This window comes from Prauserella cavernicola, assembly GCF_016595675.1.
Classification (GTDB): Bacteria; Actinomycetota; Actinomycetes; order Mycobacteriales; family Pseudonocardiaceae; genus Prauserella_A; species Prauserella_A cavernicola.
The window spans coordinates 229,745-287,415 of the sequence record NZ_JAENJH010000005.1; the positions used below are offsets into that span (position 1 = coordinate 229,745).

The window sequence follows — 57,671 nt, forward strand, 5'->3', positions numbered from 1 at the left end:
CACCCCGCAACGGCTCGCGCAGCCGGATGCTGACGTCGTCGTCGAGGACCTCGGCGACGGCGGGCGCGGTGCCGCCGTGCGCCCGCACCTGCACCACGCACTCGGTGGGGCCGTCGAGCGGGCGTTCGCTCGGCCAGATCGGCCGGTCGGCCTCGATGCGGCCGACGCCGAGGTCGCGCGACGAGCCGACCTTGACGGTGCCGGACACGGGCTCCAGCGAGAGCACGTAGCGGGGCTTGCCGTCGGCGGCGGGCGCGTCGATGCCGAGTCCCTTGCGCTGGCCGATCGTGAACCCGTGCACACCGGTGTGCTTGCCCAGCACGGCGCCGGTCTCGGCGTCCACGAGGTCTCCGGGACGCTCGCCGAGCCGCGACTCGAGGAACTTCTTGGTGTCGCCGTCGGGGATGAAGCAGATGTCGTGGCTGTCGGGCTTCTTGGCCACGGCCAGCCCGCGCTCGGCCGCCTCGACGCGCACGTCGGGCTTGCGGGAGCCGCCGAGCGGGAACATCGCGTGCCGCAGCTGCTCCGGCGTCAGTGACGCGAGCACGTACGACTGGTCCTTGTCCTCGTCGGCGCTGCGCCGCAGCTCCGGTACCCCGTCCACAACGGACAGCCGCGCGTAGTGCCCCGTGCAGACCGCGTCGAAGCCGAGTGCCATCGCCTTCTCGAGCAGCGCCTCGAACTTGATTTTCTCGTTGCAGGTGACGCACGGGTTGGGCGTGCGACCGGCGGCGTACTCACCGACGAAGGTCTCCACGACCTCCTCGGTGAAGCGCTCGGCGAAGTCCCAGACGTAGAACGGGATGCCGAGGATGTCGGCGGCGCGGCGCGCGTCGTGGGCGTCCTCGACGGTGCAGCAGCCGCGCGACCCGGTTCGCAGCGTGCCGGGCTTGGCCGACAGCGCGAGGTGCACGCCGACCACGTCGTGCCCCTCGGCAACGGCCCGGGCGGCGGCCACCGCCGAGTCGACGCCCCCGCTCATCGCGGCCAGTACTCGCACCCGTCACACCTCCTGCTTGTGCTTGCGCAGTCCGGCCAGTCCCGCCTGCCTGGCCCTGTCGACGACCGCCCGCAGCTCGCGGGCGAGCGCGTCGACGTCGTCGCGGGTGGAGCTGTGCCCGAGGGAGAACCGCAGCGAACCACGCGCCGACGCCGCGTCGGCGCCCATCGCCAGCAGCACGTGGCTCGGCTCGGCGACACCCGCTGTGCACGCGGACCCCGTGGAGCACTCGATGCCCTTGGCGTCGAGCAGCATGAGCAGGCTGTCGCCCGCGCACCCGGGGAACGTGAAGTGGGCGATACCGGGCAGGCGCCCCGAGGCCTCGCTGGCGGGCACGCCGTTGAGGATCGCGTCGGGCACCTCGTGCAGCACCGCGGCGACGAGGTCGTCGCGCAGCTTGGCCAGGTCGTCGTAGGTCGCCTGCCGGTTGTGCACGGCGGTGCGCACGGCCGTGGCGAACGCGTGGATCGCGGGCACGTCGAGGGTGCCGGAGCGGACCTCGCGCTCCTGGCCCCCGCCGTGCAGCAGCGGCACGCACGGGGTGTCGCGGTCGAGCAGCAGCGCGCCGACACCGTACGGTCCGCCGAGCTTGTGCCCGGTGAGGGTCAGCGCGTTGGCACCGCTCGCCGCGAAGTCGATGTCGAGCGAGCCGACGGCCTGCACGGCGTCGGTGTGCAGCGGGATGTCGTACTCCGCGCAGATCGCGGCGAGCTCTGGCAGCGGGTTGATCGTGCCGACCTCGTTGTTGGCCCACATCACGGTGGCCAGTGCGACGTCACCGGGGTCGGCTTCGATCGCGGCCCGCAGCGTCTCGGGCAGGACGCGGCCGGTGGAGTCCACCTCGAGCCACGTGACCTCGGCGCCGGCGTGGCTCTCGAGCCAGCTGACGGCGTCGAGTACGGCGTGGTGCTCGACAGCGCCGGCCAGCACACGGCGACGGGCCGGGTCGGCCTTGGTGCGGGACCAGTAGATGCCCTTGACCGCGAGGTTGTCGCTCTCGGTGCCCCCGGCGGTGAAGATCACCTCGGACGGCCGGGCGCCCAGCGCCTCGGCGACGACCTCCCGGGCCTCCTCCACCACGCGTCGCGCTCTGCGCCCCGAGGAATGCAGCGAGGAAGCGTTGCCCACGGTGGACAGCGCTTCGCTCATCGCCGTGACGGCGTCGGGCAACATCGGGGTGGTCGCCGCGTGGTCGAGGTAGGTCATCGCCTGTCCAGGGTAGTCCTGCCCCTGCGGACGTCACTGCGGTACTGCTCACGGCCGCCGCACGCCGGTGACCAGGGCCGCGCCACCGGACACGCCGGCAAGGACCAGCGCCAGCACCACCACGGCGGGGCCGGGGCCGCCGGTGGAGGCGAGAGCCGCGAGCAGGACGCCGCCAAAGCCGATCGCCAGCGCTGAGCAGACCCAGTCGGCGAGCTGCATGGCCGAGGTGTTGAAGCCGCGTTCGGCGACCGGCGAGCGCCGCAGGACCAGCACCGAGATCGAGGGCAGCGCGATGCCCATGCCGCCGCCGGCCACGGCGGCGGCGGCGAACGCCAGCCACCCTGGTGACCACGGCTGCGCCACGACCGCGAACAGCACCAGCCCCGCCGCGACGAGCACGAACCCGGCGCGCAGCAGCGTCTCGCGCCGCCAGTCCGGGTAGCGGCCCTGCAGCGCCGAGGCCGCCGACCAGGCCAGGGCCACCACGGTGAGCGGCAGCCCCGCCAGCGCGGCACCGTAGCCGTGGACCGTCGTCAGCGTCAGCGGAAGGAATGCCTCCATCCCGGCGAAGCCGCCCGCCAGCAGGCCGCGCGAGGCGATCACCACGGGCAGGCCGGGTCGCAGGGTCAGCGTGCCCGGGGGCAGGAGCCTGCGCAGGGCCAGCGCAACGGCCACCAGCCCGGCCGTCCCGTACGCGAGCGCGAGCGGCGACGGGTGCTGGGCGGCCCAGGTGAGCGCGGCGACGCCGGTCGCTGCCGCCACGGCGGCGCCGACCCCCGCCCTGCGCACGGGCGCCGCGACCGGGGCCTTGCCGAGACCCCGCACCACGGGCAACAGCAGCGCCTGGGCCACGAACACCAGCGGCACCAGGCCGAGGAAGACCCACCGCCAGCCGATCGTCTCGGTGAGCAGCCCCGCCACGAACGGTCCGACGACGGCGGGCAGCACCCACGCGGCGGCGTTGGCGCCGTAGACGACGGGTCGCTCGCGGTCGGTGTAGACGGCGGCGATGAGCACCGACGTGGCGACCATCAGCGTGCCCGTGCCGAGGCCCTGCAGGAACCGGCCGACGAGCAGCAGCCACATGGTCGGGGCGAACCCGGCCACCAGCAGCCCGGCCAGGAAGATCACGGGCCCGGCGACCAACGAGGGCGCCGGGCCCCTGCGATCACAGACCCTGCCCGAGAGCACGGTCGCGGCGACACTCGCGACGAGAAACGCCGTGAACGGCCACGAGTAGAGCGCCCCGCCGTCGAGGTCGGCGACCATCGTGGGCATCGCGGTGGCCACGCCCAGGTACTCGAAGGCCAGCAACGTGACGATCAGCAGCAGGCCCGCGGTGGTGCCGCGGTGTTCCTTCGTCCAGAGCACCTTCGCTCTGGCGTCCCCCAGCGCTCGTGTCATTCCGACACGATGCAACCTCCACCACGGTGGAGGTCCACCGTCGTCACGAGACGTGGACCTCGTTCTGCTCGCCGGTCTCCTTGCGGCGCGGGGCTTCCCGCACGTCTGCCGGTCCGGCTCAGCGGACCAGCTGTGAGGCGCAAGCGACGAACTGCTGGATGGCCTCCTTCGCCGCCCTGTCCCGCGCGTCGTGCTCGCTCTGGTCCGCGGCGTTCGACATCTGCTGCGTGCTCTTGTAGGCACGCTCCGCCGCCGCCAGCACGTCGGGGTCACCGGTGAGCAGTTCGACCCGGTAGAGCGCCTGCCGGGCCGCTGTCCGCAGCCGGTGCCCCTCCTCGCGCGCCGCCCTGAACGGCGCTCCGTCCGGATCCTCCACCTTGCGGTACCAGCGGTCGCCCTGGCCGCGGCGGTACTCCGCCACCGCGGCCGCGAAGGAGCTGTAGGTGTCGATGCGCTCCTTCCGCAGCGACTCCTCCCGGGTGAACAGCTCGCTGCGCCTGTTCGACTGCCGCTGGAAGACGTGCGTGATCACCGATCCCAGCAGCGTGCCGACCACCGCCACGGCGCTTGTCCAGAAGGCTTCCACCGCGCCAGTCGATCACACGGGCAGCGGCCTCCACCGTCACGGGATCCCGGCGAGCGAGGTCTCCAGCACCTCCTGCGGCAGGTCGTGGTCCACCATCCGCCCCGCGAGGTGGGCTTCGTACGCGGGCAGGTCGAGGTGGGCGTGCCCGCACAGCGCCGTCAGGATCACCTTCTGCTCGCCGGTCTCCTTGCAGCGCAAGGCTTCCCGCACGCACGCTGCGAGCGCGTGGGCCGGCTCCGGCGCGGGGATGATGCCCTCGGCACGCGCGAAGCGCACCCCCGCCGCGAAGCACTCCTGCTGCGGCACGGCGACGGCCTCGAGCAGGCCGAGCTCGTAGATGTGCGACAGCAGCGGCGACATCCCGTGGTAGCGCAGGCCGCCCGCGTGGATGGGGTCGGGGATGAACTCGTGGCCGAGCGTGTGCATCTTCAGCAGCGGGGTGAGGCCGGCGGTGTCGCCGAAGTCGTAGGCGTAGCGGCCCCTGGTCAGGGTCGGGCACGCCGAGGGCTCGACGGCGCGGATCTCCGGTGAGATGCGCCCGGCGAGCTTCTCGCGCAGGAACGGGAAGACGAGGCCGCCGAAGTTGGAGCCGCCTCCGGTGCAGCCCACGATCACGTCGGGGATGTCCTCGGCGAGCTCGAACTGGCGCAGCGCCTCCTCGCCGATCACGGTCTGGTGCAGCAACACGTGGTTGAGCACGCTGCCCAGCGCGTAGCGGGCGTCGGGGTCGGCGGCGGCCTGCTCGACGGCCTCGCTGATGGCGATGCCGAGGCTGCCGGTGGAGTCAGGGTGCTCGGCGAGGATCTTGCGACCGGACTCGGTGAGTTCGGACGGGCTCGGGTGCACCGTGGCACCGAAGGTCTCCATCATGATCTTGCGATAGGGCTTCTGGTCGTAGGAGGCACGCACCTGCCAGACCTCGCAGTCGAGCCCGTAGGTGGCGCACGCGAACGCCAGCGCGCTGCCCCACTGGCCGGCGCCGGTCTCGGTGGTGAGCCGGGTGACGCCCTCGGCGGCGTTGTAGAACGCCTGCGGCACGGCCGTGTTGGGCTTGTGGGAGCCGACGGGGCTCACACCCTCGTACTTGTAGTAGATCCGCGCGGGGGTGCCGAGCGCCTGTTCGAGTCGGCGGGCGCGGAACAGCGGCGAGGGCCGCCACAGGCGGTAGACGTCGAGCACCTCGCCCGGAATGTCGACATAGCGATCCGCTGTGACCTCCTGGGCGATGAGAGCCTGCGGGAACAACGGTGCGAGGTCGGCGGGGCCGATCGGCTCGCGCGTACCCGGATGCAGCGGCGGGGGCGGCGGCTCCGGCAGGTCCGGCACGACGTTGTACCACTGCGTCGGCATCTCGGCTTCGTCGAGCACGTACTTCGTGCGACCGGCCATGGCGCGCCTCCCTGGCGAGCGAGCGACCCCCTGCGAGAACCACGGTGCCAGCGGCGCGGGGCGGGGACAATGGTCGGCGTGGGACGAACGATCGACTGGACCGATGGCGCCGTGGTGATCGTGGACCAGTGCGCCCTGCCCGCCGAACACCGGCTGTTGCGACTGGAGACGGTGACCGAGCTGATCGGCGCCATCCAGCGGCTCGCGGTGCGGGGAGCGCCCGCGCTCGGCGCGGCGGGAGCACTGGGTGTCGCGCTCGCCGCGAGGGCGCACGACGGCGACGCCGGGGCCGTGCGCGCCGACGCCGAACGGCTCGCCACCGCGCGGCCGACGGCGGTGAACCTGCGCTGGGGCGTCGAGCGCGCGCTCGCGAAACTGCCCGGCGGCACGGAGGCCGTACTCGCCGAGGCGCTGACCCTGCTCGACGAGGACGTGCGCGTCAACCGGGAGGCGTCGGGGCACGCGGCGCGGCTGCTGCTCGACCGGTGCGAGCGCCGTCCGCTGCGGCTGCTGACCCACTGCAACACCGGCCGCCTGGCCGCGGTCGACTGGGGCACGGCACTCGGCGTCGTCCGGCACCTGCACGCGGCCCGGCAGCTGGAGTACGTGCTCGCCGACGAGACCAGACCACTGTTGCAGGGCGCCCGCCTCACGGCGTGGGAGCTGGCGCAGGAGAAGATCCCGTACCGGCTGCTGCCCGACTCGGCCGCTGCCGCCGCGATGGCGCGCGGGCTCGTCGACGCCGTCGTGGTGGGCGCCGACCGCATCGCGGCCAACGGCGACACCGCGAACAAGATCGGCACCTACGCCGTGGCTCTGGCCGCCGCCCGCCACGGGCTGCCGTTCGTGGTGGTGGCCCCGTCGTCGACGGTCGACGGCGAACTGCCCGACGGCGGCGCGATCGTGCTCGAACAGCGAGCTCCCGAGGAGGTCACGCACGTGGCGGGCACGCTCGTCGCGCCGGAGGGAGCCGAGGCGTTCAACCCGGCCTTCGACGTCACGCCCGTGGACCTGATCACCGCGGTGGTCACCGAGCACGGCGTGGTGGCGGGCTCCGCGCGGTAATTCACTCGCCCGCTGCGAGCGCCGTGGTTACCGTCGGCGCGCGTGGAGACCTTTCCCGTCGCCGCGCTGTGCGCGAAGCTCGGGCTCACCGGCGAACCGCGGCGCTTCCCCGACGGATCACTGCCCGTCTACGGCATCGGCGACGACCTGGTGCTCAAGCTCTACCCGCCCGAGGACGCCGACGAGGCCGACGCGGAGACCACCGTGCTGCGGATCCTCGACGGCAGGCTCTCGGTGCCGACGCCGGGCGTGGAGCGGACGGGCGAGCACGACGGCTGGCGCTACGTGCTCATGCGCCGCCTGCGGGGCGAGAGCCTGGCCGTCGTGTGGCCCGGGTTGTCCGCCTCGGATCGCACGGAACTCGCGGCCCGGCTGGGCGAGGTGCTCGCCGAACTGCACGCCGTGACCGACCCGCGCATCGGCGTGCTGGAACCCCGGGACTGGGGCGAGTTCGTGCGCGACCGCGCGGAGGTGACCGTCGCGCAACAGCGCGGGTCCGGCCTCGACGAGCGGTGGCTGGAGCAGATCCCCGCGTTCCTCGACTCCGTGGACCTCGGCTCGCCGCCCTCGGTGCTGCTGCACACCGAGTTCCTGCGCGAGCACGTCGTCGTCAGGCCCGAGCGCGGGCGCTGGACGGTGTCGGGACTGCTCGACTTCGAACCCGCGATGCCGGGAGCCGCCGAGTACGACCTGGTGGCCGCGCGCGTGTTCCTCGCGGGCGAGGACCCGGCGTTCCTGCGCACCCTGCTGCACGCCTACGGCTACTCCCCCGCCGAGCTCGACGAGGACTTCGCGCGCCGTTGCCTGGCCTACACACTGCTGCACCGGTACTCGAACCTGGCGGCCTACCTGCGCAGGCTGCCCCCGGCGCCGACGCTCGACGCACTGGCGCCGGCCTGGTTCGGTTGACCAACATGTCCACTGTGGACCCGCGCGGCCGTCGCTACCCGAGAAGCCCACCCCGAGGGGGGCGCACCCGTGCGAAGATGACCCGATGCGTCAGATCGACACCGACCGCAACCTCGCGAAGGAAATCTTCGACGAGCTCAGGGGCGCCATCGTCAGCGGTGAGCTGACCCCGGGCGCGCTGTACTCGGTGCACGACCTGGCCGCGCGGCTCGGAGTCTCCCGCACTCCGGTGCGCGAGGCGCTGATCCAGCTCTCCGAGCGCGGCATGGTGCGCTTCGAACGCAACCGCGGCATCCGCATCCTGCAGACCTCGCTGCACGATCTGGAGGAGGTCTTCGCGATCCGGCTGCTGCTGGAGGTGCCCGCGACGTTCCGGGCCACCACCCAGCGCCCTCCCGGCTGGCTCGACGAGCTCGCGGGCCACCTCGATGCCATGCGCACGGCGGCGGGCAAGCACGACGAGGCCACGTTCATGGCCGCCGACCGCCGCTTCCACGAGGCCATCAACGCCGCGTCGGGCAACCTGCGACTGGCGCACTACATCGACTCGCTGCGCGACATGGTGCTGGTGCGCGGCAACTCGACGGTCGACCGTTCGCGCACGCTGGCCGACATCCTCACCGAGCACGAGACGATCTTCGAGCTCATCGAGAGCGGCAAGGCCCACGAGGCCGCGGCGTCGATGCGCGCGCACCTGCTGCACACCGCCCGGCTGCTGCTCGGCCAGGAGGCCGGCGCCGACCTGCAGGGCGGCGAGCCGCTTCCCGAGCTCTCCCTCGACTGGACCAAGTTCCCGGGCTGACCCGCGCTCCGCATCGCGCTGACCAGCACAGCTTGACCAGTGGCATGCCACATGCCACTGTCCTGACGTCGGGTTCAGTCGCGCGAGGAGGCGCACGTGGAGCGCAGGCCATGACCGAGTACCTCAACGAAACCGTGTTCACCTGGGGCGCCACTCCGCTCAAGTTCGGGGCCGGAGCCGTCGACGAGATCGGCTGGGACCTCGCGCAGCTGGGCGCGCGGCGCGTCCTGATCGTCACCGACCCCGGCATCGCCGCCACGGGCGTGCCGCAGCGCGTCGCCGACGCGGCCAAGGCGGGCGGGCTGACGGTGGAGATCTACGACCGCGTGCACGTGGAGCCCACCGACGTGAGCATCACCGAGGCCGTGGAGTTCGCGAGCCAGTCCACGTGGGACGGTTTCATCGGTGTCGGCGGCGGCTCCGCGATCGACACCGCCAAGGCCATCAACCTGCTCACCACGTATCCCGCCGACCTCTTCGACTACGTCAACAAGCCGATCGGCGAGGGCAAGGCCCCACCCGGGCCGCTCAAGCCGCTCGTGGCCGTGCCGACCACCGCGGGCACGGGCTCGGAGACCACGCCGGTCTGCATCATGGACTTCCTCGGGCTCAAGGTGAAGTCGGGCATCAGCCACGCGCGCCTGCGCCCGAACCTGGCCGTGATCGACCCGCTGCTGACGCTGTCGATGCCGCCCGAGGTCACCGCGGCCAGCGGCATGGACGTGCTCTGCCACGCGCTGGAGTCCTACACAGCCAAGCCGTTCCACTCCTTCGCCAGGCACAAGCCAGAGAACCGCGTGGCCTACAACGGATCCAACCCGATCTCCGACGCGTGGACCGAGCAGGCGCTGGGGCTGCTGGCGCGCTCGTTCCGCAAGGCGGTGCTCAACGGCGGCGATCTCGAGGCTCGCACGGACATGATGCTCGCGGCGACGTTCGCGGGCATGGGCTTCGGCAACGCGGGCGTGCACATCCCGCACGCGTGCGCCTACCCGATCGCGGGGCGGGTGCGCGAGTACCGGCCGGCGAACTACCCCCAGGAGGAGGCGCTGGTGCCGCATGGCGAGTCGGTGTCGCTCACCGCGCCCGCGGCGTTGCGGTTCACCTTTCCCTCCGATCCCGGCAAGCACCTGCGCGCCGCAGAGCTGCTCGACCCGCGTGCCGCGCGGCAGTCCGACGACCGCGAACAGCTGCCGTTCGTGCTGTCGTCGCTGATGCGCGACATCGGGATCCCCAACGGCATCGGCGGTGTCGGCTACGGCGAGGGCGACGTCGACGCGCTCGTCGAGGGCACGATGCAGCAACAGCGGCTGCTGGCGGTGGCACCGAGGACCGTGCGCGAGGAGCAGATCGCCGCCATTCTCACGGAGTCGATCGAGAACTGGTGAGTACCTTCGTCGCGGAACTCGAGAACGCCGTCTCCGGAGAGGTCGAGAGCGACCGCACGGCACGAGCCGTGTTCAGCATGGACGCCTCGAACTACCGGCACGTCCCGCTTGCGGTGGTGTTTCCCCGCAGCGCCGACGACGTCGAGGCCACGCTGCGCGTCTGCCGCGCGCACGGCGTCGGCATCACCGCCAGGGGCGCGGGCACCAGCATCGGCGGGCAGGCCCTCGGCGAGGGCGTGGTGCTCGACTACAGCCGCTATCTGAACCGGATCCTCGAGATCGACCCGGTGAACCGGACTGCGCGGGTGCAGCCGGGCGTGGTGCTCGACGCGCTGCGCGCGGCGGCGGGCGAGCACGGGCTCACGTTCGGGCCCGATCCCTCGACGCACAGCCGCTGCACGCTCGGCGGCATGATCGGCAACGACGCCTGCGGCTCGCATTCCGTGGCGTGGGGCCGCACGGCGGACAACGTCGTGTCGCTGGACGTGCTCACCGGCGACGGCACCCGGCTCACCGTCGGTCCCTCGCTGCCCGAGGGCGACCTGCGGGACCGGCTCCGCAAGCTCGTCGACGACAACCTCGCGGTGGTGCGCACGGGTTTTCCCGCGCTGCCCCGGCGGGTGTCGGGCTACGCGCTGGACGCGTTGCTGCCCGAGAACGGCTTCGACGTCACGCGCGCACTGGTCGGCACCGAGGGCACGTGCGTGCTGCTGACCGAGGCCACCGTGCGCCTCGTGCCCTCGCCTGCCGCCCGCGTACTCGTGGTGGCGGGCTACGCCGACGACGTCGCCGCCGCCGACGCCGTGCCGCACGTGCTTCCGTTGCGCCCCTTGACGATCGAGGGAATGGGCGCGGACCTGATCGACACGCTGCAGGTGCGCGGACGTCGCACACCCGCGCTGGACCGGCTGCCCGAGGGCGGCGGCTGGCTGTTCATCGAGATCGGCGGCGACGACGCCGAGGCCGCGCTGGCCGACGCGGAGGAGGTCGCGGCGACGCTGCGCGCCGGGACCGGCGCCGCGACGGTCGTGGCGAGCGATCCCGCCGACATGCGCGGGCTGTGGTCCATCCGCGAGTCCGCGGCCGGGATCGCGACACGCATGGCCGACGGCTCCGAGGCGTGGCCCGGCTGGGAGGACGCCGCCGTACCGCCCGAACACCTCGGCTCGTACCTGCGCGGCTTCCGGGCACTGCTGGACAAGCACGGTCTGCGCGGTGTGCCGTACGGGCACTTCGGCGAGGGCTGCGTGCACGTGCGCATCGACTTCCCGCTCACCACCGACGAGGGTCGGACCCGGTTCCGGTCCTTCATGGAGGACGCCGCCGACCTGGTCGTGGCACACGGCGGTTCGCTGTCGGGCGAGCACGGAGACGGACAGGCCAGGGCCGAACTACTGCCCCGCATGTACGGCCCCGAACTGCTGCGGCTGTTCGAGGCGTTCAAGGCGATCTGGGATCCCGACGACGTGCTCAACCCCGGCAACCTCGTGCGCCCGCGCGCGCTGGACGCCGACCTGCGCTTCGACGGACCGCTGCGGGAACTGCCGCTGACGCTGCGCTACCCGCACGACGGCGGCAGCCTGGCCACCGCGGCGCGGCGCTGCGTCGGCGTCGGCAAGTGCGTCGACACCTCCTCGGGCGTGATGTGCCCGAGCTACATGGCCACCGGTCGCGAGGAGCACTCCACGCGGGGCCGCGCGCACCTGCTGTTCGAGCTGATGCGCGGCGAGACGATCACCGACGGCTGGCGCTCGGAGGAGGTGCGCGACGCACTGGATCTGTGCCTGGCGTGCAAGGGCTGTCTGTCCGACTGTCCGGTCAATGTGGACATGGCCTCTTACAAGGCCGAGTTCCTGCACCAGCACTACGCGCGCAGGGTGCGTCCGCCGAGCCACTACTCGCTGGGTTTCCTGCCGTTGTGGGCACGGCTCGCCTCGCTGCTGCCCCGCGTGGCCAACGGCGTACTCGGCTCGCGCCTGGCGCCGCTGGTGAAGCGGCTCGGCGGGATCACCCCGGAACGGTCGCTGCCGGAGTTCGCGCGGGTCTCGCTGCGCAGGACACTGCGCCACCGGCCGAAACCCGCTGGCGAGCGGCAGCGGGTGGTGCTGTGGCCCGACACGTTCACCAACTACCTCTCCCCCGAGGTCGGCACCGCCGCGGTGCGCGTGCTGGAGTACGCCGGGTTCGACGTGGTGCTGCCGAAGGGGCCGGTGTGCTGCGGGCTGACGTGGATCTCCACGGGCCAGCTCGGCATCGCGCGCAGGCTGCTGCGCCGCACGCTGACGGTGCTGGAGCCGGAGATCGCCGCGGGCACCCCGATCGTCGGGCTCGAACCGAGCTGTCTCGCCGTGCTGCGCCACGACATCCACGACCTGCTCGACGCGCCGAAGCTCAACGCCATGACACTGGCCGGGTTCCTGGAGAGCCACGCGGCCGACGTCGAGTTCCCCGCCGTGGCCGGCACGGCGATCACGCAGCAGCACTGCCACCAGCACGCCGTGTTCGGCAACGCGGCCGAAGAGCGGCTGCTGGCCAAGGTGGGCGTCGGCAACCGCACGCTCGACTCCGGCTGCTGTGGGCTGGCAGGCAACTTCGGCGTCGAGCGCGGGCACCACGAGGTGTCGGTCGCGGCGGCCAACCGGGTGCTCGTGCCCGAGGTCAACGCCGCGGACGACGACACCCTCGTGCTGGCCGACGGGTTCAGCTGCCGCACGCAGATCGGCGAGCTCACCGAGCGCCAGGCTCTGCACCTGGCCCAGGTGCTCGACCGCGCGATTACCGAATCGTCCCGCTGATCGGAACAGCCTCCTTGCCCGCGACCGAGGACCCGGAGAAGGTGCACGACTATGGATACGAACGCGGTGAGCGATGTCGCCGCCCAGCTGCTGGGTGCCTACGAGACCGGCAAGCCCGTGCCGCCGATCATCGAAGGCAACCCCGCGGCGACGGTCGGCGACGCCTACCGCATCCAGCAGGAACAGGTGCGCACCTGGCTCGCGAACGGCGAGGTGGTGAAGGGCCACAAGGTGGGCCTGTCCTCGGCCGCCATGCAGGAGCAGATGGGCGTGGACCAGCCCGACTACGGGCACCTGCTCAGCGGCATGTTCCACCTCGAGGCGCAGCCGATCCCCAGCGCGAAGTTCCTGCAGCCGCGCATCGAGCCGGAGATCGCCTTCGTGCTCGGCAGGCCGCTGTCCGGACCGGGAGCCACGGTCGCCGACGCCGCCCGCGCGGTGGAGTTCGTGCTGCCCGCGCTGGAGATCGTGGACTCGCGCATCCAGGACTGGCGGATCTCGATCGTCGACACGATCGCCGACAACGCGTCCTCCGGCGGGGTCGTGCTCGGCAGCAAGCCGACGCCGCTGTCGGCCGTGGACCTGCGCCTGACCGGGTGCACGCTGCACCAGAACGGTGCGCTCGTCGCCACGGGAGCGGGTGGCGCCGTGCTCGGCTCGCCGTTGAACTCGCTCGTCTGGCTCGCCAACACGCTCGGCCCGCTCGGGATCTCCCTCGAACCGGGTCACGTGATCCTCCCCGGCTCGATGACCAGGGCTTTCCCGGTCTCGCCCGGCGACACGGTGGTCGCCACGATGGCCGAGCTGGGCAGTGTCGCGGCGATCTTCGACACGCCCGGCTGAGACCAGCTCCACAAATTCCCAGAAAATTCGCGTGTCATCGGGTTGAATTGTGGGCATCCGGCCGCTATAAGGGCTGGCGCAGTACGACCAAGGAGGCTCGATGCCTCACCAGAACACCGACAACGCAGACGCGGATCTGAATCATCGCGAGCGCGCCACCCTGCAGGCGGTGGCCCGGGGCGGCGCGGAGATGACCGGAAGCTGCGAGCCGGACCTGTTCCTCGACGGACTCGCCTGCTGTGACCAGACCACCGCACGCGCCCTCGCGCGACGTGGTCTGGTGGCCCCCGCTTTCACCGGACCTCCCTGGCAGCGCGTGCCCGCGCTACTCACCGACGCGGGTCGCGCCGCGCTGCGGCACGCGCCCGCCACGACGGTCGCGGCCTGATCTCGGGTTGATCTCGGACTAATCGCCCAACACGGCGGCGCGGAGCTGCTCCGCGCCTCGATCTTGCTCGCATCGTCGCAGGTCACCGGCTTGTAATCGGTTCAGACACCTGTCCGGGCCGACGTCAATCCTCCAGTGTTGTTTCCCACGTGCGCCATGTGCCCTATCCCGATAACGGCGATTTCACACTACTGTCATATGACCGGCGAACCCGGGACCACTTGGCGCGCGCCGGAATTCGCAGGCCAAACCCTGCATCCGCGCCGCTCAGCTCGACGCGAGCCGCACAACGGTGTGTGGTCGAAACCCGGCGATGTGCGGGCCCAGCACGGGTTCAACGCCATCGACGAACTTCCCCTGACTGACCATCGCGATTTCGAGCCGAACCGTTAGCAAGACGGGCTAGCCCGTCCGGCTGACAGACCGGCTCGATCGTGCCGAGCCAAGGAGGGCGGCAAGCCGTGACCCGCCACGCACCGCACGAGCCAACCCAGGGCTTGTACGACAAGCAGTACGAGCACGACGCCTGTGGCGTCGCCTTCGTCGCCGATCTCTCCGGCCGCAGAGACCACGGAATCGTCAGCAAGGCGCTGGTCGCCCTGCGCAACCTCGAGCACCGCGGCGCCCGTGGCGCCGAACCCGAGACCGGGGACGGCGCGGGAATCCTGATCCAGGTCCCGGACGCCTTCTTTCGCGAGGTCGTCGACTTCGCACTCCCGCAGGCGGGCACATACGCCGTGGGCACCGCGTTCCTGCCCGTCGACGCCAACGCGCGCGGCAAGGCCATGTCCACCATCGAGCGCATCGCCGCCGAGGAGAACCTGAGCATCCTCGGCTGGCGTGACCTGCCCGTGGACACCGACCACGTCGGCCCCACCGCGGCGACGACCATGCCGCACTTCGCGCAGCTCTTCCTGGCCCCTCGCCGCGAGGAGGTCACCGGGCTCGCACTGGAGCGCGCCGCGTTCTGCGTGCGCAAGCGCGCCGAGCACGCGCTGGCCGAGCAGGACGTCTACTTCCCCAGCCTGTCGTCGCGCACGATCGTCTACAAGGGAATGCTCACCGAACCGCAGGTCGAGAAGTTCTTCACCGACCTCACCGACGAGCGGGTGACCAGTGCCATCGGCCTGGTGCACTCCCGCTTCTCCACCAACACGTTCCCGTCGTGGCCGCTGGCACACCCGTACCGCTACGTGGCACACAACGGCGAGATCAACACCATGCGCGGCAACCGCAACTGGATGGACGCGCGCGAGTCGCAGCTGTCCACCGACCTCATCCCCGGTGAGCTCCAGCGCGTGTACCCGGTGATCACGCGCGACGCCAGCGACTCGGCGTCGTTCGACGAGGTGCTGGAGCTGCTGCACCTCGGCGGACGCTCACTGCCCCACGCGGTCCTGATGATGATTCCCGAGGCGTGGGAGAACCACGAGGAGATGGACCCCGCGCGCCGGGCGTTCTACGAGTTCCACGCCACGATGATGGAGCCGTGGGACGGCCCCGCGCTGGTGTCGTTCACCGACGGCACCCAGATCGGCGCCGTGCTCGACCGCAACGGCCTGCGCCCCGCCCGCTACTGGGTCACCGACGACGGGCTCGTGGTGCTGGCCAGCGAGGTCGGCGTGCTCGAGCTGGACCAGTCCACGATCGTCCGCAAGGGCAGGCTCGAGCCGGGCCGCATGTTCCTCGTCGACACGGACGAGGGCCGGATCATCGAGGACGACGAGATCAAGGGTGAGCTGGCCTCACTGCACCCGTACGACGAGTGGATCGACGCGGGCGTGCTGCGGCTGGAGGACCTGCCCGAGCGCGAGCGCGAGGTACCCACCCACGCCTCGCTGGTGCACCGTCAGCAGTCCTTCGGCTACACCGAGGAGGAGCTCAACGTCCTGCTTCAGCCGATGGCCCGCACGGGAGCGGAGCCGATCGGCTCGATGGGCAACGACTCGCCGCTGGCGCCGTTCTCCAGCGGGTCAAGGCCGCTGTTCGACTACTTCATCCAGCTGTTCGCCCAGGTGACCAACCCGCCGCTGGACGCGATCCGCGAGGAGCTGGTCACCGCGCTGGGCACGCAGCTCGGCTCGGAGCCGAACCTGCTCGAAGCGGGTCCCGAGCACTGCCGCAAGATCCTGCTCCAGTTCCCGGTGCTCGACAACGACGAGCTGGCCAAGCTGGTGCACGTCAACGACGACGGCAACCTGCCGGAGTTCCAGTCGCACACCGTGCACGGCACCTACGACGTCGCGGGCGGCGGCGAGGCGCTGGTCCGCAGGCTCGACGAGATCCGCTCCGAGGTGTCGGAGGCGATCGCGGGCGGCGCCAGGCTGATCGTGCTGTCCGACCGCGGCACCGACGAGGCGCACGCGGCGATCCCGTCGCTGCTGCTGACCGGTGCCGTGCACCACCACCTGGTGCGGGAGAAGAGCCGCACGCAGGTCGGCCTGATCGTGGAGGCCGGTGACGCCCGCGAGGTGCACCACATCGCACTGCTCATCGGCTACGGCGCGGCCGCGGTGAACCCGTACCTGGCGATGGCGACGGTCGAGGAGATGGCCGAGCAGGGCCTGATCCCCGGGGTCACCGCCAAGGAGGCCACGCGCAACCTCATCAAGGCGCTCGGCAAGGGCGTGCGCAAGACGATGTCCAAGATGGGCGTGTCCACCGTCGCCTCCTACACCGGCGCGCAGATCTTCGAGGCGATCGGGCTCGGCGAGGAGGTCATCGAGGCCTGCTTCACCGGCACCACGTCCCGGCTCGGCGGCGTCGGTTTCGACCTGCTGGCCGACGAGGTCGCCGAGCGGCACCGTCGCGCGTTCCCCTCCGACGGCGTGCGTGCCACGCACCGTGAGCTGGAGACCGGCGGCGACTACCAGTGGCGCCGCGAGGGCGAACCGCACCTGTTCAACCCGCAGACGGTGTTCAAGCTGCAGCACTCCACGCGCAGCGGCAAGTACGACGTCTTCAAGGAGTACACGAAGGCCGTCGACGACCAGTCGCAGCGGCTGATGACGCTGCGCGGCCTGTTCGGCTTCAAGGACGGCGAGCGGGCACCGGTGCCGATCGAGGAGGTGGAGCCGGTCTCGGAGATCGTGAAGCGCTTCGCCACCGGCGCCATCTCCTACGGCTCCATCTCGCAGGAGATGCACCAGACGCTGGCGATCGCGATGAACCGGCTGGGCGGCAAGTCCAACACCGGCGAGGGCGGCGAGGACGCGGATCGCCTCTACGACCCCGAGCGGCGCAGCGCGGTCAAGCAGGTCGCGAGTGGACGGTTCGGCGTGACGAGCGAGTACCTCGTCAACGCCGACGACATCCAGATCAAGATGGCCCAGGGTGCCAAGCCCGGTGAGGGCGGGCAGCTGCCCGGCGGCAAGGTGTACCCGTGGATCGCGAAGACGCGGCACTCCACGCCGGGCGTGGGCTTGATCTCGCCGCCGCCGCACCACGACATCTACTCGATCGAGGACCTGGCGCAGCTGATCCACGACCTGAAGAACGCCAACCCGGCCGCGCGCATCCACGTGAAGCTCGTGTCCGAGGTCGGCGTCGGCACGGTCGCGGCCGGTGTCTCGAAGGCGCACGCCGACGTGGTGCTGATCTCCGGCCACGACGGCGGCACCGGCGCCTCGCCGCTGTCGTCGATCAAGCACGCCGGCGGCCCGTGGGAGCTCGGGCTCGCCGAAACGCAGCAGACGCTGCTGTCCAACCGCCTGCGCGACCGCATCGTCGTGCAGACCGACGGCCAGCTCAAGACCGGCCGCGACGTGATGATCGCGGCGCTGCTGGGCGCCGAGGAGTTCGGCTTCGCCACGGCTCCGCTCGTGGTGTCGGGCTGCATCATGATGCGCGTCTGCCACCTCGACACGTGCCCGGTGGGCGTCGCGACCCAGAACCCGACGCTGCGGGAGAAGTTCAGCGGCAAGGCCGAGTACGTGGTGAACTTCTTCGAGTTCATCGCCCAGGAGGTGCGGGAGTACCTGGCCGAGCTCGGGTTCCGCTCCATCGCCGAGGCCGTCGGCCACGCCGAGGTGCTCGACACGCGGCAGGCCGTGGAGCACTGGAAGGCCTCCGGCCTGGACCTTTCGCCGATCTTCCACGTGCCCGAGCTGGAGCCGCGCGCGGCCAGGCACCAGGTGGTGGCCCAGGACCACGGTCTGGACAAGGCGCTGGACAACACGCTGATCCAGCTCGCAGAGGGCGCGCTGTCGGCCGGCGACAAGGTGCGGCTCGAGCTGCCCGTGCGCAACGTCAACCGCACGGTGGGCACGATGCTCGGCTCCGAGCTCACCAAGCGCTGGGGCGGCGAGGGCCTGCCCGACGACACGATCGACATCACCTTCACCGGCACCGCGGGGCAGTCGTTCGGCGCGTTCGTGCCGAAGGGCATCACGCTGCGGCTGCTCGGTGACGGCAACGACTACGTCGGCAAGGGCCTCTCCGGCGGCCGGATCGTGGTGCGGCCGCCCAAGGAGTCGCCGATCGTGGCGGAGGACCACATCGTCGCGGGCAACGTGATCGGCTACGGCGCCACGGGCGGCGAGCTGTTCCTGCGCGGCAAGGTCGGCGAGCGGTTCTGCGTGCGCAACTCGGGCGCACTGGCCGTCGTCGAGGGCGTCGGCGACCACGGCTGCGAGTACATGACCGGCGGCAAGGTCGTGGTGCTCGGCCCGACCGGCCGCAATTTCGCGGCAGGCATGTCGGGCGGCACCGCCTACGTGCTCGACCTGCCGCTGAGCAGGGTCAACCAGGAGATGGTGGACCTCGACGAGCTCGACCAGACCGACGCGGACTTCCTGCGCTCGGCCGTGGAACGGCACTACGCCGAGACCGAGTCGGCGGTGGCGCGCTCGCTGCTCACCGACTGGGAGGCCGCACTGTCGCGGTTCGCCAAGGTCATGCCCAAGGACTTCAAGCGTGTTCTGCAGGCGCAGGCTGCGGCCGAGCGCGACGGCAGGGACGTCAACGTTGCGATCATGGAGGCGGCACATGGCTGACCCCAAGGGTTTCCTCACGACCAAGCGGGAGACGCCGACGTCGCGCCCGGTCGACATCCGGATCATGGACTGGCGCGAGGTCTACGAGGACTTCGAGCGCACGAAGCTCAAGGACCAGGCCGGCCGCTGCATGGACTGCGGCATCCCGTTCTGTCACCAGGGCTGTCCGCTGGGCAACCTGATCCCGGAGTGGAACACGCTCACGTGGCGCGACGACTGGCGCGGCGCGATCGAGCGGCTGCACGCCACGAACAACTTCCCCGAGTTCACCGGCACGCTGTGCCCCGCGCCGTGCGAGACCTCGTGCGTGCTGGGCATCAACGACGACCCGGTGACCATCAAGCGCGTCGAGATCTCGATCATCGACCGCGCCTGGGACGAGGGCTGGGTGACGCCGCAGGAGCCCGAGACCCGCACGGGCAAGAAGGTCGCCGTGGTGGGCTCGGGTCCGTCCGGACTGGCCGCCGCGCAGCAGCTGACGCGCGCCGGGCACGACGTGGTGGTGTTCGAGCGCGCCGACGCGATCGGCGGGCTGCTCCGCTACGGCATTCCCGAGTTCAAGATGGAGAAGTTCCGCCTCGACCGCAGGCTCGACCAGATGCGGGCCGAGGGCACGGAGTTCCGCGCGGGCGTGAACGTCGGTGAGGACGTCACCGTGGAGCGGCTGCGCTCCGACTACGACGCCGTGGTGCTGGCCGGCGGGGCCACCGCGTGGCGCGACCTGCCGATCACCGGCCGCGAGTCGACCGGCGTGTACCAGGCGATGGAGTACCTGCCGCCCGCCAACCGCGTCGCCGCGGGCACGCTCGACGCCCCGCCGGTGTCGGCCGAGGGCAAGGACGTCGTGGTGATCGGCGGCGGCGACACCGGCGCCGACTGCGTCGGCACCGCGCACCGCCAGGGCGCGAACTCGGTGACGCAGCTGGAGATCATGCCCAAGCCGCCGCAGTCGCGCGGCGAGGCCCACCCGTGGCCGATGTACCCGATGATCTACCGGGTGTCCTCGGCGCACGAGGAGGGCGGCGAGCGGCTGTACTCGGTGAACACGCAGGAGTTCCTCGCCGACGGCAACGGCGACCTGCGGGCGCTGAAGCTGGTGGAGGTCCGCAACGAGGGCGGCAAGTTCGTGCCCGTCGAGGGCAGCGAGCGGGAGCTGCCCGCGCAGCTCGTGCTGCTGGCAATGGGTTTCGTCGGCCCGCAGCGCGAGGGCCTGCTCGAGCGGCTCGGTGTGGAGCTCGACGAGCGCGGCAACGTCAAGCGCGACGCGTCGTACCGGACGAGCGTGGACAACGTGTTCGTCGCGGGCGACATGGGCCGCGGTCAGTCGCTGATCGTGTGGGCGATCGCCGAGGGCCGCTCCGCGGCCGCGGGCGTGGACGCCCACCTCACGGGCCGCGACGTGCTGCCGAGGCCGATCGCTCCGACGGAGCGGCCGATCGCGTGAGCGACGTGCGGGCCGCCACCGAGGTGGCGGCCCGCACCGCTCAGCACGGCGCCCAGGTGCTCCGGACGGTCCGGAGCCGGGACTCAGGAAACGACGGCGGGCAGCGCGCCGACGTCGAGCGTGCCCTCCTTGGCCGAGGCCACGAGATCGTGCCACTGGTCGAGACTCATCTGGATGCGCTGACCGAAGTCGTCGGTGATGAGCACGCGCTTGTCCGCGGGCGCCTCGTGGTCGACGAACAGTTCGGGGCAGCCGCAGTTGCAGCTGCCGCAGAACGTGGCGATGTACTGGGCCATGGTGCCTCCTCGCGAGCAACGGTGGTGGAGTCGGGTGACACCGGGCGGGTGCGCCGCGGCGGACCCGCCCGGTGTGATCCGACGCGGGAGGAAGTCGCGCCGGGGGGCCACGCGGTTCCGGCGCCCGCGATGATCACCCTTTCGTGACGCTGTGTTCCGTCCCGCGTCACCACCACGCCAGCGAAGCTCACGAAGCTGGCGACGTGACTGCTTGTTCCGGAAACTCCGATGTGTCCCGCCGCAGGCTGCTGCAGGCGGCCGTGGGCACCCCGGTCGCCATCGCGGCCACCGCGTCGCTGGGCGCCGCGCCCGCCGTGGCCGCGGGCCGTGGCGGCTCCGTCGACCCGACCGCGCCCCGCTTCTCGCTCGCGGTGCTGCCCGACACGCAGTACCTGATCGACGAGGGTGGATCGGACCCGGAGCCCGTGCGGGCCGCGCTGCGCCACGTGACGCGCTCGCGCGAGGACGCCAACATCGTCTTCCTCGCCCACCTCGGCGATGTCACCGAGCACGGCACCGAGGCCGAGCTGCGCACGGCCGACCGCGCCTTCGACGCGATCCACGGCAGGCTGCCCTACAGCGTGCTCGGCGGCAACCACGACGTCAGCGGCAACGACGACGACCGTGGCGACACGCCCTACCTGCGCACGTTCGGCCCGCGCCGGTTCGCGCGCATGGACACCTACGGCGGGGCCTCGCCGAGCGGCTACAACACGTTTCACGTGCTCTCCGGAGGTGGCCGTCGCTGGCTGCTGCTCGCGCTCGACTGGCGCGTGTCCGACGCGAGCATCCGCTGGGCGCAGGGCGTGCTCGACCAGCACCCGACGCTGCCCGCGATCCTCACCACCCACGACCTCGTGTGGGGCGAGGAGGACGGCGGTGCGCAGCTCTCGGCGCACGGCCAGCGGTTGTGGGACGGGCTGATCCGAGCCAACGACCAGATCTTTCTGGCCCTGGGCGGGCACTACTGGCCGACCGGGCGCACGACGCTGACCAACGACCACGGCAACGCGGTGCACCTGCACATCGCGAACTACCAGGACCGCTACTACGGCGGCGCGGGCATGATCCGCCTGTACTCGTTCGACCTGGTGCGCGGGATGATCGACGTCACGACGTACTCGCCGTGGCTGCTGGAGAAGAAGGAACGCGACCGCACGCCGCTCGAGGCCGAGCACATGGAGCTGACCGACCCCGGCGAGCGGTTCAGCGTGGAGATCGACTTCGACGAGCGGTTCGCGTCGTTCGCGCCTCCGGTAGTGCCGCCCTCGCGCCCGGCCGCGGACGTGCTCGTGCGCGACACCGTGGCGTACTGGCGCTTCGACACCTCGGGGCTGCCCGCCGCGGGCACCGACGGCGGCCTCATCGCGCCGGGAACGGTGGCGCGCGACCTCAGCGGCAACGGCAACGACCTGGCCGTGCAACGCCTGCACAGCAGCGCGCCCGAGGTGCTCACGTGGTCGGCCGAACACCACGACACCGCGCCGGCCCACGCGAGCCTGCGCTTCGATGGCGGGAAGGAACCCAACCGGGGCGCCGTGCTGCGCTCGGAGCGCGACGCACCGCTCAACAGCATGACCTTCGACCGCGGCTACACCATCGAGACGTTCCTCAAGCTGCCCGAGCCCTTCGAGGGCGACCACGCCTGGATGGGGATCTTCAGTTGGGAGGGCAGGATCGGCGAGGCGGGCAAGACCGGCGGCTACTCCGAGGACGACGCGCCCTGCAGCCTCAACGTCACCAGCGAACGGTTCCTCCAGTTCGTCGTGTACCCGCAGAACCTCGACTCGGACCCGACGTCGTGGAGCCACGCGCTGCCGACCGGCAGGTGGATGCACCTGGCCGTGGTCAACGACGGCAGGCAGACCGTGCTCTACGTGGACGGTTCGCGCATCGCCCGCAACGCGGCGGAGCGCTCGCGCGGCATCACCACGCTGGGCAAGCCGTTCGCGCTCGGCGGCACGCAGTCCGCCGGCGACTTCGGCCAGGGTTTCTACGGCTGGCTCGGCGACACCAGGATCGTGGCGAGGGCGCTCAAACCGAACCAGTTCCTCACCGCGCGCTGAGCCAGGGGCGGCTTGCGACATCCGGGTGAAAACACCCGGCCCTGCGCACGCGGGTCGGTCCCGGCGCGACTGTGCGTTGAGGCGTGGCGTTCGCGCTCTGGGGGAGTCCCGGCACACCGCGCCAGTGGAGGATCCCCGCCGTGCCCGTGGAACTGACCAGGCCGTTGTCATGGAAGACCGCGCAGGGCGACGATGCCGCTCTGCTCGACGAGCTGCAGCCCAACATCGTGAAGGCCCACGTTCGCGATCACCTGTCCGTCCTCTTCGTCCGGTTCGGCGACGCCGCCGAGGGACGCGGATTCCTCAGGGCGCTCGCCGGGTCGATGAAGTCGGCGAAGTCCCACCTTGAGGAGATCGAGGCGTTCAAGGCGGCGGGCACCGGCGGCACGCCGTACCTCGGTGTCGGGCTCAGCAACACCGGTTACGAGGCGCTGGGCATCACCACAGTGCCCGCCGACACGTCGTTCCGGCAGGGCATGCGCGACCCGGTCACCAAGGACAGGCTCGGCGACCCGCCCCGGTCGAGCTGGGACGTGCCCTACCGCGAGGGCATCGACGCCGTGGTGCTCGTCGGCGCCGCCACCGACGCGGCGCTGTCCAGAACGCGCAACGCGGTACTCGACCTCGTCACCGACACGATCACGGTGCTGGGCGAGGAAACCGGACTGTCCAGGGTGAACGCGTCGGGTGAGGGCATCGAGCACTTCGGCTACGTCGACGGCCGCAGCCAGCCGCTGTTCCTGACCGAGGACATCGAGGCCGAGAAGCTCACCACCGACGGCACCACCGCCTGGGACCCCTCGGCGCCGCTGGGTCAGGTGCTGGTGGCCGATCCCGCCGCGCCCGACCCGTCCGTCCACTTCGGAAGCTACTTCGTGTTCCGCAAGCTGGAGCAGAACGTGCGGCGGTTCAAGCAGGCGGAGTCGGACCTCGCGGACGCGCTGGGACTCACCGGGCGCGACCGCGACCGCGCGGGCGCCATGCTGGTCGGCCGGTTCGAGGACGGCACACCGCTGACGTCGAACAGCGCGCATGGCTGCCACAGCCCGGTCGCCAACGACTTCGGCTACGGTAGCGACGAACTCGGCCGGAAGTGCCCGTTCCACGCCCACATCCGCAAGACCAACCCGCGAGGCTCGGGCGGCTTCGAGGACCCGGCGAGGGAACACGGGCACCTGATGGCACGCAGGGGCCAGACCTACGGCGAGCGTGCCGACGACCCGAACGGCGACCTGCCGATCGCGGCCCGCCCGGTGGGCGGCGTGGGACTGTTGTTCATGGCGTTCAACTCCGATCTGGGCGACCAGTTCGAGTTCACGCAGCAGGTGTGGGCGAACAACACGGACTTCCCCCGGGTTCCGGCCGGCACGAAGTCACCGGGACTCGACCTCGTGATCGGTCAGGGACCGAGACCAGAGACAACGTATGCGCCCGGATGGGGACGGAACGGGACAACTCCGGCGGATCCGGCGCCACAGGCGGTGACGATGCGGGGCGGAGAGTATTTCTTCATGCCCTCGCTGGCTTTTCTGCGGAATCTGTGACCGCTTCGGTTCGGTTCACATCACGTTGACACGGATGAGCCGCCGAACTTAATCTCGGTGGGCTGCGCGACGGCGGGCGGAAGCCGGTGAGATTCCGGCACGGTCGCGCCACTGTGACCGGGTACGCCCGGGAGTCAGACCCTCCGCCGTCGCACCGTTTCCTACAGGGCCGCGTGCAAGCCCGAGGAGGTCTCCTATGTCGCAGGCGAGCGTTGCTGTTCCGAATCCCGTTCCGGTCCAGATCCCGCTACGGGAAATCGTCCCGTGGGCCGTTTTCGCCGGAATCCTCGCGTTGCTGGTCCTGTTCTTCGTGAGCACGGAATCCGGCGCCGTGGAATTGTTCTCCAGCAATGGTCTGCTGCATGAGTTCGTGCACGACGGCCGACACCTTCTTGCCTTCCCCTGTCACTGACGGCAGGCGACGATGATGAGGACCTTGCTGGTCCGCGGGTTGCTCGCGGGCCTGATCGCCGGTGTGCTCGCCACGGCGTTCGCGTACGTCTTCGGCGAGCCTTCCGTCGACGCCGCGATCGGGATCGAGGAAGCCGGAACGGCCGCGCACGACCACGGCGGCGAGGAGCCCGGCCACTCGCACGGCGCCGAGGAGGCGCTTGTCAGCAGAGGCGTGCAGAGCACGATCGGCCTGTTCACCGGCGTCGGCGCGTACGGTCTCGCCGTAGGCGGGCTGTTCGCGATCACGTTCGCGTTCGGCTACGGCAGGGTGGGCTCGTTGCGACCGCGTGTGACCGCGGCGCTACTCGCGGCGGGTGCGTTCGTGGTCGTGGTACTGGTGCCCTTCCTGAAGTACCCGGCGAACCCGCCCGCGGTCGGCCAGAGCGGGACGATCGGAGACCGCACGGGCCTGTACTTCGCTGTCGTGGCGCTGTCGCTGGCCACGGCGCTGATCGCGGTGACCGCGGGCCGAGCGCTGGCCGACCGGCTGGGCGCGTGGTGGGCGGGCCTGGCCGCCGCGGGCGGCTACGTCGTGGTGGTGGCCGTGGCCGCGGCACTGATGCCCGTGATCGACGAGGTACCGGACGGCTTCCCTGGTTCGACGCTGTGGACGTTCCGTACGGCGTCGCTGGCGACGCAGCTCGTCCTGTGGACGACGGTGGGACTGGTGTTCGGCGCACTGGCCGAGCGCGTGCTGCGCCCCTCGGCGTCGGCTCCGGCCCCTGCGGCGCAGGCGGGTCGGAGATAGCCGCCGGGAGCGCCCTGGTGGGTGCCGACCGCGTCGGTCGCGGCGGAGCCGGGTCGGTGCCGGACAGAGACCGGCGCTCGTCACCGCAACCGCACCGACCGGCGAGGACCGGCCGTGCCCCGCGCGGCGCACGCAACTCAGCGGCACACCGCCAGCGCGGCCACCAGTCGCGCGTGATCAGTCACCATCGGGGCCACACCCACCGGTCAGCGACCGGCCACCCGCACCACTCACCCAAGAACCCGCAACCGACGCCGGGCAACAGCACGCCACCCGACACCGGCAACTCAGCGGCACGCCGCGAGTGCGGCCGCGCATCCGAGCGCGGCCACGCCGACCAGGCGCGACAGTCGCACCGAGCGGCGCAGGTCGACGGCGTCCGGCGCGGGTCCGTCGCCGAGCGCGCCCCGGTTCTCGGTGCGGCCGCCGTAGCTGTTGGTGCCGCCGAGCCGGACGCCGAGCGCACCCGCGAACGCGGCTTCGACCGGGCCCGCGTTCGGGCTCGGGTGCCGGGCCGCGTCGCGGCGCCACGCGCGCAACGCCCGCGCGGGACGGCCACCCACGAGCGGAGCCGCCGCCACCGCGGCCGCCGCGCTGAGCCGCGAGGGCACCAGGTTGGCGACGTCGTCGGCGCGGGCCGCCGCCCAGCCGAAGCGCTCGTGCCGGGGCGAGCGGTGCCCCACCATCGCGTCGAGTGTGTTCAGCGCGCGGTAACCGAGCAGCCCGGGAATGCCCGCGAGACCACCCCACACCAGCGGCGCGACCACCGCGTCCGACGTGTTCTCCGCGATCGACTCGGTCGCCGCCCTCGCCAGCCCCGTGGAGTCGAGCGCGGTCGCGTCGCGCCCGCACAAGTGGGCCAGCCGGGCCCTGGCGGCGGGCAGGTCACCGGCGTCGAGCAGGCGGGCCATCTGCTCGCCCTCCTCCGCGAGCCCACGGCCCCCGAGTACCGCCCACGTCGCGGCCGCCGTGACCGCGAACCGGGCCGCCGGACTGCGCCTCGTCAGCGCTTGCGCCAGCGCCCCCACACCCGCCGCGGCCCCCACGCACGCGCTTGCGTACGCCAGTCCGCTTCGACGGGAATTCGCCCACATGTACTTTTCGAGCCGGTCCGCTCCGCTGCCGAAGAGGGCCACCGGGTGCCCGCGGCGAGGATCACCGAAAATCGTGTCAGCCGCATAACCTGCGACGATCCCGGCCGCGATTACGTGTTGGGAACGGACCACAGCGCGAACCCTAGCCCGTGGGCAAGAATGCCGACCATGATGAACGATCCGAGGCGGCGGCTCACCGACGCGGTGGCCGGGCGACTGGAGTCGGGCGCGGCGGCGCTGCGCCGCTACGGCCGTCGCGTGCAGGGCACCGGCAGGACCCTCATCCTGGGCGGCGTCCGATCGGGCAAGTCCCGGCACGCGGAACAGCTCATGACCCGCCACCCCCACGTCGTCTACATCGCCGCGGGTCTGCCCCCGAGCGACGAGGACCCCGAATGGGCCGCTCGGGTCGCCGCGCACCGCGCGCGCAGACCGGTGTCGTGGCGGACCGTGGAGACCTCGGATCTCGCGAGCGCCCTGCGGGACGCGCGCTCACCCGTGCTCATCGACTGCCTCGGCACCTGGGCCAGCCGCGTCCTCGACGAGGTCGGCGCCTGGGACCAGCAGGACGGCTGGGAGGCCCGGCTCGACGAACGCCTGCAGGCCTTCGTCGACATCTGGCAGTCCACCACCGTGCCCGTTGTCGCCGTGAGCAACGAGGTCGGCAGCGGCGTCGTGCCCCCGACCCCGTCCGGCCGGATCTTCCGCGACGTCCTCGGCGCGCTCAACACCGCCGTCGCCGCCCACTCCGACGACGTACGACTCGTCGTCGCGGGACGGGTACTGGACCTGAGATAGGAGACGACCCGGTGACTGACCCGCTGACCGACCCGGCGACGACCGCCCCCGAGATCCCGGCCATCCCCGCGCTCGACGAGACCGCCCGCACGCTCGCACGCGAGCACCTCGACGGCCTGGTGAAACCACTCGGCGCACTCGGCAGGCTCGAGGACCTCGCGGCCTGGCTGTGCGCCGCACACGGCACCGTGCCGCCCCGCCCCCTCGACGACGTTCGCGTGGTCGTCTTCGCCGGCGACCACGGTGTCTCCCTCCCCACCCCCTCCCCCACTCCCCCTGCGGTTCCCGGCGACGCTGTCGACGCCGAGGACGTCGAGGACGCTGTCGATCTCGTGGCCACCGTGTCGGCCTACCCGCGCGAGATCACCGCCGCGATGGTGCGCGTCTTCCTGTCCGGCGACAGCGGTGTCAACGTGCTCGCCGCCCAGAACGGCGCCAGCGTTCGCGTGCTCGACATCGCCGTGGACGCCGACCTCGACGACGTGCCCGCCGCCGTGCGCGCCCACAAGATCAGGCGCGGCTCCGGCCGCATCGACGTCACCGACGCGCTCGCCCCCGGCGAGGCCGCTCGCGCCTTCGCCGCCGGACGATCCATCGCCGACGACGAGATCGACGCGGGCGCGGACCTGCTCATCCCCGGCGACATGGGCATCGGCAACACCACCATCGCCGCCGCGCTGGTGGCCGCCGTGCTCGGCCTGCCCGTGCCCGACGTGGTGGGAGCCGGCACCGGCGTCGACGACGCGGGCAGGGCCCACAAGGTCGCCGTGATCGAGGCAGCACTCTCCCGCGCGGGCGAGCGCGTACACGATCCCCTCGACCTGCTCACCGCGGTCGGCAGCGCCTGCGCCGCCGCGACCACCGGGTTCCTCGTGCAGGCCGCCGTCCGCGGCGTACCGGTGCTACTCGACGGCGTCTTCTCCGGTGCCGCCGCACTGGTCGCCCGCGAGATCGCCCCCGAGGCCGCCCAGTGGTGGCTCGCCGGGCACCGCTCGACCGAACCGTCCCAGTCCTACGCGCTCAAGGCGCTCGGGCTCGACCCGATCCTCGACCTCGGCCTGCGCCTCGGCGAAGGCAGCGGCGCGGTCCAGGCCGTGCCCGTGCTGCGCGGGGCCAGGGCGGTGCTCGCCGAGATGGGGCGGCTCGCCGACCTTGCGTGACGCGCTCCGGATGGCGGCGGGCACGCTGACGGCACTGCCGGTGCCCGCCCCCCGCGCCGTCGACCGGCGGGTGGCGGGGACCGCCATGCTGCTGGCACCCGTCGCGGCGATTCCACTGGCGGCCCTCGCACTCGGTGTGGTGCTGCTCGGCGACCTCACCGGACTGCCCGCACTGGTCACCGCCGCACTCGCCATCGGCGCCGTCGCACTCGGCACCCGAGGTCTGCATCTCGACGGACTCACCGACACCGCCGACGGCCTCGCCGCCGCCGCCAAAGCCGCGCTCGCCCCTACCGCGGACGCGCGCACCGCGCACCGCGAACGAGCGCTGGAGATCATGCGGCGCGGCGACTCCGGGCCCGCGGGCATCGCGACCCTCGTCCTCGTGCTCCTCGTACAGTGCGCGGCGCTGGCGGGCGCCGTCGCCGCCGGACACGGACCCGCCGCCGTGGTGCTCGGCGTGCTCGCCGGGCGCGCGATGCTGCCGCTCTGCTGCGCGCGCGGCATTCCATCCGCCCGGCCCGGCGGGCTGGGCGACGCCGTGGCGGGCACCGCCTCGATTCCCTGGGCCTGCGCGGGACTCCTCGTGGTGGCCGGGCTGTCCGCTCTTGCGCCAGGACTGCCGTGGTGGCAGGGACCGGCCGCGGTGCTCGGCGCGTGCGCGATCGCCGGAGTGCTGCTGGCGCGGTGCGTGCGCCGACTGGGCGGGATCACGGGCGACGTGCTCGGCGCGTGTGTGGAGACGGCGACGACGACCGCGTGGCTGGTGCTGAGCACCTGAGCCGGGCCGCGCGAGACGCCCTGCGAAGAACCGTGCGACGAAGCGTGGGGGAAGTGCAGTGGTCATGGAGCAACGGTAGCGCGTGTTCGAACACATGTTCGACACCACGATCGGGTGGAGTAGGTGACTACCCCACGTGCTCGCGCAGTGCCGCGAGGAACCCGGACAGCTCGCTGCGCACCGCGATGCGGAGCCAGTCCCCGTCCAGGCCGGGGAACGTGTCCCCACGCCGCACCGCGTACCCGGCCTCCCGCAACGACTCCCGCACCCGGGCCGCACCGGGGATGCGCACCAGCACGAACGGCGCCCTCGGCGTGCCCGCCACCTCGACACCGAGCCGGCGCAACCCGGCCACGAGCGTCCCGAGATCACGCTCGGCCACTCGCGCCAGCTCCTCGGCCTCGGCCAGCGCCCGAGCGCCGCTGCACGCCACCATCGCCACCGCCGCGGGCGTCGACACCGACCACGGCGGCTGCACCGCCCGCAGCCGCGCGATCACGTCCGGCTCCGCGAGCACATAACCCGCCCGCAACCCCGCGATCCCCCACGTCTTGGTGAGGCTGCGGATCACCGCCACCCCGGGAAGCCGGTGCGCGGCCAGGCTTTCCGGCTCACCCGGCACCGCGTCGAGGAACGCCTCGTCGACCACCAGCAACCGGCCCGGCGCGCACAGCCGCCGCAGCGTCTCCGCCGGGTGCAGCACCGACGTCGGGTTGGTCGGGTTGCCCACGAACACCAGGTCCGCCTCGGCGGGCACGGCGTCCGGCTTCAGCGTGAACCCGTCGGCCGCGTCCAGCAGCACCCGGTGCACCGGCAGCCCCGCCGCCCGCACCGCCGCCTCCGGCTCGGTGAACTGCGGATGCACCACGGCCACCCGGCGTGCCCCGGCCGCGGTGGCCAGCAACGTGAACGCCTCCGCCGCCCCCGCCGTCGGCAGCACGTCGGCGGCCTCGCGGCCGTGCCGCGCCGCGATCGCCTCGATCGCACAGCCCACATCGGGATACGCCGCGAGCCCGCTCAGGCACGCGGCCAGCTCCTGCCGCAGCCACTCCGGCGGTTCGGGCAGGCGGACGTTCACCGCCAGGTCGACCAGGCCCTCACCCACCTCGCGGTCGCCGTGGTGCAGCAGGTCGTAGTCACCGTCCACGATGGACCGCCTCGGCGAACCGGCTCGCCAGCCCGGGATGACCGGCCCAGTGCACGTGCAGGTACGACGCGTGCAGCGTGGACGAGGCGAAGCCCTCGGGCTCACCGTTCCACTCCCACGCGGCCGAGTCCCCGCTGCGCGGCTCCACCATCGTGCGGTGGAACTCGTGGCCCGTCACCCGCTGCCCGGTTCCGGCCAGCACGTTGTCGTTCGTCGCCGTCGCCCTCCGGTAGCCGAGCGCGCCGCGCCGCGTCATCCGCGCCGTCGCGTCGAGCGCACCCACCATCGGCAGCCCGTCCAGCTCACGGCACAGGTACAGCAGGCCCGCGCACTCGGCGACCACGGGCATCCCCCGGCGCAGCGCGGCCCCCAGCTCCTCCCGCAGTGGCGCGTTGGCCGACAGCTCCTCCGCATGCACCTCGGGAAACCCGCCGCCGAAGTAGAGCCCGGCACAGCCCTCCGGCAACGCCTTGTCCCGCAACGGATCCACGTCCACCACGTCCACGCCGTGCGCGGCCAGCAGCTCCGCGGTCTCCGTGTAGCGGAACGTGAACGCCTCGCCCGCCGCCGCGGCCACCACCGCGCGCGGGCCGGTGTGCTCACCCTCCGGCGACCACGGCGCCCCGCTCAACGCCGGCGCCCGCCTGGCCACCCGCACCACCGCGTCGAGATCGACACCCCCCGCGATCCACTCCGCCAGCTTCGGCAACAGCTCCCGAGACTCCGGCGCCCGCTCCGCCGCCGGCACCAGCCCGAGGTGCCTGCTCGGCGCGTGGATGTCGTCGCTGCGGCGCAACGCACCGAGCACCGGGATGCCCGTCGGCTCCAGCGCGGACACGATCTCGTCCTCGTGCCGCTGCGAGCCCAGCTTGTTCAAGATCACCCCGGCCAGCTCGAGCCTCGGGTCGTAGCGCGCGAACCCCAGCACCGTCGCGGCGACACTGCGGCTCGCCGCGCTCGCGTCCACCACCAGCACCACCGGCGCGTCCACCAACCGAGCCACGTGCGCCGTCGACGCGTAGCCCTCCGTGCCGAGCGCGCCGTCGAACAGGCCCATCACGCCCTCGATCACCGCGATCTCCGCGGCCCGCGAACCGTGCAGCAGCAACGGAACCACCCGCTGCTCTCCCTGCAGGAACGGATCGAGGTTGCGCGGCGGCGTCCCCGTCGCCAGCGCGTGGTAGCTGGGATCGATGAAGTCGGGACCCACCTTGTGCCCCGACACCGCCGTGCCCCGCGCGCGCAACGCCGCCATGAGCCCGGTCGCGACCGTCGTCTTCCCGTGTCCCGAACCCGGCGCCGCGATGACGACGCGCGCTACCACTCGATGCCCCGCTGACCCTTTTGGCCCGCGTCCATCGGATGCTTGACCTTGCTCATCTCCGCCACGAGATCCGCCGCCTCCAGCAGCGCCTCGGGCGCGTTGCGGCCGGTGATCACCACGTGCTGACGGCCAGGGCGCTCCCGCAACGTCGACACCACGTCGTCGACGTCGATCCAGCCCCAGTGCAGCGGATACGTGAACTCGTCGAGCACGTAGAAGTCGTGCCGCTCGTCGGCGAAGCGGCGCTTGAGCTCGGCCCAGCCCTCACGCGCGTTCTCGGCGTGGTCCTCCTCGGAGCCCTGCTTGCGCGACCAGCTCCAGCCCTCGCCCATCTTGTGCCACTCGACAGGCCCGCCCTGGCCGCTCTCGCCGAGCGCCCGGAACGCGGCCTCCTCGCCGACCCGCCACTTCGCGGACTTGACGAACTGGAACACCCCGATCGACCAGCCCTGGTTCCACGCCCGCAGCGCCATGCCGAACGCGGCCGTCGACTTGCCCTTCATCGGTCCCGTGTGGACGGCCAGGATCGGCCGGTTGCGGCGCTGGCGCGTGGTCAGCCCGTCGTTCGGAACGGCCTCGGGTTGTCCCTTCGGCATCAGGCGGCCCTCCGCTTCACCTCGCGCGTGAGCGCCTCGGCCGCGACATCGCCCAGCGCCACGTGCTCCGCGCCGAGGTGCGCCGCCAGCTCCACGCCGAGCCCGAGCCGCATGCGGCCGCTCTCGCAGTCCAGCACCACGCTCGTCACACCCGAACCGGCCAGCAGCCCCGCCGCGGTGCGAGCACGGGCCACCGCGTCGGACCCGCTCGTGGCCCTGCCGTCGGTGACGACGACCAGCAACGGCCGCCTGCGCGGATCCCGCAACGCCTCCACACGCAGCACCTCCGCCGCCCGCACCAGTCCCTCCGCGAGCGGCGTCCGGCCGCCCGTCGGCAACGCCTCCAGCCGCGACGCCGCCGCGTCGACACTGATCGTCGGCGGCAACGCGACCTCGGCGGAGCTCGCCCGGAACGTCACCAGCCCGACCTTGTCGCGCCGCTGGTAGGCATCCAGCAGCAGCGACAGCACCGCCGACTTCACCTCACGAATCCGCGAGCGCGCGCCCATCGAGCCCGACGCGTCCACGCAGAACAGCACGAGGTTGCCCTCCTTGCCCTCGCGCACCGCATACCGGACGTCGTGCGCGCGCACCACCAGGCCCGCACCGGACCTGCCGCGCGCCCGCTGATGCGGTGCCGCCGCGCGCACCGTCGCGAGCAGGTGCGGGCCGCCCTCCCGCACACCGGCGGGGCGCACGCCGACCGTGCGGCCGCTGTCGGTCACCGCACGGGACCGGCGGCCGTGCGCGCCCGCCCCGGTGCCGTCAACGGTGAACAGCCTTGCGCGGTAAGGACTTCCGGCGCCCACCTGCCGCTCGCCCGAGCCCGGCTGCCCGTTGGCGGGCGGGCCGTCCGAGTCGGAGGGCTCGGGCTCGCCACCCGAACCGGGACCGTCGTCCGGACCCTCGGGTCCGTCGTCGGGATCGTCGGGCCCGCCCTCGGGACCGTCCGGTGGCCCCTGCTCCGGTGGCTCCGAATCCCGCAGCGTCTGCTCCAGCTGCTCCTCGTCGATGCCGGGGGCGTCGAACGGGTTGCGCCTGCGCCGGTGCGGCAAGGCGAGCCGCGCCGCCACCCGGATGTCGTCGGTGGTCACCTCGTCGCGGCCGCACCACGCGGCGTGCGCGGCGGCCGTGCGGGCTGTGACGATGTCGGCGCGCATCCCGTCGACCTCGAACGCGGCGCACACCTCCGCGATCTGCACCAGCGCGTCGTCGGACAGCGACACCGCGGACAGTAGCCGCTGCGCCGCCTCGATATCGGCAGCCAGCGCCGCCTCGGCCTCGGCGTAGCCCTCGGCGAAGTCGCCGGGAGCCGCCTCGTAGGCCAGCCGCCTGCGCACCACCTCCACGCGCTGCGCGGGCTCGCGGCTGGACGCGACCTCGACGGTCAGCCCGAAGCGGTCGAGCAGCTGCGGGCGCAGCTCGCCCTCCTCCGGGTTCATCGTGCCGATCAGCACGAACCGCGCGGCGTGCGACACCGAGACACCCTCGCGCTCCACCGTCACCCGGCCCATCGCCGCCGCGTCCAGCAGCGTGTCCACGAGGTGGTCGTGGAGCAGGTTCACCTCGTCGACGTAGAGCAGGCCACGATGCGCGCCCGCGAGCAGGCCGGGCTGGTAGTCGGTGACGCCGTCGGCCAGCGCGCGCTCCAGGTCGAGCGAGCCCACCACACGGTCCTCGGCCGCGCCGACGGGCAGCTCCACGAGCTTCGCGGGCCTGCGCCGAGCGGCTGCGCCCTCGGCGTGCGGACCGTCGGGACACGCCGGGTCCGGGGCGGCGGGCGCACACGAGAACCGGCAGCTCTCCACCACGTCCACGCCCGGCAGCAGCCCCGCGAGCGCGCGCACCATCGTCGACTTCGCGGTGCCCTTCTCGCCACGCACCAGCACTCCGCCGATCGCGGGTGAGATCGCCGAGAGCACCAGCGCGAGCCGCAGCTCCGCCATGCCGACAACAGCGGTGAACGGGTACGGCCGCATCCAGGCTCCCTCGCTACGGGTGGGTGTCCTCGCCCACGTCTCGTCAGCTCCACATGCGGCCGCCGAAGCTCTGACTCCCAGCCGTTTCCAGCCGGTCACAGTGGCGGGACCGCCCCGGATTCACACCGGGTTCCACGAACGGCCGCGGGCCCGATCATCGCACAGCCACCCGCCTCGGCAGGGGTCCACAATGACGAAGCACACCCCTGCCCCGGCGAGGACAGCGGCTACGGTTGCCCGTTGTGACACTCGTCGTAGTGGGGATCGGGGCCGACGGCCTGCCCGGGCTGGCCGAGTCGGCCCGCGCCGAACTCGACCGCTGTGACGTGCTCTTCGGCTCCCGGCGCCAGCTCGATCTCGTGCCGGACGGCCGCGCCACGAAGGTGCCGTGGCCGAGCCCGCTGCTGCCCGCACTCGACGGGCTGCTGCACGAACACGACGGCCGCCGCATCGGTGTGCTGGCCAGCGGCGACCCGCTGCTCTCCGGCATCGGCACCACGCTCGTGCGCAGGCTCGGTGCCGACCGCGTCCGCGTGCTGCCCACCGTCTCCTCCGCCACGCTCGCGCGCGCCCGGCTCGGCTGGTCCGCCGAGGAGACCGAGGTCCTCAGCGCCGTCGCCCGCGACCCGCACCGCGTGTTGCGCGCCATCGCGGCCAGCCGCCGGGTGCTCGTGCTCAGCTCCGACGCCACCACGCCCGGCCTCGTCGCGGCGATCCTCACCGACGCCGGCTACGGGCCGAGCGCGCTCACCGTGCTGGAGGAACTCGGCTCCCCCGTCGAACGCCGCCTCGACGGCACCGCGCGGGACTGGGCACACACCGACGTCGCGCCTCTCAACGTGCTCGCCGTCGAGAGCGCAGGGAGAACGCCACCACCGCTGCTCGCCGGACTCGCCGACGACGAGTTCGACCACGACGGCCAGCTCACCAAACGCGACGTGCGCGCCAGCAGCCTCGCCCGCCTCGCCCCCGCGCCGGGCGAGCTGCTGTGGGACGTCGGAGCGGGCGCGGGCAGCATCGCGATCGAATGGTCGAGAACCCATCCCGCGAACCGCGCGATCGCCGTCGAGTCCCACCCCGAGCGGGCCGCCAGGATCGGCCGCAACGCCCAGCGCCTCGGCGTACCCGACCTCCGCGTGGTCACCGCGAAAGCACCCGGCGCGCTCGCGGAACTGACCCGGCCCGACGCCGTGTTCGTCGGCGGCGGGGTCAGCGTCCCCGGCGTGCTCACCGCGTGCTGGGCGGCGCTGCGAGCGGGCGGCAGGCTCGTCGCCAACGGCGTGACCCTCGACGCCGAACAGGCCCTCGCGCGCGCCTACGCCGAGTACGGGGGCGAACTCACCCGAATGTCCGTCGAGCACGCGGCCCCGCTCGGCGGCCTCACCGGCTGGACGCCGGCCAGGACCGTGACCCAGTGGAGCGTGAGCAAGCAGTGACAGTGCACTTCATCGGCGCCGGACCGGGCGCAGCCGACCTCATCACCGTGCGCGGGCAGGAACTGCTCGGCCGCTGCGGCGTGTGCCTCTACCCCGGCAGCCTCACCCCCACCGACCTGCTCGCCCACTGCCCGCCCGGCGCCACTCTCGTGGACACCGCCGACCTCACGCTCGACGACATCACCGCCGAGCTCGTGGCCGCGCACGAGGCCGGCCACGACGTCGCCCGGCTGTGCTCGGGCGACCCGGCGGTCTACAGCGCCGTCGCCGAACAGATGCGCCGTCTCGACGCCGCGGGCGTGCCCTACGACGTGACTCCCGGCGTGCCCGCGTTCGCCGCCGCGGCCGCCGTACTCGGCAGGGAACTCACCGTGCCGACCGTCGCCCAGAGCCTGGTCATCACGCGCGCGCAGGCCCGCTCGACGTCGATGCCCGAGGGCGAGGACCTGGCCACGCTCGGCGCGAGCGGCGCGACACTCGCCCTGCACCTCGCCGTCAACCGCATCGAGCAGGTGGTGGAGGAGCTGCTGCCCGGCTACGGCGCCGACTGCCCCGTCGCCGTGGTCGCCAGGGCCAGCCAGGAGGACGAGCAGGTGCTGCGCGGCACGCTCGGCGACATCGTCGCCCAGGTGCGCGAGGCCGGGATCACCCGCGCCGCGATGATCTTCGTCGGCAAGGTGCTGGCCGCCGAGAGCTTTCCCGACAGCTTCCTCTACTCGACGGATCGCCCCCGCGGCTGAGCCCGGCCCACGATCGTCCCCGCGCGGTCGATCGCCACGATGTCCACCGCCACCGGCGCGTCACCGAGGACCCCGGCGGCGACCTCCCGCGCCCGCTCCGCCACCAGCTCACCCAGCGCGAGCCCCTCGGCGTGCGCGAGCTCCAGCGCGTGCAACGCCGTGTTGGCTTCGCGGATCGGCCCGGCGAGCGCGGCGTGCCCCGCACCCTCGGCGAGCTCCGCGAGCAGGCCCAGATCCACCTGCGAGCGCTTGGAATGCAGGTCGAGGTAGCCCGCCGCGAGCTTGGAGAGCTTGGCGAACCCGCCCGCCACCGTCAGCCGCGGCACCGGGTTGCGGCGCAGGTACTTCAGCACCGCGCCCGCGAAGTCGCCCATGTCGAGCAACGCCGTCTCCGGCAGCCCGTACAGCTCGGCCACCACGCGCTCCGACGTGCTGCCCACCGCGCCCGCGACGTGCTCGTGGCCCAGCGCCCTCGCGACGTCGACCCCGCGCCGGATGCTGTCGATCCACGCCGAGCACGAATACGGCACCACCACGCCCGTCGTGCCCAGCACCGAGAGCCCGCCGAGGATGCCGAGGCGCGGGTTCCACGTGTGCCGCGCCATGTCCTCGCCGTGCGGGATCGAGATCTCCACCACGAAATCCGTGCTGTCACCGCTGTCGCCGTGCTCCGCGCACACCCGCTCGACCGCCTCGGTCATCAACCGCCTCGGCACCGGGTTGATCGCGGGCTCGCCGACCGCCAGCGGCAACCCGGGCAGGGTCACCGTGCCGACGCCTGGCCCCGCGCGGAACGTGACGCCGCTGCCCGGCTCGCCCCGCCGCACCGTCGACACGATCAGCGCGCCGTGCGTGACGTCCGGATCGTCCCCGGCGTCCTTGAGCACACCGGCCGTGGCCGAGTCCGGCCCCAGCTCCTCGGTGGCGAGCGCGAACGCGGGGCGCCTGCCCTTCGGCAGCAGCACCTCGACCGGGTCGGGGAACTCGCCGGTCAGCAGCGCCGTGCACGCCGCCGTGGTCGCGGCGGTCGCGCACGCGCCGGTGGTCCAGCCGTAACGAAGTTCAGTCACCATCTACTCCATGGGAAGTAAGGGCAGTATCGCTGCGCGCGTGTTGATCCTCGGCGGCACCTCCGAGGCACGGGCGCTCGCGGCCGGGCTCGTGGCGCGCGACGTGCCCGTCGTCTCGTCGCTGGCGGGCCGCGTCGCACGCCCCGCGCTGCCCGAGGGGGAGGTCCGCGTCGGCGGCTTCGGCGGGCCGGACGGGCTCGCCCGCTGGCTCGCCGAGAACCGGATCACCGCCGTGGTCGACGCGACCCACCCGTTCGCGGAACGCATCGGCGCCTCAGCCGCCACCGGCACGGCGCGAGCGGGTGTTCCGCTGCTGCGGCTGCAACGCCCCGGCTGGGAACCCGCGCCCGGCGACGACTGGCACTGGACCGACACCCTCGACAGCGCGGCGGAACTGGTGCCCTCCCTCGGTTCCCGCGTCTTCCTCACCAGCGGCCGTCAGGGCCTCGCCGCGTTCGCCGGACTCACCGACCTGTGGTTCCTCGCGCGCTGCGTCGACCCGCCGGAACCACCGCTGCCGCCCCGCATCGAGGTCTTGCTCAGCCGTGGCCCCTACCGCGCCGAGGACGAACTCGCCCTGCTGCGCGCGCACCGGATCGAGGTACTCGTCACCAAGGACAGTGGCGGAACCATGACCGAGGGCAAGCTCGTCGCCGCCCGAGCACACGGCATTCCCGTCGTGGTGGTGCGCAGGCCCCCGCGCCCGCCGGTGCCCACGGTCGCCCGCGTCGAGCAGGCTCTGGAATGGACGCTCGAACGAATGACGAGCTGAGTCGAGAAAACCACCCGCTTGCCGCTAGCGTGAAGTTCGATGCGGCCAGCCTCCCGAGCGCCCACCGAAAAACCCGGCAGGGAACCGGAATTCCCTGCCGATACCGCGACGAGCCCGGCGAACGGGACTCGCCTGTGGCGCAGGCTGGCGTTCGCACTCGGGCTCGTGGCCGTCGCCTGCGCCCTCGCCTCGCCGTTCCTGCCCGTCGTCCAGGACACCGCACGCATCGTGTGGCCTGCCGGAGGTGACACCACACAGGTCAACGCACCCCTGTCGGGATACTGGGCACAGGACCTCCGGATGGAAATTCCTTGCCGGACAGTGCACTCCGTCGACGACCGCACCGCGGGCGACGCGCTGCTCCTGTCCACCGTGCCCGCCGCGCGGCTCGGCAACGGAGCCGGAATGCAGCTGCGCGTCGACGACGGTGTCCTCACGGCCTACAACCGCGGCGAACAGGTCGTCCGCCAACCACTGCCGCCCACGGGCTGCGCCGTCCGCTTCGACTCCGACGCGCTCGGCACGTCGCTGTCGGTGGGCGGCACCACCGTCTTCCAGCAGGACGGCGACGTCCGCCCGCGCATCATCGGCGTCTACACCACCATCGACGGCGACCAGGACCCGATCGACGGACTGGCCGTCTCCATCACCCCGGACACGCGCTACCAGTCGTCGCCGACCGCGTTGAAAACCGGCGTGTGGGTGCTCGGGGTCGTCGCGTTCATCGGCTGTCTCGTCGCGGTGAACCGGCTCGACCGCGGCTACGCGCGGCGCGCGCCACGCTGGGCTCCCGTCGGCTGGTGGCGGCTCACCGGCCGCGACGTCACCGTGATCGGCGCGCTCGGCGCGTGGGTGTTCATCGGCCCCGTCACGTCCGACGACGGCTACATACTCTCGATGGCCAGAGTCACCGAAGAGGCCGGATTCCTCGCCAACTACCACCGGTGGTTCGGCGTCGCGGAAGCTCCGTTCGGCTGGTTCTACCACGTCTACCAGGCCATGGCGCACGTCAGCGTCGTCGCCCCGTGGATCCGGCTGCCCTCGTTCCTGCTGGGCGTCCTCAGCTGGATGCTGATCAGCAGGGAGGTCATGCCGCGCCTCGGCAAGGCCGTGCGCTCCAGCCGCGCGGCGGGCTGGGCCGCCGCCGTCGTGTTCCTCGTCTGGTGGATGCCGTACAACAACGGCACGCGGCCCGAACCGGTCGCCGCAGTCGGCTCGCTGCTGGCGATCTGCGCCGTGGAACGCGCACTCGTGACCCGGCGGCTGTTGCCCGTGTGCCTCGGCGTGCTCACCGCCGCGTTCACCCTCGCCGCCACCCCGACCGGCCTGCTCGCCGTCGCCCCGTTCCTCGTCGCGGCCCGGCCACTGTTCCACCTGCTGCGGCAACGAGCGCGCGAAGCGGGCTGGACCTGGGTGCTGGCGCCGATCATCGCCTCGGGCACGCTCGTGCTCTTCGTGGTGTTCGCCGACCAGACCTACGCCACGGTCGCCGAGGCGACGCGCCTGCGCAACGAGGTCGGCCCCAGCCTGTCGTGGTTCCAGGAACTCCTGCGCTACCAGCAGCTGTTCAGCGACACCGTCGACGGCTCGGCCTCGCGCCGCTTCCCCGTGCTGCTGCTCCTGCTGTGCGTCGGCACGTGCCTCGTCGTGCTGCTGCGGCGCGGCCGGATCCCCGGCGCCGCGCTCGGCCCCAGCCGGCGGCTCATCGGCACCGTCGCGGTGTTCTTCGTGCTGATGGCGCTGACCCCCACCAAGTGGACCCACCACTTCGGCGCGTTCGCCGCCGTCGGCGCGGCCATGGCCGCACTGACAGCGCTGGCCACCAGCTCGTCGGTGCTGCGGTCCAAACGCAACCGCGCGGCGTTCCTGTCCGGGCTGCTCGTGGTGGCCGCGCTCGCCGCCACCGGACCCAACGCCTACTGGTACGTGTCGCGGATGGGGGTGCCGTGGTGGAACATGCCACCCCAGCTCTTCGGCGTCCGACTGTCCACTTTGCTCCTGCTGGTCGCCGTGGTGGCCGCGATCGTCGCGTTCCTCGAGAACATCCGCGCGCAGAGCCCCGGGTTCCCGCCACACCTCCCGGAACGGCGCGGGCGCGCACTGTGGCGCGGGTCGCTCGCGTTCGTCGTGGTGTGCGGGCTCGTCGCCACGGCCGAGTTCGGCAGCATGGCCAAGGCGATCCACAAACAACGCGACAGCTACAGCCTCGGCGCCGACAACATCGAGCACCTCGTCGGGCACAGCTGCGGCCTCGCCGACGACGTGATGGTGGAACGCGACCCCGTGGCCAGCGTGCTCACCCCGCTGCCCGCGAACCAGCAGCGCACCGCCGAACGCGACCGCGACCGCGAGCCCGGCGGACTGCCCAGCGCAGCCGAGGGCACCGGCCCCACCCAGGCCGGGTTCCACACCCGGCCACTCGGCACCGGCGACCCGCTCTCCGATCCACCGCACGGGTTCACCCCCAGCACCGTGCCGATGTGGAGCAGCTACAACGAGACCGCCAACCCCACCGGACGGCTGCGCACCAGCTGGTCCGGCCTCGGCTCCCGGCCCGAGGGCGGCCAGGTGGTGGTCGCCGTGTTCTCCCCGCCGGGCAAGGCCACCTCGGCCGACGTCGAGTTCGGCGCCCGGTCGCCGGACGGCATCGAGGTCGTGGACAGCCTGCCGGTGCTGCTGCCCGGCGGCGGCACCGGCGGCTGGGTCGACGTCCGGTTCGACCTCGCCCAGGTGCCCGAGGACGCGCGGATGGTGCGCGTCACGGCCACCGACGACGACCTCACCGAGGACGGCTGGGTGGCCGTCACCGCCCCGCGCCTGCCGACGTTCACCACGCTCACCGACCGCGTCGGCGACCAGCCCGTCTACATGGACTGGCCCACGTCGTTCGTGTTCCCGTGCCTCAACCCCGTGAAGGTGCGCGACGGCATCGTCGACGTGCCCGCCTACCACATCACCGCGAGCTCGCTCGCCACCGAAGGCCAGTGGGCCGAGAGCCCGGCGGGCGGCCCCAACGGCATCCTCGACGAGCTCGCCGCGCAGCCCGAGGTTCCGAGCTATCTGCGTGCTGGCGAGGGCCAGCCGTGGGGCACGCTCGAACAGGTCGAGCCCTTCACCGAGGGCGCGGCGCCCACGATCGTGCGCGGCGAAGCGGTCCGCCCCGGCTGGTGGTCCCCCGGCCCCGGACCGCAACAACCCGACGGGGAGCAGCCCACGCGCTAGTCGTAGCGGCGCGGGGTCCAGACGAGGCGCGAGCCGTCGGGCTGCTCGCGCACCCGCGTGCGCGAGGACCCGATGAGCAACAGGCACCGCATGTCGACGGTCGCCGGGTCGAACTCGGCGAGCGTCTCCACGCGCACCGACTCCTCGGCCCCGCCGACGTCGCGCGCGATCACCACCGGCGTCTCGGATGCCCGGTGGCGCAACAGCACGTCGCGGGCCAGGCCGAGCTGCGTCGTGCGGCTGCGGGAAGCCGGGTTGTAGATCGCCACCGCCAGATCCGCGGCACCGGCCGCGTCCAGCCTGCGCTCGATGACCTCCCACGGCTTGAGCCGGTCCGACAGCGACAGCACGCAGTAGTCGTGCCCCAGCGGGGCGCCCACTCGCGACGCCGCGGCCTGCGCGGCCGTGACCCCCGGCAGCACCCGCACCGACACCCCGGCCCACTCCGGCCGCTCGGCCTGTTCCAGCACCGCCGAGGCCATCGCGAACACACCGGGATCACCCGACGACACCACCGCGACCCTCGCCCCGGCCGCGGCCAGTTCGAGCGCCTCCACGGCGCGCTCGGCCTCGACGCGGTTGCCCGACGCGTGCCTGCGCTGACCCGCTCGCTGCGGCACCTTCGCCACGTACGGCCCGTAACCGACCACGTGCTCGGCCTCGACGAGCGCCCGCTCCGCCTCGGGCGTGAGCCACTCGGGGCCCGCGGGCCCCAGGCCCACCACCACGACCTCGCCGCCGGGTGTCTCACCGGCAGGGCGCGGTTCGGCCTCGGGCTCCCCTGAGCGGCGCGACGCGTAGGCGGGGCTCGGCACCACGGCGACCGAGAAGTACGGCACCGATTCGGGATCGACGTCCGCGAACGGCTCCACGCGCTGCGCCTGCCACGTCGCGCGCTCGACGTAGAACGCTTCGTCGAGCCTGCCGGACTCCGCCAGCGCGTCACGGACAGCGCCGAAGGTGCGGCCCAGCTTCAGCACCGCGGCGGCTTCGGTGTCGGCCAGCCTGCGGGCCAGTTCCGGCGCGGGCAGCGTGCCGGGCAGCAGCGTCAGCACTTCGTCGCGCTGCACCAGTGGCCTGCCCAGCTCGGCGGCGGCCGCGCTCACCGAGGTCACGCCCGGCACGACGTGCGCCTCGTAGCGGTCGGCGAGCCGCTCGTGCATGTACATGTAGGAGCCGTAGAAGAACGGGTCGCCCTCGCACAGCACCACTACGTCACGCCCGGCGTCGAGGTGCTCGGCGAGCCGCTTGGCCGACAGCTCGTAGAACTCCCTGATGGCGCCCTCGTAGCCGCCGGGGTGGTTCGTGGCCTCGGTGGTCACCGGATACATGAGGCGCTCCTCGAGCTGGCCCTCACGCAGGTACGGCTCGGCGACCGAGCGCGCGATGCTGCGTCCGTGGCGCGCGCAGTGGTAGGCGATCACGTCGGCCTCGCCGACGAGCCGCGCGGCGCGCACGGTGAGCAGCTCCGGGTCGCCGGGACCGAGTCCGACGCCGTACAGCACGCCGGTGCTCACACTTCCTCCCGCGAGGCGATCGCGTTGACGGCGCCGACGGCGAGGGCACTGCCGCCCCGGCGCCCGCGTACCACCAGGTACGGCGCGGGCGCGCGGTCCACCAGCAGTTGCTTGGACTCGACGGCGCCGACGAAGCCCACCGGCACGCCGATGATCGCGGCCGGGGCGCCAACGCCCTCGTCGAGCAGCTCCAGCAGGCGGAACAGGGCGGTCGGCGCGTTGCCGATGGCCACGACGGAGCCGGGCAGCCGGTCACGCCACAGCTCCAGCGCGGCGGCCGAGCGCGTGGTGCCGAGGCGCTCGGCGAGCGAGGGCACGCGCTCATCGGTCAGCGTGCATACGACCTCGTTGGCGGCGGGCAACCGCTTGCGGGTGATGCCGCTGGCGATCATGGTGGCGTCGCACAGGATCGGCGCGCCCGCCTCGAGCGCGGCCCTGCCCGCCTCCACCACCTCGAGCGTGTAAGCGAGGTCGTCGACCAGATCGACCATCCCGCAGGTGTGGATCATCCGCACGGCCACGCCGGCGATGTCGTCGGGCAGGATCGCGAGATCGGCCTCGTCGCGGATCGTGGCGAACGAGTGGCGGTAGATCTCCGCCCCGTCCCGGATGTAGTCGATCACTGGCGTCCTTTCAGTTTCGCCGCGAGCCCTGCCCGGGCGACGGGTGTTCCGTCCACGACGTAGCCGTCCTCGTCCACGGCGACGACGTCGAGGTGGGCGCCACGCGGTCGGCCGCAGCGGCGCTCGCAGCCCGAGACGTGCGCGCGCACTCCCGGTGAGGCGATCACGCGCGCGTCGGCGCGGACGTCGGCGCGGGACTTGGCACAGCCGGGCCTGCCGATGCACGCGCTCACTCCGAGCGTCGGGTCGGCGGGGTCGGTGACCAGCGAGGTTCCGGCGGGCAGGCTCGTCAGGCCCGGCAGGACGAGGGTGCGCCACGGCGTGACCACCAGCTCGCCCAGCTCCCTCAGCTCGGAAGCGGGCAGTTCGCCGAACCTCGGCGCGGCCACGACGTGCTCCCCGTGCCTGCCCACCTCGGCGGGTCCGGTGAGCGGCGACGACTCCGGTTCGGTCTCGCGGCCCTCGCGCAGCGCGAGGGCCACCAGGGGTGCGGGGTCGACCTCGCGGACGCGCCAGGCCTGGCCCCGCACGCGGCCGAACTCGGCGGCCAGCTCGGTGAGGACCCGTGGCACGTCGGCCGCGCGCACGCGCGCTCCGGTGTCGGCGCCGTCGAGCAGCACCGCACCTTCGCCCGCCGACGTCGCTCGCCAGCACACGTCGGCGCCCTCACCCGCGACGTCACCGCGACCGTCGTCGAGCGCGAACAGGAACCGGCCAGGCAGGTCCGCGAGAGCTCCGTTCGCGCACACCGAGCGGTCGAGTTCGGCGACCAGCGGACGGACATCGGTGAGCCCGCCGGAGCGGCCCGACAACGGCGAGCCGAGGATGTTGCGCACCCGCTCGTGACTCGGTGAGGGCAGCAACCCGGCCGCCGACAGCCGCGCCACGAGCTCGTCGGCATCGCGTACGGCGCGCAGCTGGAGGTTCGCCCTCGACGTGAGGTGCACGCTGCCATCGCCCAGGTCATCGGCCACATCGGCCAGCGCAACCGCTTGCGCGCCGGTCAGCGCACCGCCCGGCAACCGGACCCGCGCGAGCGTCCCGTCGGCGGCGGCGTGCGTCGCGACGACGCCGGGACAGGCGTCTGCGCGAAGTCTCGTCGGAGCGGCCACGGACCCACTGTAGGAGGTGATCGGGCCGCCTCCGTGTGCACTTCGTCTCGCCCGAGATCACCTTGACGGAGCCACCTCGGGCACTCCAGGGTGAGAATCGAGGAGGCTACCTGTGATCTTGCTGCTGTCCACGTCGGACACCGACCTGCTGAGCGCTCGCGCCAGCGGCGCCGACTTCCGGCTGGCCAACCCCGCCAGGCTCGAACTCGCCGAGCTGCCCGGTCTGCTGGAGGGCGCGCCGATCGTCGTCGTGCGCATCCTCGGCACCGAGCGCACGTGGGCCGAGGGCCTGCGTGTGGTCCGCGAGAGCGGCGCACACGTGGTGGTGCTCGGCGGGGAGCAGACGCCCGACGCCGAGCTGATGTCGCTGTCGACCACGCCCGCGGGCATCGCCACCGAGGCGCACGCCTACCTCGCCCACGGCGGCCCGGAGAACCTCACCCAGCTGCACCGCTTCCTCTCGGACACGCTGCTGCTCTCGGGCGACGGTTTCGAACCGCCCGCCGAGCAGCCCTCGTGGGGTGTGCTCGAACGCCCCGCCAACGATGGCCCCGTGGTGGCGATCCTCTACTACCGGGCACATCACCTCTCCGGCAACATCGCCTTCGTCGAGGCACTCGCCGAGCAGGTCGAGGCCGCGGGCGGCAGGGCGTTGCCGGTCTACTGCGCGTCGCTGCGCTCGCGCGAGCCGGAGATGATGGCCGAACTGGGCAAGGCCGACGCGCTGCTGGTCACCGTGCTCGCCGCGGGCGGCACCAAACCCGCCGAGGCCGGAGCGGGTGGCGACGACGAGTCGTGGGACGTGGCGGAACTGGCCGCGCTCGACGTTCCGACGTTGCAGGCGCTGTGCCTGACCAGCGATCGCGAGGCGTGGGAGGCCAACGACGAGGGCCTCTCGCCGCTCGACGCGGGCAACCAGATGGCGGTACCCGAGTTCGACGGCAGGCTCATCACGGTGCCGTTCTCGTTCAAGGAACTCGACGCCGACGGCCTGCCGCGCTACGTGCCCGACACCGAACGCGCCTCGCGGGTCGCCCGCATCGCACTCGCCCACGCACGCCTGCGCTACACCCCGCCGGAGCAGCGCCGGATCGCGCTGGTGCTCTCGGCCTACCCCACCAAGCACTCCCGCGTCGGCAACGCCGTGGGTCTGGACACACCCGCCTCGGCGGTGAAGCTGTTGCGCCGCATGCGAGAGCTGGGCTACGACCTCGGCGAGGACGCGTTCCCCGGCGTGGTGCCAACGGAGACCGACCAGCCGGACGGCGACGCGCTGATCCACGCGCTGATCGCCGCGGGCGGGCAGGACCCCGAGTGGCTCACCGAGGAACAGCTGTCCGGCAACCCGATCCGCGTGCCCGCCGAGCGCTACCGCGAGTGGTTCGACGCGCTGCCCGCGGAGTTGCGCGACGGCATGACCGAGCACTGGGGCCCGCCGCCCGGCGAGCTCTACGTCGACGACGGCGACATCGTGCTCGCGTCGCTGCAGGCGGGCAACGTGCTGCTGATGATCCAGCCGCCGCGAGGGTTCGGCGAGAACCCGGTGGCGATCTACCACAACCCGGACCTGCCGCCGAGCCACCACTACCTCGCCGCGTACCGGTGGCTCGAGGAGGAGTTCGGCGCACACGCCGTGGTGCATCTCGGCAAGCACGGATCGCTGGAGTGGCTGCCCGGCAAGACGGCGGGCCTGTCGGCGTCGTGTGCTCCGGACGCTGTGCTGGGCAACCTGCCGCTGATCTACCCGTTCCTCATCAACGACCCCGGCGAGGGCGCGCAGGCCAAGCGCCGCGCCCACGCCACGATCGTCGACCACCTGATCCCGCCGATGGCGCGCGCCGAGAGCTACGGCGACATGGCGCGACTGGAGCAGCTGCTCGACGAGCACGCCAACATCGCCGCGATGGACCCGGCGAAGCTGCCCGCGATCCGCCAGCAGATCTGGACGCTGATCCAGGCCGCGAAGCTCGACCACGACCTCGGGGTCGAACAACGTCCGCACGACGCGGAGTTCGACGACTTCCTGCTGCACATCGACGGCTGGCTGTGCGAGGTCAAGGACGCCCAGATCCGCGACGGCCTGCACATCCTCGGCGAGGCGCCGACGGGCGAGGCGCGGGTCAACCTCGTGCTGTCGATGCTGCGTGCGCAGCAGATGTGGGGCGGGAAGCAGGGCGCCGTCCCAGGCCTGCGCTCGGCACTCGGCCTCACCGAGAACGCGCCGATGTCCGAAGTGGACGCCGTGGAACAGACCGCGCACGCGCTCGTGTCCGCGATGGAGGAGCACGGGTGGGCGGTCGACGCGGTGGACTCCGTGTGCGCGGCCACCCCGGCGGCCGCCGACGTCCTGCGCTTCGCCGCGACCGAGGTCGTGCCGAGGCTCGCGGGCACCGACGGCGAGATCGACGCCGTGCTGCACGCCCTCGACGGCGGCTACATCCCGGCCGGCCCCAGCGGTTCGCCACTGCGCGGGCTGATCAACGTGCTGCCCACGGGCCGCAACTTCTACACCGTCGACCCCAAGGCGGTGCCCAGCAGGCTGGCGTGGGAGACCGGGCAGGCGCTCGCCGACTCACTGCTGCGGCGTTACCGCGAGGACACCGGCGACTGGCCGCGCTCGGTGGGGCTGTCGGTGTGGGGCACCTCCGCCATGCGCACGTCCGGGGACGACGCGGCCGAGGTGCTCGCGCTGCTCGGTGTGCAGCCGGTCTGGGACGAGGCGTCGCGCCGCGTCACCGGCATCGAGCCGATCCCCCTGTCAGAGCTGGGCAGGCCGCGCATCGACGTGACCGTGCGCATCAGCGGGTTCTTCCGCGACGCGTTCCCCCACGTGATCCACCTGATGGACGACGCGGTGCGCCTGGTCGCCGGGCTCGACGAGCCGGCGGAGCAGAACTTCGTCAGGGCCCATGTGCGCGCCGACCTCGCCGCCCACAGTGACGAACGCCGCGCCACCACCCGCATCTTCGGTTCGAAGCCGGGCACCTACGGCGCCGGCCTGCTGCCGCTGATGGACTCCGGCAACTGGCGCGACGACTCCGACCTCGCCGAGGTCTACGCCGTGTGGGGCGGCTACGCCTACGGTCGCGACCTCGACGGCGCCCCCGCCCGCGAGGACATGGAGAGCTCGTACAAGCGCATCGTGGTGGCGGCCAAGAACACCGATACCCGCGAGCACGACATCGCCGACTCCGACGACTACTTCCAGTACCACGGCGGCATGATCGCCACGGTGCGCGCGCTCACCGGCACGGCGCCCGCCTCGTACGTCGGGGACAGCACCACACCCGACTCTGTGCGCACCCGGTCGCTCGGTGAAGAGACCGCGCGCGTGTTCCGGGCCCGCGTGGTCAACCCGCGCTGGCTGGCCGCCATGCGCAGGCACGGCTACAAGGGCGCGTTCGAACTCGCCGCCACCGTCGACTACCTGTTCGGTTTCGACGCCACGGCGGGCGTGGTCGACGACTGGATGTACGAGAAGCTCTCCGAGTCCTACGTGCTGGACAAGGAGAACCAGGAGTTCCTGGCCCAGGCCAACCCGTGGGCGCTGCGCGGCATCATCGAACGGCTCAACGAGGCCGCCGACCGTGGGCTGTGGGAGCAGCCGGATCCCGAACTACTGGACAAGATGCGCGAGGTGTACCTCCGTGTCGAGGGAGATCTCGAAGGGGACTGAGGCGCGATGAAGGTGCACGAGGGCATCAACGGCAGGCTGCGCGAGTTCATCATCGCCCAACCGGTGTTCTTCGTGGGCACCGCGCCGACGTCGCCGGACGGGCACGTGAACGTGTCGCCGAAGGGCATGGCGGGCACGTTCGCGGTGCTCGGCGAACACCGGGTCGCCTACCTCGACTACACGGGCAGCGGTGCCGAGACCGTCGCGCACCTGCGCGACAACGGCCGCATCGTGCTGATGTTCTGCGCGTTCAGCGGGCCGCCGAACATCGTGCGCCTGCACGGCCGCGGCCGCGCCGTCCCGCGGGACAGCGCGGAGTACGCCGAGCTGCTCGAGCACTTCACGCCGGAGCAGGAGCACGGCGCGCGCACCATCATCGACGTCGAGGTGGAGCGCGTGAGCGACTCGTGTGGCTTCTCCGTGCCGCTGATGGACTACGCGGGCGAACGTGACCTGCTGCTGCGCATGCACTCCCGGCGCAGCGACGACGACCTCACCGAGTACTGGACCAGGAAGGACTCCCACAGCATCGACGGCCTGCCCGCACTGGAGGGCACCGGACTCGTCACGGAGCCCGCTCCCTGACCTGCACGTACTCCAGCCGGTGTTCCACCACCGCGCCCTCAGGCAGCTCGCCGCTCAGCTCCAACAGCGCGTCGGCGATCTCCGGCGACAGCACCGAATCGAAGCCCTGCCAGTCCAAACTGGACCGGATGGCCTCGATGTAGTCGGCCCGGTCGAGCGGCACCGTGCGCACCATCGCCGTGGTGGTGGCGCCATGCGAGTTCAGGCCGGCGAACCCGCGCCCGCACCCGCAGCCACCGTCGGGATCGTGCCGGTCCTTCGCGCACATCGGCGCGATCCACACCAGTTCGCCCTCGACGCACCGGTGGTAGTCGTCGGGCCGTGCACCCTGCGTTCGCGCCGTCGCGACCAGAACCTTGACCATTGCCGGCTCCTCCCCCGCGCGCTGTCTCGCCGAAGTCCTGTCTAACAGCGGGCACCGACAGTTCAGGACGCGTCGCGCAGGATGTAGCCGGCGAACCAGGTCGGAAACGCTCTGCGAAGAGCGGTCGGTCCGGTCAGCTCCACCGCGCCGGACCGCACCAGCTGCGGCCACCCGAGTTCGCCGATCCAGTAGCGGGTCAGCGCGTCGAGTTCGGCGTCGACGGTGAGCGAGATCGGAAGGCCGATGTCGTCGGGGCACAACGTCACCGTCGGACGGCGGACGTAGAGGTAGTAGATCGACGTCGGCTCGCGGAACCGCAGTGCCACCACGGTTCGTTGGGCGGGCAGAGCTTCCGGGACCACGCGGCGCCGGATGTCCCACACCAGCGAACCCGCGTCGAGGTCGTCGGGCTCGAGTTCCCTGCGGTCCCAGCGCATCGCCCACCCGCCGAGCTCGCGCACGACGCCGGCCAGGTCCCGGCCCGCCTCGGTGAGCCGGTAGCCGCCGTCCTCGCGCCGGATGACGTCGTGACGCTCCAGCGTCTTGAGCCTGGCCGAGAGCATCGTCTTGGAGATGCGGGGAATGCCGCGCCGGATGTCGTTGAACTGCCGCTCCCCCAGCAGCAGCTCACGCACGATCAGCAGGGTCCACCGTTCGCCCAGGATCTCGAGTGCGCGCGCGACCGCGCAGAACTGTCCGTAGCCGCCCATCCCGTGACCTTAGGGGTACGGATTTCGTACTTGTCCCGCCGAACGGGCGCACTACCGTGAGTCGCATGACCGGTCTGGAACTCCTGCGTGCCCTGCTGCGCGGCGACATCGCCGCGCCGGGGATCGGCAAGACGCTCGGCTTCGAGCTCGTCGAGGTGGACGAGGGCAGGGCGGTGTTCGAGGGCGGCACCGGCGAGCATCTCTACAACCCGATGAACACGGTGCACGGCGGGTACTTCGCGACGCTGCTCGACTCCGCGCTCGGCTGCGCGGTGATGTCGACGCTGCCGGAGGGCAGCACGTACACGACGGTGCAGCTGAACGTCAACATGCTGCGCGCGGCCACCGCCGGCACGGGGCCGCTGCGCGCGACGGCCACCACCGTGCACGTCGGGCGCACCATCGGCACCGCGGAGGCCCGCCTGGAGGGCGTCGACGACGGCAAGCTCTACGCCCACGCCACCACAACGTGCGCAATCCGCCACTCCCGATAACCCGGCCACCCCAGCCCGCGAGTCCCACGCCCAGGCTCGCGAGTCCCCCGCTCCGGAGCGCGAATCCCCCGCCCAGGCGCGCGAGTCCCGCACTCCGGCTCGCGAGTCCCCCGCTCCGCCTGACGAGTCCTGCGCCCAGACCCGCGAGTCCCGCGCTACGGAGCCCGTGTCGTGCACCCAGGCCCACGCGTCGCGCACCCGGCACGCGAGCGCGCACCCAGACCCCACGAACCGTGCGCCTCAGACCGCGAGTCCCGCCCCCAGGCCTCAGCGCCGGTACAGCTCAGGAGCTTTCGGCGGCGCGTTTGAGCCCGTCGGCCTCCAGGTTCACGTAACGCCGCGACAGGCCGCCGAGCACCATGCCCAGCACGGCCCCCAGCGGCCCGCGCTGCTCCAGCGTGAGCGTGGCCGTGACGGCTCCGTCGGCGTCGGTGAGCCAGTGCCCGCCGATGGTCGTGACGCCGGGTCCGCGCGTCTCCCAGGTGAAACCGGCCGACTCGGTCAGCTCGGTGACCCGCCAGACCTGCTCGGGAAGCCGCGGCTGCTTCACGCGCGCCTGGCTGCCGACCCGCAACGGGCCGGTGTCCAGCCTGCGCACCGACGTGATGGATTCGGTCCACCGGGACCAGCTCTCGATATCGGCGAGCGCGGCCCAGACCACTTCGAGTCCGGCATCGACTCGCCGGACGACTTCTAGCCTCATGAGGCAATGTAACGAGCCGGAGCAGCCGTGGCCAGAAGCTGCCACGCGAGCCCGGCCGGGCGCCGCCCGCGACAGAATTTCCCCACGTGTCGGCAGGGACATGAGGGAGACGGGCATGGAGACGCGACACCTGGTGCTGACCTACGAACCGGTGCGGTTCGAGCAGTTGGCCGACGAGATCAGGGACATCCAGACACGGCTCGCCGAGGTCGAGGAGACCGCTGAGTCCGACGACGGCCTGATCACGGTCAAGGTGAACGCGCGCGGTGACCTGCTGGAGCTGGAGCTGGACCCTCGGCTCTACCGCAGCCCGGACTCCGCGGCGCTGTCCCGCGAGATCACGGAGACCTACCGCGCGGCGCGGGCGGCTGCCGACGAGCGCGCGTTCGAGCTCACGACGCGGCAGCTGGAACTGACGTCGGCCTCGGCGAAACGCTGAGCAGAGCGAAGGGAGACCGGCAGTGGCTGGACAGGACGGCGTGCACATGGACACCGACGGCGCAACGTCGGCGATGACCGGCGTCGGAGACGCGGGCAGTAACTTCCAGAGCAAGTGGTCGGCGGCGGTCTCGGGTGGCACCGGCGGCGTCGGGCAAGGCCCGATGGGAGCGGGTTTCCTGGCCGGGTTCGCGCCCGGCGAGCAGCGGCTCAACGACGAGGCCGCGAGGATCGCCGAGGCCGCGCAGAAGCTGGCCGAGGCGGGCAGGCTCGCGGTCCAGGACTACCTCGACGCCGACGCCCGCGGCGGCCAGTCGTTCCCGCAGGGTTGAGCGCGCATGGCCATCGCTGAACCGAACAACGAACTGTGGGCCGCGGTCAAGGCGATCTCCGATCCCTGGCCGCCCGACAACGAGGACCAGGTCCAGAAGCTCGCCGACGACTGGCGCAAAGCCGGTGAGACCGCGCACCTGATGGGCACCGAGCTCAACGACGCGCAGAAGGCCTCCCAGCAGGCCTGGAACGACCCGGCCGGGCAGACGATGGGCCAGCAGATCGGCAACGGAGCCGTCACGCTGGACAGCCAGAAGGCAGGCGCCGAGCAACAGGCCGCGATGGCCGAGCGCTACGCCAAGGCCCTGATCAACGTCAAGAACGCCATCGTCGCCGACATCAACGCGAACCTGCCCGCGTACCTCCAGCTGGGCAATCCGATGTACGGCGCGGCGGGAGCGGCCCAGCAGCAGCAGTTCGCCGCCGAAATCGCACAGCGGCTCCAGGCATTGGTCGACGCGCAGACCCAGGGACTGCAGGCACCGCCGCCCGCGCCGGACAGCACGACGGCGATGAGCAAGGCGGGCCACATCGCGGGGATGATCGCGACGGTCGCGGGTGTCGGTGCCCTGATCCCCGGCGTGAACATGATCGCGGCGCCGATCGCGCTGGTGGCCGGCGGCGCGGCCCTGGCACTGCACGCCGGCGACATGGCGGCCACCGGCAGCTACGACGATCCCCGGGCCTGGCGCATGGTGGCGGGTGACGCCGTCGGTCTCGTCCCCGGCGTCCGCGCAGCGAAGGCGGCGGCCGCGGGCGTACAGGAAGTCAAGGCCATCGACGTGGTCGACTCCGCATCAAGCGTCGCCCTGACAGCACCCCTGGCCAAGGACATGCTTGGCCACGGCGACGCGATCAACGACCAGAACATCGACCTGGCGGCGAACACGAACATCAGCAAGAACGTCGCGAAGGAGCTCTTCGTCGTGCCCAGCAGGCGCTGAGCCGGCCGACTCAGCGTCCGGAGCGGGCAACTCGCGCGCCTGAGCGGGGGACTCGCGCGCCTGAGCGGGGGACTCGCGCGCCTGGGCGGGGGACTCGCGGGTGGTTATGGGCCGTAGACCGGGACTTGGGCTCCGCTCACCACTCCGGACTCGTCGCCGCACAGGAAGGCGATCACCTTCGCGATGCGCTCCGGCGACACCCAGCCCGAGCGGTCGGCGTCGGGCTGGCTCGCGCGGTTGGCCGGGGTGTCGATCATGCTCGGCAGCACCGCGTTGACGCGGATGCCCCGGCGCGAGTACTCGGCGTCGAGCGCGCCGACCAGGCCCAGCACGGCGGCCTTCGAGGTCACGTACCCGGCGGCGCCGGGGAACGGGTGCAGCGCGGCCTTGCTCGACATGCACACGATCGCGCCGCCGCCCGCCTCGAGCAGGTGTGGCACCGCCGCCTGAGCCGTCAGGTAGGTCGGCCGCAGGTTGAGCCGAAGCTGGTGCTCGAAGTCGTCCACCGGCGTCTCGGCGACGCGCTCGCCCATCGCGAAGCCGCCCACCAGGTTCACCACCGCCCGCAGGGGTGCGCCCGCGTCGCTCGCGGCCCGCTCGGCGCAGCGCGCGGCGTCGGCGGGATCGAACAGGTCCGCGCGCACCAGTTCGAGTCCGTCGGCCTCGCCCAGCCGCTCCAGCTCCCGCTCGGCGATCCACGGCACGACGACGCGCCAGCCGTCGGCGAGCAGTTCCCTCGTCACCGCGACACCGAGTCCCCCGGTGCCGCCCGTCACCAGCGCTGTCCTGTTCACGAGCACACCGCCCCCCGCGCCGCCGAGCCAACGAGCTTGGAGTACTTCGCCAGCACGCCGGTGCGCCGCGGCGGTGGCGGCTGCCGCCAGCCCTCCCGGCGGCGCTCCAGTTCGGCCTCGTCCACCACGACGTCGAGCGTGCGAGCGGCCAGATCGAGCACGATCGGGTCGCCGTCGCGCACGAACGCGATCGGCCCGCCGTGGGCCGCCTCGGGAGCCACGTGCCCGACGCACAGCCCCGTGGTGCCGCCGGAGAAGCGGCCGTCGGTGAGCAGCAGGACGTCCTTGCCGAGCCCGGCGCCCTTGATCGCACCGGTGACGGCGAGCATCTCGCGCATCCCCGGCCCGCCGCGCGGACCCTCGTTGCGGATCACCACCACGTCACCGGCCTTGAGCTCGCCCAGCGCGTCCATCGCGGCCTGTTCGCCGTCGAAGACCCGCGCGGTGCCCTCGAACCGGGTGGAGTCGAAGCCCGCGCTCTTCACCACCGCGCCCTCGGGCGCGAGCGTGCCGTGCAGGATCGTCAGCCCGCCCGTGGGGTGGATGGGGTCCGAGAGCCTGCGGAGCACCTCGCCGTCCAGCTCTGGCGGGGCCAGCTCGGCGAGGTTCTCGGCGAGCGTCGCCCCGGTGACGGTGAGGCAGTCGCCGTGCACCAGACCCGCGTCGAGCAGCGCCTTGAGCACCACGGGCACGCCACCGACCCGGTCGACGGCGGTCATGACGTGCTTGCCGAAGGGCTTGACGTCGGCGAGGTGCGGCACCCGGTCGCCGATGCGGGAGAAGTCGTCGAGGGTGAGCTCCACCTGCGCCTCGTTGGCGATCGCGAGCAGGTGCAGCACGGCGTTGGTGGAGCCGCCGAGCGCCATCACCACCGCGATCGCGTTCTCGAAGGCCTCGCGGGTGAGGATGTCGCGCGCGGTGATCCCCTTGCGCAGCAGTTCCACCACCGCCTCGCCGCCCGCTCGCGCGAAGCCGTCGCGGCGGCGGTCGACCGACGGCGGACTGGCCGAGCCGGGCAGCGACATGCCCAGCGCCTCGGACACGCACGCCATCGTGTTGGCGGTGTACATGCCGCCGCAGGCGCCCTCGCCGGGGCAGATGGCCCGCTCGATGCGGTCCACCTCCTCGCGCGTGATGAGGCCCCGCGCGCACGCGCCGACGGCCTCGAAGGCGTCGATGATGGTCACCTCACGGCCGTCGACCGTGCCGGGCAGCGTCGAGCCCGCGTAGAGGAACACGGCCGCCACGTCGAGCCTGGCCGCGGCCATGAGCATGCCGGGCAGGCTCTTGTCGCAGCCGGCCAGCAGCACGGCGCCGTCGAGCCGCTCGGCCTCCATGACGGTCTCCACGGAGTCGGCGATGACCTCGCGCGACACGAGCGAGAAGTGCATGCCCTCGTGGCCCATCGAGATGCCGTCGGAGACCGAGATCGTGCCGAACTCCATGGCGAACCCGCCGCCGGAGTCGACGCCCTCCTTGCTGGCCTTGGCGAGGCGCTGCAGCGACAGGTTGCAGGGGGTGATCTCGTTCCACGACGAGGCGATGCCGATCTGGGGCTTGGCGAAGTCGTCGTCGCCCATCCCGACCGCCCGCAGCATGCCGCGAGCGGCGGCGCGCTCGATGCCATCGGTCACGGCCCTGCTTCGTGGCTTGATGTCGTAGTCGGCCATGGGCCGATGATGCCTCACTCGGCACAGGGCACAATGCCCTTCGTGGCTGAGAAGGTGTCGATTCATCAGAAGATCGCCGACGAGCTCGGTGTCCGCGAGGGGCAGGTCCGCTCCGCCGTCACCCTGCTCGACGAGGGCTCGACCGTGCCGTTCATCGCCAGGTACCGCAAGGAGGTGACCGGGGCGCTCGACGACACGCAGCTGCGCACGTTGGAGGACCGGCTGCGCTACCTGCGCGAGCTGGAGGAGCGCCGCACCACGATCCTCGAGTCGATCCGTTCGCAGGGCAAGCTCGACGCCGAGCTCGAGGCCCGCATCATGGCCGCCGAGGAGAAGGCCCGCCTCGAGGACATCTACCTGCCGTACAAGCCGAAGCGGCGCACCAAGGCCCAGATCGCCAAGGAGGCCGGGCTGGAGCCGCTGGCCGACGGCCTGCTCGGCGACCCGACCACGGAGCCGCAGGCCGCGGCCACGGTGTTCGTCGACCCCGAGAAGGGCGTGGCCGACGCGGCCGCCGCGCTGGACGGCGCCAAGGCCATCCTGGTGGAGCGCTTCGCCGAGGACGCCGACCTGATCGGCGAGCTGCGTGAACGCATGTGGAACCGCGGCTGGGTGACGTCGAAGGTCCGGCAGGGCAAGGAGACCGACGGCGCGAAGTTCTCGGACTACTTCGAGTTCGCCGAGCCGTTCACGAAGCTGCCCTCCCACCGCATTCTCGCCCTGTTCCGTGGTGAGAAGGAGGAGATCCTCGACCTCACGACGGACCCGGAGGAGCCGCCCGCTCCCGAGGCGGAGCCGAAGCGGGGCCCGAGCGACTACGAGATCAGCATCGCGGAGCGCTTCGGCATCGACGACCAGGGCAGGCCCGCCGACAAGTGGCTCGGCGACACGGTGCGCTGGGCGTGGCGCACGAAGATCCTGCTGCACCTGGGCATCGACCTGCGGATGCGGCTGCGCCAGGCCGCCGAGGACGAGGCCGTGCGCGTGTTCGCCGCCAACCTGCGCGACCTGCTGCTGGCCGCGCCCGCGGGCACGCGCTCGACGATGGGTCTCGACCCCGGCTACCGCACGGGCGTGAAGGTGGCGATCGTGGACGGCACCGGCAAGGTGGTGGCCACCGACACGATCTTCCCGCACAAGCCGCAGTCGCAGTGGGACCAGTCGCTGGCCAAGCTGGAGAAGCTGGCTCGCGAGCACAACGTGCAGCTGATCGCCATCGGCAACGGCACGGCCTCGCGCGAGACGGACAAGCTCGCGGGCGAGCTCGTGAAGCTGCGCCCCGAGCTGAAGCTCACCAAGATCGTGGTCTCCGAGGCGGGTGCCTCGGTGTACTCGGCGTCGGCCTACGCGTCGCAGGAGCTGCCCAGCCTCGACGTGTCGCTGCGCGGCGCGGTGTCGATCGCGCGCAGGCTGCAGGACCCGCTGGCGGAGTTGGTGAAGATCGACCCGAAGTCCATCGGTGTGGGCCAGTACCAGCACGATCTGGCGGAGTCGAAGCTCTCGCGCTCGCTCGACGCGGTGGTGGAGGACTGTGTGAACGCCGTCGGTGTCGACCTCAACACGGCGTCGGTGCCGCTGCTGAGCCGCGTGTCGGGCATCGGCACCACGCTGGCGGAGAACATCGTGTCGCACCGCGACGGCAATGGTCCGTTCCGCAGCAGGACCGCGCTCAAGGAGGTGGCGCGGCTCGGGCCGAAGGCGTTCGAGCAGTGCGCGGGCTTCCTGCGGATCCCCGACGGTGACGACCCGCTCGACGCCTCGAGCGTGCACCCTGAGGCCTACCCGGTCGTGCGCCGCATCCTGGACGAGACCAACGTGGGCATCCGCGAGCTGATCGGCGACTCGCGCGCCCTGCGCGGGGTCAAGCCGGAGTCGTTCGTCGACGACACGTTCGGCCTGCCGACGGTCACCGACATCATCGCCGAACTGGAGAAGCCGGGCCGCGACCCCCGGCCCGAGTTCAAGACCGCGACCTTCGCCGACGGGGTGGAGAAGATCGGCGACCTCGAGCCGGGCATGACGCTGGAGGGCGTGGTCACCAACGTGGCCGCGTTCGGCGCGTTCGTGGACGTCGGCGTGCACCAGGACGGCCTCGTGCACGTCTCGGCGATGTCGCACAACTTCGTCAAGGACCCGCGTGAGGTGGTCAAGCCGGGTGACGTCGTGCGCGTGAAGGTGCTCGACGTCGACGTGGCGCGCAAGCGGATCTCGCTGACGCTGCGGCTCGACGACGACGCCAAGCAGGGCGGCGGCGAGCAGCGCCAGCAGC

General features: G+C 72.2%; 48 protein-coding genes and 2 riboswitches (2 of these 50 running past the window's edge). Of the genes, 28 read left to right on the forward strand and 20 right to left on the reverse strand.

Annotated elements, in window-relative coordinates:
* The 5 genes from mnmA to JHE00_RS21485 form a co-directional block, all read right to left on the reverse strand.
* On the reverse strand, positions 1–1,000 hold the 5' portion of the coding sequence (mnmA, locus tag JHE00_RS21465) for a tRNA 2-thiouridine(34) synthase MnmA (RefSeq protein ID WP_200320899.1). The gene continues 89 nt to the left of window position 1, outside the view; the window shows 1,000 of its 1,089 coding nt (coding positions 1–1,000); its start codon is at positions 998–1,000; the stop codon falls past the left edge of the window.
* Positions 1,001–1,003: 3 nt separating this feature from the next.
* Positions 1,004–2,206: a cysteine desulfurase family protein gene (locus tag JHE00_RS21470; protein ID WP_200320901.1), complete on the reverse strand. Its 1,203-nt coding sequence runs from the start codon at positions 2,204–2,206 to the stop codon at positions 1,004–1,006.
* A 48-nt stretch (positions 2,207–2,254) separates the two neighbouring features.
* On the reverse strand, positions 2,255–3,610 hold the full coding sequence (locus JHE00_RS21475; RefSeq protein ID WP_200320903.1) for an MFS transporter: 1,356 nt from the start codon (positions 3,608–3,610) through the stop codon (positions 2,255–2,257).
* A 118-nt stretch (positions 3,611–3,728) separates the two neighbouring features.
* Positions 3,729–4,196 (reverse strand): plasmid transfer protein KilB, encoded by a 468-nt coding sequence (kilB, locus tag JHE00_RS21480; RefSeq protein ID WP_200320905.1) that lies wholly within the window; start codon positions 4,194–4,196, stop codon positions 3,729–3,731.
* 36 nt (positions 4,197–4,232) lie between these two features.
* Positions 4,233–5,585: a TrpB-like pyridoxal phosphate-dependent enzyme gene (locus JHE00_RS21485; protein WP_200320906.1), complete on the reverse strand. Its 1,353-nt coding sequence runs from the start codon at positions 5,583–5,585 to the stop codon at positions 4,233–4,235.
* Positions 5,586–5,654: 69 nt separating this feature from the next.
* Here JHE00_RS21485 and mtnA point away from each other — a divergent pair, with 69 nt between their 5' ends.
* From mtnA to JHE00_RS21535, 10 genes are all read left to right on the forward strand, one after another.
* Complete coding sequence (gene mtnA / locus JHE00_RS21490) at positions 5,655–6,650, forward strand: S-methyl-5-thioribose-1-phosphate isomerase (protein WP_200320907.1); 996 nt, start codon at positions 5,655–5,657, stop codon at positions 6,648–6,650.
* Positions 6,651–6,692: 42 nt separating this feature from the next.
* Complete coding sequence (locus JHE00_RS21495; protein ID WP_200320908.1) at positions 6,693–7,559, forward strand: phosphotransferase family protein; 867 nt, start codon at positions 6,693–6,695, stop codon at positions 7,557–7,559.
* An 85-nt stretch (positions 7,560–7,644) separates the two neighbouring features.
* On the forward strand, positions 7,645–8,361 hold the full coding sequence (locus JHE00_RS21500; RefSeq protein WP_200320909.1) for a GntR family transcriptional regulator: 717 nt from the start codon (positions 7,645–7,647) through the stop codon (positions 8,359–8,361).
* Positions 8,362–8,471: 110 nt separating this feature from the next.
* On the forward strand, positions 8,472–9,749 hold the full coding sequence (locus JHE00_RS21505) for a hydroxyacid-oxoacid transhydrogenase (RefSeq protein WP_200320910.1): 1,278 nt from the start codon (positions 8,472–8,474) through the stop codon (positions 9,747–9,749).
* Between the two features lie 77 nt (positions 9,750–9,826).
* A complete protein-coding gene (locus JHE00_RS21510; RefSeq protein ID WP_200321277.1) occupies positions 9,827–12,544 on the forward strand; it encodes an FAD-binding and (Fe-S)-binding domain-containing protein in 2,718 nt (905 codons plus the stop codon).
* 51 nt (positions 12,545–12,595) lie between these two features.
* Positions 12,596–13,387 (forward strand): 2-keto-4-pentenoate hydratase, encoded by a 792-nt coding sequence (locus JHE00_RS21515; RefSeq protein ID WP_200320911.1) that lies wholly within the window; start codon positions 12,596–12,598, stop codon positions 13,385–13,387.
* Positions 13,388–13,487: 100 nt separating this feature from the next.
* Positions 13,488–13,775, forward strand: a complete 288-nt coding sequence (locus JHE00_RS21520; protein ID WP_200320912.1) for a hypothetical protein — start codon at positions 13,488–13,490, stop codon at positions 13,773–13,775.
* Positions 13,776–13,973: 198 nt separating this feature from the next.
* Positions 13,974–14,168 (forward strand): hypothetical protein, encoded by a 195-nt coding sequence (locus tag JHE00_RS21525; protein WP_200320913.1) that lies wholly within the window; start codon positions 13,974–13,976, stop codon positions 14,166–14,168.
* 68 nt (positions 14,169–14,236) lie between these two features.
* On the forward strand, positions 14,237–18,769 hold the full coding sequence (gltB, locus tag JHE00_RS21530) for a glutamate synthase large subunit (protein WP_200320914.1): 4,533 nt from the start codon (positions 14,237–14,239) through the stop codon (positions 18,767–18,769).
* Positions 18,762–20,213: a glutamate synthase subunit beta gene (locus JHE00_RS21535; RefSeq protein WP_200320915.1), complete on the forward strand. Its 1,452-nt coding sequence runs from the start codon at positions 18,762–18,764 to the stop codon at positions 20,211–20,213. Before gltB ends, JHE00_RS21535 begins: the two co-directional genes overlap by 8 nt.
* An 83-nt stretch (positions 20,214–20,296) precedes the next feature.
* Here the strand turns inward: JHE00_RS21535 and JHE00_RS21540 are convergent, their stop codons facing one another.
* Positions 20,297–20,509, reverse strand: a complete 213-nt coding sequence (locus JHE00_RS21540; RefSeq protein WP_200320917.1) for a hypothetical protein — start codon at positions 20,507–20,509, stop codon at positions 20,297–20,299.
* Positions 20,510–20,712: 203 nt separating this feature from the next.
* Between JHE00_RS21540 and JHE00_RS21545 the strand changes: the two genes are divergently transcribed.
* The 4 genes from JHE00_RS21545 to JHE00_RS21560 all read left to right on the forward strand — a co-directional run bounded on the left by JHE00_RS21545 (position 20,713) and on the right by JHE00_RS21560 (position 25,320).
* Positions 20,713–22,575, forward strand: a complete 1,863-nt coding sequence (locus JHE00_RS21545) for a LamG-like jellyroll fold domain-containing protein (RefSeq protein WP_307832047.1) — start codon at positions 20,713–20,715, stop codon at positions 22,573–22,575.
* 140 nt (positions 22,576–22,715) lie between these two features.
* On the forward strand, positions 22,716–24,119 hold the full coding sequence (locus JHE00_RS21550; protein ID WP_200320919.1) for a Dyp-type peroxidase: 1,404 nt from the start codon (positions 22,716–22,718) through the stop codon (positions 24,117–24,119).
* 66 nt (positions 24,120–24,185) lie between these two features.
* A riboswitch (adenosylcobalamin (AdoCbl) riboswitch) is annotated at positions 24,186–24,272 on the forward strand.
* Positions 24,273–24,315: 43 nt separating this feature from the next.
* Positions 24,316–24,531, forward strand: coding sequence for a CbtB domain-containing protein (locus JHE00_RS21555; RefSeq protein WP_200320921.1), 216 nt, complete (start codon positions 24,316–24,318; stop codon positions 24,529–24,531).
* 12 nt (positions 24,532–24,543) lie between these two features.
* Complete coding sequence (locus JHE00_RS21560) at positions 24,544–25,320, forward strand: CbtA family protein (protein WP_200320923.1); 777 nt, start codon at positions 24,544–24,546, stop codon at positions 25,318–25,320.
* Positions 25,321–25,607: 287 nt separating this feature from the next.
* On the opposite strand, the gene JHE00_RS21565 is transcribed toward JHE00_RS21560, so the two are convergent.
* Positions 25,608–26,546, reverse strand: a complete 939-nt coding sequence (locus tag JHE00_RS21565; protein ID WP_200320925.1) for a cobalamin biosynthesis protein — start codon at positions 26,544–26,546, stop codon at positions 25,608–25,610.
* 36 nt (positions 26,547–26,582) lie between these two features.
* On the opposite strand from JHE00_RS21565, the gene JHE00_RS21570 reads away from it, so the two are divergent.
* Genes JHE00_RS21570 through JHE00_RS21580 form a run of 3 tightly spaced genes read left to right on the forward strand, consistent with a single transcriptional unit; the run spans position 26,583 to position 29,153 of the window.
* Complete coding sequence (locus JHE00_RS21570) at positions 26,583–27,212, forward strand: bifunctional adenosylcobinamide kinase/adenosylcobinamide-phosphate guanylyltransferase (protein ID WP_200320927.1); 630 nt, start codon at positions 26,583–26,585, stop codon at positions 27,210–27,212.
* Positions 27,213–27,265: 53 nt separating this feature from the next.
* Positions 27,266–28,372 (forward strand): nicotinate-nucleotide--dimethylbenzimidazole phosphoribosyltransferase, encoded by a 1,107-nt coding sequence (locus tag JHE00_RS21575; protein ID WP_372440489.1) that lies wholly within the window; start codon positions 27,266–27,268, stop codon positions 28,370–28,372.
* Positions 28,365–29,153, forward strand: a complete 789-nt coding sequence (locus JHE00_RS21580; RefSeq protein WP_230424694.1) for an adenosylcobinamide-GDP ribazoletransferase — start codon at positions 28,365–28,367, stop codon at positions 29,151–29,153. Before JHE00_RS21575 ends, JHE00_RS21580 begins: the two co-directional genes overlap by 8 nt.
* A 127-nt stretch (positions 29,154–29,280) precedes the next feature.
* Here JHE00_RS21580 and cobC read toward each other — a convergent pair whose 3' ends face one another.
* The 4 genes from cobC to JHE00_RS21600 are packed head-to-tail and all read right to left on the reverse strand — an operon-like array spanning position 29,281 to position 34,199.
* Positions 29,281–30,300, reverse strand: coding sequence for an Rv2231c family histidinol phosphate aminotransferase CobC (gene cobC / locus JHE00_RS21585; protein ID WP_307832048.1), 1,020 nt, complete (start codon positions 30,298–30,300; stop codon positions 29,281–29,283).
* Positions 30,290–31,624 carry a cobyrinic acid a,c-diamide synthase CobB gene (locus tag JHE00_RS21590; RefSeq protein WP_200320929.1) on the reverse strand — a complete coding sequence of 445 codons (1,335 nt, stop codon included), beginning with the start codon at positions 31,622–31,624 and terminating at the stop codon, positions 30,290–30,292. The genes cobC and JHE00_RS21590 overlap by 11 nt, the downstream gene beginning before the upstream one ends.
* Positions 31,618–32,220, reverse strand: coding sequence for a cob(I)yrinic acid a,c-diamide adenosyltransferase (cobO, locus tag JHE00_RS21595; RefSeq protein ID WP_200320931.1), 603 nt, complete (start codon positions 32,218–32,220; stop codon positions 31,618–31,620). Before cobO ends, JHE00_RS21590 begins: the two co-directional genes overlap by 7 nt.
* Positions 32,220–34,199, reverse strand: coding sequence for a putative cobaltochelatase (locus JHE00_RS21600; protein WP_200320933.1), 1,980 nt, complete (start codon positions 34,197–34,199; stop codon positions 32,220–32,222). Before JHE00_RS21600 ends, cobO begins: the two co-directional genes overlap by 1 nt.
* A 23-nt stretch (positions 34,200–34,222) precedes the next feature.
* Positions 34,223–34,333, reverse strand: a riboswitch (cobalamin riboswitch).
* A 108-nt stretch (positions 34,334–34,441) separates the two neighbouring features.
* Between JHE00_RS21600 and cbiE the strand changes: the two genes are divergently transcribed.
* Positions 34,442–35,635, forward strand: a complete 1,194-nt coding sequence (gene cbiE, locus JHE00_RS21605) for a precorrin-6y C5,15-methyltransferase (decarboxylating) subunit CbiE (protein WP_307832049.1) — start codon at positions 34,442–34,444, stop codon at positions 35,633–35,635.
* Positions 35,632–36,375, forward strand: a complete 744-nt coding sequence (gene cobM, locus JHE00_RS21610; protein WP_200320935.1) for a precorrin-4 C(11)-methyltransferase — start codon at positions 35,632–35,634, stop codon at positions 36,373–36,375. Before cbiE ends, cobM begins: the two co-directional genes overlap by 4 nt.
* On the opposite strand, the gene JHE00_RS21615 is transcribed toward cobM, so the two are convergent.
* Positions 36,348–37,445, reverse strand: a complete 1,098-nt coding sequence (locus tag JHE00_RS21615) for a cobalt-precorrin-5B (C(1))-methyltransferase (RefSeq protein WP_307832050.1) — start codon at positions 37,443–37,445, stop codon at positions 36,348–36,350. The two genes, cobM and JHE00_RS21615, sit on opposite strands and share 28 nt — an antisense overlap.
* Positions 37,446–37,455: 10 nt before the next feature.
* On the opposite strand from JHE00_RS21615, the gene JHE00_RS21620 reads away from it, so the two are divergent.
* Together JHE00_RS21620 and JHE00_RS21625 are read left to right on the forward strand one after the other, a co-directional pair.
* Positions 37,456–38,217 carry a cobalt-precorrin-6A reductase gene (locus tag JHE00_RS21620; protein ID WP_200320939.1) on the forward strand — a complete coding sequence of 254 codons (762 nt, stop codon included), beginning with the start codon at positions 37,456–37,458 and terminating at the stop codon, positions 38,215–38,217.
* Positions 38,218–38,256: 39 nt separating this feature from the next.
* Positions 38,257–41,439: an arabinosyltransferase domain-containing protein gene (locus tag JHE00_RS21625; protein ID WP_200320941.1), complete on the forward strand. Its 3,183-nt coding sequence runs from the start codon at positions 38,257–38,259 to the stop codon at positions 41,437–41,439.
* On the opposite strand, the gene JHE00_RS21630 is transcribed toward JHE00_RS21625, so the two are convergent.
* From JHE00_RS21630 to JHE00_RS21640, 3 genes are read right to left on the reverse strand one after another with little or no spacing between them, the layout of a single operon-like run.
* Entirely contained in the window at positions 41,436–42,956 is a 1,521-nt protein-coding gene (locus JHE00_RS21630; RefSeq protein ID WP_200320943.1) for a precorrin-2 C(20)-methyltransferase, read from the reverse strand. The two genes, JHE00_RS21625 and JHE00_RS21630, sit on opposite strands and share 4 nt — an antisense overlap.
* Positions 42,953–43,579, reverse strand: a complete 627-nt coding sequence (locus tag JHE00_RS21635; RefSeq protein WP_200320945.1) for a precorrin-8X methylmutase — start codon at positions 43,577–43,579, stop codon at positions 42,953–42,955. Before JHE00_RS21635 ends, JHE00_RS21630 begins: the two co-directional genes overlap by 4 nt.
* On the reverse strand, positions 43,576–44,691 hold the full coding sequence (locus tag JHE00_RS21640; RefSeq protein ID WP_200320947.1) for a ferredoxin-like domain-containing protein: 1,116 nt from the start codon (positions 44,689–44,691) through the stop codon (positions 43,576–43,578). Before JHE00_RS21640 ends, JHE00_RS21635 begins: the two co-directional genes overlap by 4 nt.
* A gap of 112 nt (positions 44,692–44,803) precedes the next feature.
* Here JHE00_RS21640 and cobN point away from each other — a divergent pair, with 112 nt between their 5' ends.
* Positions 44,804–48,367: a cobaltochelatase subunit CobN gene (gene cobN, locus JHE00_RS21645; protein ID WP_200320949.1), complete on the forward strand. Its 3,564-nt coding sequence runs from the start codon at positions 44,804–44,806 to the stop codon at positions 48,365–48,367.
* A 6-nt stretch (positions 48,368–48,373) separates the two neighbouring features.
* Positions 48,374–48,952: a pyridoxamine 5'-phosphate oxidase family protein gene (locus JHE00_RS21650; RefSeq protein ID WP_200320951.1), complete on the forward strand. Its 579-nt coding sequence runs from the start codon at positions 48,374–48,376 to the stop codon at positions 48,950–48,952.
* Here JHE00_RS21650 and JHE00_RS21655 read toward each other — a convergent pair.
* Together JHE00_RS21655 and JHE00_RS21660 are read right to left on the reverse strand one after the other, a co-directional pair.
* Positions 48,933–49,316, reverse strand: coding sequence for a DUF7715 family protein (locus JHE00_RS21655; protein WP_200320953.1), 384 nt, complete (start codon positions 49,314–49,316; stop codon positions 48,933–48,935). The two genes, JHE00_RS21650 and JHE00_RS21655, sit on opposite strands and share 20 nt — an antisense overlap.
* A 62-nt stretch (positions 49,317–49,378) precedes the next feature.
* A complete protein-coding gene (locus tag JHE00_RS21660; protein WP_200320955.1) occupies positions 49,379–50,026 on the reverse strand; it encodes a winged helix-turn-helix transcriptional regulator in 648 nt (215 codons plus the stop codon).
* Positions 50,027–50,091: 65 nt separating this feature from the next.
* Between JHE00_RS21660 and JHE00_RS21665 the strand changes: the two genes are divergently transcribed.
* The gene (locus JHE00_RS21665; protein WP_200320957.1) at positions 50,092–50,520 is read left to right on the forward strand and encodes a PaaI family thioesterase; all 429 of its coding nucleotides are present in this window, start codon (positions 50,092–50,094) and stop codon (positions 50,518–50,520) included.
* A 283-nt stretch (positions 50,521–50,803) separates the two neighbouring features.
* Here the strand turns inward: JHE00_RS21665 and JHE00_RS21670 are convergent, their stop codons facing one another.
* A complete protein-coding gene (locus tag JHE00_RS21670; protein WP_200320959.1) occupies positions 50,804–51,223 on the reverse strand; it encodes an SRPBCC family protein in 420 nt (139 codons plus the stop codon).
* 115 nt (positions 51,224–51,338) lie between these two features.
* Between JHE00_RS21670 and JHE00_RS21675 the strand changes: the two genes are divergently transcribed.
* From JHE00_RS21675 to JHE00_RS21685, 3 genes are read left to right on the forward strand one after another with little or no spacing between them, the layout of a single operon-like run.
* Positions 51,339–51,662, forward strand: a complete 324-nt coding sequence (locus JHE00_RS21675) for a YbaB/EbfC family nucleoid-associated protein (protein ID WP_200320961.1) — start codon at positions 51,339–51,341, stop codon at positions 51,660–51,662.
* A 22-nt stretch (positions 51,663–51,684) separates the two neighbouring features.
* A complete protein-coding gene (locus JHE00_RS21680; RefSeq protein ID WP_200320963.1) occupies positions 51,685–51,993 on the forward strand; it encodes a hypothetical protein in 309 nt (102 codons plus the stop codon).
* A gap of 6 nt (positions 51,994–51,999) precedes the next feature.
* Complete coding sequence (locus JHE00_RS21685; protein ID WP_200320965.1) at positions 52,000–52,938, forward strand: WXG100-like domain-containing protein; 939 nt, start codon at positions 52,000–52,002, stop codon at positions 52,936–52,938.
* Between the two features lie 104 nt (positions 52,939–53,042).
* Here the strand turns inward: JHE00_RS21685 and JHE00_RS21690 are convergent, their stop codons facing one another.
* A complete protein-coding gene (locus JHE00_RS21690; RefSeq protein WP_307832051.1) occupies positions 53,043–53,732 on the reverse strand; it encodes an SDR family oxidoreductase in 690 nt (229 codons plus the stop codon).
* The gene (gene ilvD, locus JHE00_RS21695; RefSeq protein WP_200320969.1) at positions 53,729–55,402 is read right to left on the reverse strand and encodes a dihydroxy-acid dehydratase; all 1,674 of its coding nucleotides are present in this window, start codon (positions 55,400–55,402) and stop codon (positions 53,729–53,731) included. Before ilvD ends, JHE00_RS21690 begins: the two co-directional genes overlap by 4 nt.
* 33 nt (positions 55,403–55,435) lie before the next feature.
* On the opposite strand from ilvD, the gene JHE00_RS21700 reads away from it, so the two are divergent.
* Positions 55,436–57,671, forward strand: the 5' portion of a protein-coding gene (locus JHE00_RS21700) for a Tex family protein (RefSeq protein WP_200320971.1). 179 nt of this gene lie beyond the right edge of the window; the window shows 2,236 of its 2,415 coding nt (coding positions 1–2,236); its start codon is at positions 55,436–55,438; the stop codon falls past the right edge of the window.

Coding starts and splice junctions, on each gene's coding strand:
- JHE00_RS21470 (WP_200320901.1), bottom strand. CDS start 2,206: ATGACCTACCTCGACCACGCGGCGACCACCCCGATGTTGCCCGACGCC.
- JHE00_RS21475 (WP_200320903.1), bottom strand. CDS start 3,610: ATGACACGAGCGCTGGGGGACGCCAGAGCGAAGGTGCTCTGGACGAAG.
- JHE00_RS21485 (WP_200320906.1), bottom strand. CDS start 5,585: ATGGCCGGTCGCACGAAGTACGTGCTCGACGAAGCCGAGATGCCGACG.
- mtnA (WP_200320907.1), top strand. CDS start 5,655: ATGGTCGGCGTGGGACGAACGATCGACTGGACCGATGGCGCCGTGGTG.
- JHE00_RS21500 (WP_200320909.1), top strand. CDS start 7,645: ATGCGTCAGATCGACACCGACCGCAACCTCGCGAAGGAAATCTTCGAC.
- JHE00_RS21505 (WP_200320910.1), top strand. CDS start 8,472: ATGACCGAGTACCTCAACGAAACCGTGTTCACCTGGGGCGCCACTCCG.
- JHE00_RS21510 (WP_200321277.1), top strand. CDS start 9,827: ATGGACGCCTCGAACTACCGGCACGTCCCGCTTGCGGTGGTGTTTCCC.
- JHE00_RS21515 (WP_200320911.1), top strand. CDS start 12,596: ATGGATACGAACGCGGTGAGCGATGTCGCCGCCCAGCTGCTGGGTGCC.
- JHE00_RS21520 (WP_200320912.1), top strand. CDS start 13,488: ATGCCTCACCAGAACACCGACAACGCAGACGCGGATCTGAATCATCGC.
- JHE00_RS21525 (WP_200320913.1), top strand. CDS start 13,974: ATGACCGGCGAACCCGGGACCACTTGGCGCGCGCCGGAATTCGCAGGC.
- JHE00_RS21535 (WP_200320915.1), top strand. CDS start 18,762: ATGGCTGACCCCAAGGGTTTCCTCACGACCAAGCGGGAGACGCCGACG.
- JHE00_RS21540 (WP_200320917.1), bottom strand. CDS start 20,509: ATGGCCCAGTACATCGCCACGTTCTGCGGCAGCTGCAACTGCGGCTGC.
- JHE00_RS21555 (WP_200320921.1), top strand. CDS start 24,316: ATGTCGCAGGCGAGCGTTGCTGTTCCGAATCCCGTTCCGGTCCAGATC.
- JHE00_RS21560 (WP_200320923.1), top strand. CDS start 24,544: ATGATGAGGACCTTGCTGGTCCGCGGGTTGCTCGCGGGCCTGATCGCC.
- JHE00_RS21570 (WP_200320927.1), top strand. CDS start 26,583: ATGATGAACGATCCGAGGCGGCGGCTCACCGACGCGGTGGCCGGGCGA.
- cobO (WP_200320931.1), bottom strand. CDS start 32,220: ATGCCGAAGGGACAACCCGAGGCCGTTCCGAACGACGGGCTGACCACG.
- JHE00_RS21600 (WP_200320933.1), bottom strand. CDS start 34,199: ATGCGGCCGTACCCGTTCACCGCTGTTGTCGGCATGGCGGAGCTGCGG.
- JHE00_RS21620 (WP_200320939.1), top strand. CDS start 37,456: ATGGGAAGTAAGGGCAGTATCGCTGCGCGCGTGTTGATCCTCGGCGGC.
- JHE00_RS21625 (WP_200320941.1), top strand. CDS start 38,257: ATGCGGCCAGCCTCCCGAGCGCCCACCGAAAAACCCGGCAGGGAACCG.
- JHE00_RS21650 (WP_200320951.1), top strand. CDS start 48,374: ATGAAGGTGCACGAGGGCATCAACGGCAGGCTGCGCGAGTTCATCATC.
- JHE00_RS21655 (WP_200320953.1), bottom strand. CDS start 49,316: ATGGTCAAGGTTCTGGTCGCGACGGCGCGAACGCAGGGTGCACGGCCC.
- JHE00_RS21660 (WP_200320955.1), bottom strand. CDS start 50,026: ATGGGCGGCTACGGACAGTTCTGCGCGGTCGCGCGCGCACTCGAGATC.
- JHE00_RS21665 (WP_200320957.1), top strand. CDS start 50,092: ATGACCGGTCTGGAACTCCTGCGTGCCCTGCTGCGCGGCGACATCGCC.
- JHE00_RS21670 (WP_200320959.1), bottom strand. CDS start 51,223: ATGAGGCTAGAAGTCGTCCGGCGAGTCGATGCCGGACTCGAAGTGGTC.
- JHE00_RS21675 (WP_200320961.1), top strand. CDS start 51,339: ATGGAGACGCGACACCTGGTGCTGACCTACGAACCGGTGCGGTTCGAG.
- JHE00_RS21685 (WP_200320965.1), top strand. CDS start 52,000: ATGGCCATCGCTGAACCGAACAACGAACTGTGGGCCGCGGTCAAGGCG.
- ilvD (WP_200320969.1), bottom strand. CDS start 55,402: ATGGCCGACTACGACATCAAGCCACGAAGCAGGGCCGTGACCGATGGC.